The sequence below is a fragment of the Streptomyces tyrfis genome, from assembly GCF_037034285.1.
Taxonomy (GTDB): domain Bacteria; phylum Actinomycetota; class Actinomycetes; order Streptomycetales; family Streptomycetaceae; genus Streptomyces.
Map to the genome: position 1 here is coordinate 1 of NZ_JBAGJZ010000057.1, position 49,611 is coordinate 49,611.

Annotated in this window: 35 protein-coding genes and 1 pseudogene; 11 read left to right on the forward strand and 25 right to left on the reverse strand. The window is 71.5% G+C overall.

Features of this window, described 5'->3' with window-relative positions; genetic code table 11:
• Nucleotides 1–152: 152 nt before the first annotated feature.
• The gene (locus WA762_RS30980) at nucleotides 153–1,313 is read right to left on the reverse strand and encodes a PLL family lectin (protein ID WP_335940175.1); all 1,161 of its coding nucleotides are present in this window, start codon (nucleotides 1,311–1,313) and stop codon (nucleotides 153–155) included.
• Between the two features lie 342 nt (nucleotides 1,314–1,655).
• On the opposite strand from WA762_RS30980, the gene WA762_RS30985 reads away from it, so the two are divergent.
• On the forward strand, nucleotides 1,656–2,048 hold the full coding sequence (locus WA762_RS30985; RefSeq protein WP_335940177.1) for an NTP pyrophosphohydrolase: 393 nt from the start codon (nucleotides 1,656–1,658) through the stop codon (nucleotides 2,046–2,048).
• 55 nt (nucleotides 2,049–2,103) lie between these two features.
• On the opposite strand, the gene WA762_RS30990 is transcribed toward WA762_RS30985, so the two are convergent.
• The 9 genes from WA762_RS30990 to ngcE all read right to left on the reverse strand — a co-directional run bounded on the left by WA762_RS30990 (nucleotide 2,104) and on the right by ngcE (nucleotide 14,668).
• On the reverse strand, nucleotides 2,104–3,636 hold the full coding sequence (locus WA762_RS30990; RefSeq protein ID WP_335940179.1) for an amino acid permease: 1,533 nt from the start codon (nucleotides 3,634–3,636) through the stop codon (nucleotides 2,104–2,106).
• Nucleotides 3,637–3,824: 188 nt separating this feature from the next.
• A complete protein-coding gene (gene dxs / locus WA762_RS30995; protein WP_335940233.1) occupies nucleotides 3,825–5,747 on the reverse strand; it encodes a 1-deoxy-D-xylulose-5-phosphate synthase in 1,923 nt (640 codons plus the stop codon).
• Between the two features lie 412 nt (nucleotides 5,748–6,159).
• Nucleotides 6,160–7,542, reverse strand: coding sequence for a sugar ABC transporter permease (locus tag WA762_RS31000; RefSeq protein WP_335940181.1), 1,383 nt, complete (start codon nucleotides 7,540–7,542; stop codon nucleotides 6,160–6,162).
• On the reverse strand, nucleotides 7,539–8,333 hold the full coding sequence (locus WA762_RS31005; RefSeq protein ID WP_335940182.1) for an ATP-binding cassette domain-containing protein: 795 nt from the start codon (nucleotides 8,331–8,333) through the stop codon (nucleotides 7,539–7,541). The genes WA762_RS31000 and WA762_RS31005 overlap by 4 nt, the downstream gene beginning before the upstream one ends.
• Before the next feature lie 134 nt (nucleotides 8,334–8,467).
• A complete protein-coding gene (locus WA762_RS31010; RefSeq protein ID WP_335940183.1) occupies nucleotides 8,468–9,562 on the reverse strand; it encodes a substrate-binding domain-containing protein in 1,095 nt (364 codons plus the stop codon).
• A gap of 122 nt (nucleotides 9,563–9,684) precedes the next feature.
• On the reverse strand, nucleotides 9,685–10,884 hold the full coding sequence (locus WA762_RS31015) for an ROK family transcriptional regulator (protein WP_335940184.1): 1,200 nt from the start codon (nucleotides 10,882–10,884) through the stop codon (nucleotides 9,685–9,687).
• A gap of 351 nt (nucleotides 10,885–11,235) precedes the next feature.
• Nucleotides 11,236–12,153 (reverse strand): carbohydrate ABC transporter permease, encoded by a 918-nt coding sequence (locus WA762_RS31020; protein WP_335940186.1) that lies wholly within the window; start codon nucleotides 12,151–12,153, stop codon nucleotides 11,236–11,238.
• Between the two features lie 92 nt (nucleotides 12,154–12,245).
• Complete coding sequence (locus WA762_RS31025; RefSeq protein ID WP_335940187.1) at nucleotides 12,246–13,169, reverse strand: carbohydrate ABC transporter permease; 924 nt, start codon at nucleotides 13,167–13,169, stop codon at nucleotides 12,246–12,248.
• A 50-nt stretch (nucleotides 13,170–13,219) separates the two neighbouring features.
• Nucleotides 13,220–14,668 carry an N-acetylglucosamine/diacetylchitobiose ABC transporter substrate-binding protein gene (ngcE, locus tag WA762_RS31030; protein ID WP_335940188.1) on the reverse strand — a complete coding sequence of 483 codons (1,449 nt, stop codon included), beginning with the start codon at nucleotides 14,666–14,668 and terminating at the stop codon, nucleotides 13,220–13,222.
• Between the two features lie 497 nt (nucleotides 14,669–15,165).
• Between ngcE and WA762_RS31035 the strand changes: the two genes are divergently transcribed.
• Entirely contained in the window at nucleotides 15,166–19,011 is a 3,846-nt protein-coding gene (locus WA762_RS31035) for a GH92 family glycosyl hydrolase (protein WP_335940191.1), read from the forward strand.
• 12 nt (nucleotides 19,012–19,023) lie between these two features.
• Here WA762_RS31035 and WA762_RS31040 read toward each other — a convergent pair whose 3' ends face one another.
• The 3 genes from WA762_RS31040 to WA762_RS31050 all read right to left on the reverse strand — a co-directional run bounded on the left by WA762_RS31040 (nucleotide 19,024) and on the right by WA762_RS31050 (nucleotide 23,945).
• Nucleotides 19,024–19,692 carry a histidine phosphatase family protein gene (locus WA762_RS31040; RefSeq protein WP_335940193.1) on the reverse strand — a complete coding sequence of 223 codons (669 nt, stop codon included), beginning with the start codon at nucleotides 19,690–19,692 and terminating at the stop codon, nucleotides 19,024–19,026.
• Between the two features lie 228 nt (nucleotides 19,693–19,920).
• The gene (gene acnA / locus WA762_RS31045; RefSeq protein ID WP_335940195.1) at nucleotides 19,921–22,635 is read right to left on the reverse strand and encodes an aconitate hydratase AcnA; all 2,715 of its coding nucleotides are present in this window, start codon (nucleotides 22,633–22,635) and stop codon (nucleotides 19,921–19,923) included.
• A 650-nt stretch (nucleotides 22,636–23,285) separates the two neighbouring features.
• Complete coding sequence (locus WA762_RS31050) at nucleotides 23,286–23,945, reverse strand: GntR family transcriptional regulator (RefSeq protein WP_335940197.1); 660 nt, start codon at nucleotides 23,943–23,945, stop codon at nucleotides 23,286–23,288.
• 118 nt (nucleotides 23,946–24,063) lie between these two features.
• Between WA762_RS31050 and lhgO the strand changes: the two genes are divergently transcribed.
• Nucleotides 24,064–25,311, forward strand: a complete 1,248-nt coding sequence (gene lhgO / locus WA762_RS31055; RefSeq protein WP_335940199.1) for an L-2-hydroxyglutarate oxidase — start codon at nucleotides 24,064–24,066, stop codon at nucleotides 25,309–25,311.
• Between the two features lie 86 nt (nucleotides 25,312–25,397).
• Nucleotides 25,398–26,807: an MFS transporter gene (locus WA762_RS31060; protein ID WP_335940201.1), complete on the forward strand. Its 1,410-nt coding sequence runs from the start codon at nucleotides 25,398–25,400 to the stop codon at nucleotides 26,805–26,807.
• Between the two features lie 267 nt (nucleotides 26,808–27,074).
• On the opposite strand, the gene WA762_RS31065 is transcribed toward WA762_RS31060, so the two are convergent.
• Complete coding sequence (locus WA762_RS31065) at nucleotides 27,075–27,734, reverse strand: LysE family translocator (RefSeq protein ID WP_335940203.1); 660 nt, start codon at nucleotides 27,732–27,734, stop codon at nucleotides 27,075–27,077.
• A gap of 357 nt (nucleotides 27,735–28,091) precedes the next feature.
• On the reverse strand, nucleotides 28,092–28,997 hold the full coding sequence (locus WA762_RS31070) for a LysR family transcriptional regulator ArgP (RefSeq protein WP_335940204.1): 906 nt from the start codon (nucleotides 28,995–28,997) through the stop codon (nucleotides 28,092–28,094).
• A gap of 126 nt (nucleotides 28,998–29,123) precedes the next feature.
• Here WA762_RS31070 and WA762_RS31075 point away from each other — a divergent pair, with 126 nt between their 5' ends.
• The 6 genes from WA762_RS31075 (at nucleotide 29,124) to WA762_RS31100 (ending at nucleotide 35,271) form a co-directional block, all read left to right on the forward strand.
• On the forward strand, nucleotides 29,124–29,768 hold the full coding sequence (locus WA762_RS31075) for a LysE/ArgO family amino acid transporter (protein WP_335940205.1): 645 nt from the start codon (nucleotides 29,124–29,126) through the stop codon (nucleotides 29,766–29,768).
• A gap of 246 nt (nucleotides 29,769–30,014) precedes the next feature.
• Nucleotides 30,015–30,479 (forward strand): hypothetical protein, encoded by a 465-nt coding sequence (locus WA762_RS31080; RefSeq protein ID WP_335940207.1) that lies wholly within the window; start codon nucleotides 30,015–30,017, stop codon nucleotides 30,477–30,479.
• Nucleotides 30,480–30,536: 57 nt separating this feature from the next.
• Nucleotides 30,537–31,160, forward strand: coding sequence for an RraA family protein (locus WA762_RS31085; RefSeq protein WP_335940208.1), 624 nt, complete (start codon nucleotides 30,537–30,539; stop codon nucleotides 31,158–31,160).
• Between the two features lie 276 nt (nucleotides 31,161–31,436).
• A complete protein-coding gene (locus tag WA762_RS31090) occupies nucleotides 31,437–32,966 on the forward strand; it encodes a helix-turn-helix domain-containing protein (RefSeq protein WP_335940209.1) in 1,530 nt (509 codons plus the stop codon).
• 205 nt (nucleotides 32,967–33,171) lie between these two features.
• Nucleotides 33,172–33,957 (forward strand): CPBP family intramembrane glutamic endopeptidase, encoded by a 786-nt coding sequence (locus WA762_RS31095; protein ID WP_335940211.1) that lies wholly within the window; start codon nucleotides 33,172–33,174, stop codon nucleotides 33,955–33,957.
• Nucleotides 33,958–34,248: 291 nt separating this feature from the next.
• Complete coding sequence (locus WA762_RS31100; RefSeq protein ID WP_335940213.1) at nucleotides 34,249–35,271, forward strand: bacteriocin fulvocin C-related protein; 1,023 nt, start codon at nucleotides 34,249–34,251, stop codon at nucleotides 35,269–35,271.
• Nucleotides 35,272–35,412: 141 nt separating this feature from the next.
• On the opposite strand, the gene WA762_RS31105 is transcribed toward WA762_RS31100, so the two are convergent.
• Nucleotides 35,413–36,624 (reverse strand): Dyp-type peroxidase, encoded by a 1,212-nt coding sequence (locus WA762_RS31105; protein ID WP_335940215.1) that lies wholly within the window; start codon nucleotides 36,622–36,624, stop codon nucleotides 35,413–35,415.
• A 57-nt stretch (nucleotides 36,625–36,681) separates the two neighbouring features.
• Here WA762_RS31105 and WA762_RS31110 point away from each other — a divergent pair, with 57 nt between their 5' ends.
• Entirely contained in the window at nucleotides 36,682–38,022 is a 1,341-nt protein-coding gene (locus WA762_RS31110) for a right-handed parallel beta-helix repeat-containing protein (protein ID WP_335940216.1), read from the forward strand.
• A gap of 106 nt (nucleotides 38,023–38,128) precedes the next feature.
• Here WA762_RS31110 and WA762_RS31115 read toward each other — a convergent pair whose 3' ends face one another.
• The 9 genes and pseudogenes from WA762_RS31115 to WA762_RS31160 all read right to left on the reverse strand — a co-directional run.
• Entirely contained in the window at nucleotides 38,129–38,977 is an 849-nt protein-coding gene (locus WA762_RS31115; RefSeq protein WP_335940217.1) for a hypothetical protein, read from the reverse strand.
• 117 nt (nucleotides 38,978–39,094) lie between these two features.
• Nucleotides 39,095–41,734: an SdrD B-like domain-containing protein gene (locus tag WA762_RS31120; RefSeq protein WP_335940219.1), complete on the reverse strand. Its 2,640-nt coding sequence runs from the start codon at nucleotides 41,732–41,734 to the stop codon at nucleotides 39,095–39,097.
• Between the two features lie 632 nt (nucleotides 41,735–42,366).
• A complete protein-coding gene (locus tag WA762_RS31125) occupies nucleotides 42,367–42,891 on the reverse strand; it encodes a gluconokinase (protein ID WP_335940221.1) in 525 nt (174 codons plus the stop codon).
• Between the two features lie 59 nt (nucleotides 42,892–42,950).
• On the reverse strand, nucleotides 42,951–44,351 hold the full coding sequence (locus tag WA762_RS31130) for a glucose-6-phosphate dehydrogenase (RefSeq protein ID WP_335940223.1): 1,401 nt from the start codon (nucleotides 44,349–44,351) through the stop codon (nucleotides 42,951–42,953).
• Nucleotides 44,348–46,179 (reverse strand): annotated as a pseudogene (locus WA762_RS31135) (glycoside hydrolase family 15 protein). The gene WA762_RS31130 and the pseudogene WA762_RS31135 overlap by 4 nt, the downstream one beginning before the upstream one ends.
• 70 nt (nucleotides 46,180–46,249) lie before the next feature.
• Nucleotides 46,250–47,308 (reverse strand): NAD(P)-dependent alcohol dehydrogenase, encoded by a 1,059-nt coding sequence (locus WA762_RS31145; protein WP_443080723.1) that lies wholly within the window; start codon nucleotides 47,306–47,308, stop codon nucleotides 46,250–46,252.
• Nucleotides 47,309–47,731: 423 nt separating this feature from the next.
• Complete coding sequence (locus WA762_RS31150; protein WP_335940230.1) at nucleotides 47,732–48,190, reverse strand: universal stress protein; 459 nt, start codon at nucleotides 48,188–48,190, stop codon at nucleotides 47,732–47,734.
• Nucleotides 48,191–48,350: 160 nt separating this feature from the next.
• Entirely contained in the window at nucleotides 48,351–49,202 is an 852-nt protein-coding gene (locus WA762_RS31155; protein ID WP_335940231.1) for a phytanoyl-CoA dioxygenase family protein, read from the reverse strand.
• Between the two features lie 19 nt (nucleotides 49,203–49,221).
• Nucleotides 49,222–49,611 (reverse strand): hypothetical protein (locus WA762_RS31160; protein WP_335940232.1); only part of this gene is annotated, 390 nt, incomplete at its 5' end.

Genomic DNA, 49,611 nt, shown 5'->3' on the forward strand with positions numbered 1-49,611 from the left:
CGGCTCACGCGACTCCGACGGCCGTTCAGGGGGCATGCGCCGCCCCGCCTCCGACACGTCATGCGTCCTCCCCCGGCGCGTCCTCCAAGGGCCCCTGACGCGCCCTCCGGGCTCCGTCCGCGCCGGTCGGGAGAGTCAGCCGGTCGGGAGAGTCAGGAAACCCTGCGCCAGCGCCGGAAGACGAGCCCCTCACGGGACGGGTCCTGGCGGGTGATGTGCAGCGCGCCCCGCTCGTCGAGCGCGGCCACCACCACCCGCCCCGCGCCGTCGACGACGGTCTGGACCGACACGGCGTCCGGTCCGCTCGTCGGCTCCCACCACAGGCCGTAGTCCTCGTGCTCCGTGACATGCGCGGCCACCTCCACGCCGCCGCTCGCGGCGCGCTGCACGAGCACGGTGCAGTCGTGGCCGCCGACGACCGTCCGGGTCACGGCGGGCGCACCGCGCCCTCCCGCGCCCCCGAGCCCGATCGGGCCGTCGCCGTCGCCGCCGCCGGTCCCCGGGCGCCAGGCCACGAGGGAGCCGTCGCCCGGGTGACGCCAGAAGAACGTGGCCCGGCCGGGCCCGGTCCCGTACGCCGTCGCGCTGCCGGCGACCGCCGGGGCGGCGGCCCGCCCGGCGGGTTCGAAGGGGCCCTGGGCCCGGGCCGTCCAGCGGGCGGTCGCCGAGGCGTCGTGGGCGAGGAGTTCCAGCGGGCCGTTCTCCGCCATGACCGCGACCGGTTCTCCGGGGCAGGGCCCGTCCAGGACGCTCTTCCAGCCGTCCCAGCCGCCCTCGGGGCCGCGGCTGCGGCGGAAGACCTCGCCGGAGCGGGTGACGACGAGTACGTGGACGGCCCCGGTGACGGGATCCGCCTCGGTCAGCGGACCGAAGGCGAGCGAACGGTCCGTGTCCGGCGCGGGCCTGGGCGCGCCGAGGTTGTGCCAGGGGGTCAGCGGGCGGCCGGTCTGGAACTGGGTGGCGAGCACGATCTCCAGCCGGGCCGGGTCCCCGGCGGACGCCCGGCGGGCGGCGATGTGCAGATAGCCCTCGCGGGTCCGGGCCAGGCTCGGACGCCCCGCCCAGCGGGGCACCTCGACCGTCTCCGGGCCCGTCCACGTCTCGCCGGGGCCCGCGTGCTCGGTCCAGCGGACGAGGCCGCGCGGGCCCTGCCCGTACGCGGTCATCAGTCCGTCGGGGCGTGTGAACAGCCAGCGCCCGAACGGCACCGGGGTCACCGGGACCGCCGAAGGGGCCGCCGAAAGGACCGGCCCGGCGGTCCCGCCCCGCCCGGGCGGGGTCTCCTCGGCCCGCCTGTCCCTGCCGCGGCTCATGAGCCCGCTCCGCGCCGCCGCGCGGGCGCCGCCGGATCCGCTGGGGGAATCTCGCTCACATCGCCCACCTGGCCCTCACTTCCGTGCGAACATCCCCCCACCGGCCACTGTCCGAACATCTGTCTATCATCCGCCGGCTCCCGCCCCGGGCAGGTGGGCCGGCGCCCCGTGCCGCCCGGTCCCTCTCGTACGCGCATGTCATGTCCCTACGGAGGAAGCAGGCGAGCCCCTGACCGGACCGATCATCGCGCTCCGGCAGCGGTTCCTGCCCGCCCTGCTGAGCGAGATCGCCTCGCGGGACCTGCGGGGCGTGCCCCGGCCGGCTCGTGGCAGGCTTCCGGCATGGCGGACGAACGGACCCTGCTGATCGTCGACGCGGCCAATGTGGTCGGGTCGGTGCCCGACGGCTGGTGGCGGGACCGGCACGGGGCGGCCGTGCGGCTGCGCGACGCCCTGGTGCCGCTGGCCGGGGACGGTCTGCCGGGCCTCCCCGGCCCCGTCGACGTGGTGCTGGTGGTGGAGGGCGCGGCCCGGGGCATCGCCCCGGTGCCCGGGGTGCGGGTGGAACCGGCTCCGGGCAGCGGGGACGACCGGATCGTGGAACTGGCCTCGGCGGCGGGCGGCCGCTCCTGCGTGGTGGTCACCGCCGACCGGGAGCTGCGCCGTCGCGTGGAGGCGCACGGGGCGCGCTGCCTGGGGCCCCGCGCGGTGCGGCCGCTGCCGCCGGGGAGGTAGCCCGGCCGCCCGGCGCCCAGCCCGGTGACGCCCGGCTTCCAGGGGGTGCGGGGGTTCAGGGGGTGCGGGACGGTCCGCCGCGGCGGGCGGCGGGTTCGTCGAGCCGGCTGTGCCGGCGCCCGTACCAGAAGTAGATGATCACTCCGAGGATCATCCAGACCGCGAACCGCAGCCAGGTCTCGGCCGGCAGATTGAGCATCAGCCAGACGGAGGCGATCACCGACACGACGGGAACGACCGGCACCCACGGGGTGCGGAACGCCCGGGGCAGCTCGGGGCGGGTGCGGCGCAGCACGAGGACGCCCAGGGCGACGACGACGAACGCGAAGAGGGTGCCGATGTTCACCAGCGTCGCCAGTTCGTTGATGCTGGTGAAACCGGCGACGATCGCGATGATCACGCCGAGCAGGATGGTCGGGCGGTACGGGGTGCGGAAGCGGGGGTGCGTCTTGGAGAAGAACCGCGGCAGCAGCCCGTCCCGGCTCATGGCGAAGAACACCCGGGTCTGGCCCAGCAGCAGGATCAGGCAGACGGTGGTCAGGCCGATCGCGGCGCCGAAGCTGATGACCCCGGCGAAGACGGGCCGTCCGACGGCCTTGAAGGCGTCGGCCAGGGGCGCCTCGACGGACAGGTCGGTGTAGTGCTCCATGCCGGTGACCACCAGGGAGACGCCGACGTAGAGCGCGGTGCAGATGAACAGCGAGGCGAGGATGCCGCGTGGCATGTCGCGCTGCGGCTGCTTGGTCTCCTCGGCGGCGGTGGCCACCACGTCGAAGCCGATGAAGGCGAAGAAGACGATGGAGGCGGCGGTGAAGATGCCCATGAGGCCGAAGTTGGTGGGCGCGTACCCGGACATCAGCTGCACCAGCGGGGCGGTCAGCCCGGAGCCGGCCGCCTGGGGTCGCGGCGGGGGGATGAACGGCGTGTAGTTGGCGGCCTTGACGAAGAACAGCCCCGCGGTGATCACGACGAGCACCACGGCGACCTTGATGGCGACCACGACCGAGGTGACCCGCGCCGAGAACTTCATGCCGAGCACCAGCACCACGGTCAGGACGAGGACCAGGGCGAAGGCCAGGATGTCGAAGCCGAATCCTTTCGCCACGTCGGTTCCGGAGAGCACCCCGGGCATGCTCCAGCCGAAGTTGTCCATCAGCGAGCGGACGTAGCCGGACCAGCCGACCGCCACCACCGCCGTGCCGAGCGCGAACTCCAGCACCAGGTCCCAGCCGATGATCCAGGCGACGATCTCGCCGAGCGAGGCGTAGGCGAAGGTGTACGCGGAACCGGCGACCGGGACCGTGGAGGCGAACTCGGCGTAGCAGAGGGCGGCCAGGGCGCAGACGACGCCGGCGACCACGAAGGCGAGGGCGGTGGCCGGTCCGGCGGTCTCCTTGGCCACCTTGCCGGTGAGCACGAAGATGCCGGTGCCGATGATGACCCCGACCCCGAAGACGGTGAGGTCCAGCGCGGAGAGGGACTTCCTGAGCGCGTGCTCGGGCTCCTCGGTGTCGCGGATGGACTGCTCCACCGACTTGGTCCGGAACAGGCCGTCGCGGCTGGGGGGTGGGTCCTGCTGGGCGGTCACCGGCGTACCTCCACGCACTCGTCGTGTACGCCATGATTTGTCATGGTTCGTGACCCCCTCGGCGGCGGAGGTGCGCGCACCGGGCGTTTTCACGCGAACGGGCCGGTCGGACCACCCTCGCGGGGTGGCCGACCGGCCCGTTCGGCGGTGCCGGGGATCGCTCGTACGGGCCGTCGGCCCGCCGGGGATCAGTCGCGGACCGGCTCGATCACGGAACCGTCTTCCGCGGCCGTCCCGAAGCGCCCGTCGAGCTTGGCGACCAGGCCGGTGACCTGGCGGGCGATGTCCGGCGCGGTCAGCCCGATCTCGGCCATGACCTCGCTGCGGGAGGCGTGGTCGAGGAAGCGCGGCGGGATGCCGAAGTCGCGCAGCGGCACGTCCACCCCGGCGTCGCGCAGGGCCTGCGAGACGGCGGAGCCGACGCCGCCGGCGCGGCTGTTGTCCTCGACGGTGACGACGACCCGGTGCCGTTCGGCGAGCGGGGCCATGGCGTCGTCGACCGGCTTGACCCAGCGGGGGTCGACGACGGTCGTCGAGATGCCCTGGGCGTCGAGCAGGTCCGCGATCTCCAGGCACATCGGGGCCAGCGCGCCGACGGAGACCAGCAGGACGTCCGGCCGGTCGGCGCCGGGCTCGCGCAGCACGTCCATGCCGCCGACCCGGCCGACGGCCTTGACCGCCGGGCCGACCGCGCCCTTGGAGAAGCGGACCACGGTGGGCGCGTCGTCGACGTCGACGGCCTCGCGGAGCTGGGCGCGGACCTGGTCGGCGTCGCGCGGAGCGGCGATCCGCAGCCCGGGCACGCACTGGAGGATCGACATGTCCCACATGCCGTTGTGCGAGGCGCCGTCGGTGCCGGTGACCCCGGCCCGGTCCAGGACGAAGGTCACCCCGCAGTTGTGCAGCGCGACGTCCATCAGGACCTGGTCGAAGGCGCGGTTGAGGAAGGTGGCGTAGACCGCGAAGACCGGGTGCAGTCCGCCGGTGGCGAGGCCGGCCGCGGAGACCGCGCCGTGCTGCTCCGCGATGCCGACGTCGTACGTGCGGTCCGGGAACGCCTCCTGGAACTTGGTCAGCCCGACCGGCTGGAGCATGGCCGCGGTGATCGCGACGATGTCCTCGCGCTCCTTGCCGAGCTTGACCATCTCCTCGCCGAAGACGGAGGTCCAGTCGAGACCCGCGGTGGCGACCGGGAGGCCGGTGTCGGGGTGGATCTTGCCGACGGCGTGGAAGCGGTCGGCCTCGTCCTGGAGGGCGGGGGTGTAACCCCGGCCCTTCTCGGTGAGGCAGTGCACGATGACGGGCCCGCCGAAGCGCTTGGCGCGCTGGAGCGCGGACTCCAGGGCCTCGATGTCGTGGCCGTCGATCGGGCCCACGTACTTCAGGCCGAGGTCCTCGAACATGCCCTGCGGGGCGATGAAGTCCTTCAGCCCCTTCTTCGCGCCGTGCAGCGTCTCGTACAGCGGCCTCCCGACGACGGGGGTGCGTTCCAGGATGTCCTTGCCGCGGGCCAGGAAGCGCTCGTAGCCGTCGGTGGTGCGCAGGGTCGCGAGGTGGTTGGCGAGACCGCCGATGGTCGGCGCGTAGGAGCGCTCGTTGTCGTTGACGACGATGACGAGCGGACGGTCCTTGGCGGCGGCGATGTTGTTCAGCGCCTCCCAGGCCATGCCGCCGGTGAGCGCGCCGTCCCCGATGACCGCGACGACGTGGTCGTCCTTGCCGAGGATCTCGTTGGCCTTGGCCAGGCCGTCGGCCCAGCCGAGCACGGTGGAGGCGTGCGAGTTCTCGATGACGTCGTGCTCGGACTCCGCGCGGGAGGGGTAGCCGGACAGGCCGCCCTTGCTCTTGAGCTTCGAGAAGTCCTGGCGGCCGGTGAGGAGCTTGTGCACATAGCTCTGGTGACCGGTGTCGAACAGCACCTTGTCCTTCGGCGAGTCGAAGACCCGGTGCAGGGCGATGGTGAGTTCGACCACGCCCAGGTTGGGGCCGAGATGGCCACCGGTCTTCGAGACTGCGTCGACGAGGAAGGTCCGGATGTCCTCGGCGAGCTGGTCCAGCTGCTCGGGGGTGAGCCGGTCCAGGTCACGCGGTCCAGCGATGCGGGTCAGCAGATCCCACCCGCCCGCCGCCGCCCTTGCACGTCGCGCTTCGCGCGGCTGTGTCACCGTGCCTCCTTGCGTGTTGAGCTGGGTCGAGCATGCCGATCCGATGAGTCTAGTGTTCCGTCCGTGCGCGGGGTCATCGGGCGGGGCGTTCGGGACGGACTCGGTACAGGACGGGGACACGCCCGTGCAATCGCCCGGCGCACGACCGCGCGCGGAACGGGCGCGCGCCGGGTGTGCGGCCGCGCGGGGGTCCCGTGCGCGCGGACCCTGCCGCGCTCGGGGCGCGACCGCCGGCGCGGGCCCGGACGCGCGCTCGGGGCGCGCTCGCGCCCGTGCCGTTCCCGCCGCGCCCGTACGGTCATGACGGGGCGCCCGGCGCCGTCGGGGGCGCCGGGCCTCCGGCCGGATGTGCCCGACGTCACGCACGCCCCGCGGTCTTCTGGGTGCGGCGGGAGACCGAGTCGATGACCACCGCGGCCAGCAGCACCGCCCCGGTGATCATGGACTGGATGGCGCTGGCCATGCCGATCATGTTCAGCCCCTGCTGGATCGACTGGATCACGATCATGCCGAGCAGGGCGGACCAGACCTTGCCGCGCCCCCCGAAGAGGCTGGTGCCTCCGATGACGGCCGCCGCGATGACCAGCATCAGGGTGTTGCCGCCGCCGACGCTCTTGGTGGCGCCGCCGGAGAGGCTGGCGATGAAGAGGCCGCCGAAGGCGCCGAGCATCCCGGACAGCGCGAAGACGGTGATCCGGACCCGGGCGACGTCGATACCGGCACGGCGCGCGGCCTCCGGGCTCCCGCCGACCGCGAAGACCTGCCGGCCGAAGGCGGTGCGCCGGGCGACGAAGTCCGCGACGACCAGGACCGCGAGGAAGAGCACCAGGGCCAGCGGCAGCCCGCGGGCGCCCGTCGGCTCGTTCAGGACGTACGCGGCGGCGAGGCACAGCACGGCGACGACGGCGGTGCGCAGCGCGACCTCGCCGTTGGCACGGGCGGGCAGGCCCGCGGCCCGGCGGCGCCGGACGTCCGTCAGCAGGGAGGCGGCATACGCGAGGACGGCGACCAGCGCGAGTCCGTAACCGGCGGCCTTGTACTCGAAGAAGTAGTTGGTCAGGTCCTCCACGACGCTGCCCGAGGGCGTGTTGATCGAGCCCTCGCCGCCCATCATCCAGTCCTGGAGGCCGCTCCAGCCGAGGAAGCCGGCCAGGGTGACGACGAACGCCGGCACGCCGATCCGGGCGAAGAAGAAGCCGTGCAGGGCGCCCAGGGCCGCCCCGAAGAGCAGGGCGACGCCGATCGCGAGCCACTCGTTCCAGCCGCGGTCGACCTGGAGGACGGCCCAGGTGGCCGCGCCGACGCCGGCGACGGAGCCGACCGAGAGGTCGATCTCGCCCAGCAGCAGGACGAACACGATGCCGACCGCCATGATGCCGAGGCCGGAGCTGTAGACGGCGATGTTGGCGACGGAGCCGGCGGACAGGAAGTTGTCGTTCCGCCACTGGAAGACGATCGCGATGAGGACCAGTCCGACGAGGACCGGCAGCGAGCCGAGCTCGCCGCCGCGCACCCTGCGGCCGAACGCGGACCAGTAGCCCCAAAAGCCCTCCGCGCGGACGAGCAGTCGCGGGTCGGGAGCGGGCGCGGAGGCTGCGTCGGGGGCGGGGGCGGCGGTCTCCGACGGCTCCGGATTTCCGGGAGTGCCGGCGGCGGGCGTCCCGGTCGTGCGGGAAGGCTTCGAGGTCTCGGGGTTCTCGGGATGGTTGGGGGTCTCGGGGGTCTCGGCGAGGTCGCTCACTTCGCGTCCTCCTTCGTGGCCGTGCGCGCCCGGCGGCGGGTGACGGCGTTGTCGGTGGCGCCGGTGATGGCGGCGATGATCTCCTCGTGGGTGGTGCTCGCGACGTCGAAGAAGCCGTTGTTGCGGCCGAGGCGGAGCACCGCCACCCGGTCCGCCACGGCGCGCACGTCGGCCATGTTGTGGCTGATGAGGATGACGCCGTGGCCCCGTTCGCGCAGCCGCTCCACCAGGTCGAGCACCTGGGCGGTCTGCTCGACGCCGAGCGCCGCGGTCGGCTCGTCCAGGATGACGATCCTCGGGTCGCCGATCAACGCCCGTGCGATGGCGACGACTTGGCGCTGTCCGCCGGAGAGCGCCGCGACGGGGATGCGGACGCTCGGGATCCGGATGGAGAGGGTGTCCAGCAGTTCCCTGGCCCGCTTCTCCATCGCGATCTCGTCGAGCACCGAGGCTCTGCGCAGTTCGCTGCCGAGGAAGAGGTTGGCGACGACGTCGAGGTTGTCGCAGAGCGCCAGGTCCTGGTAGACGGTGGCGACTCCGAGGTCCTGGGCGTCGTTCGGGCGGCTGATCCGGACCGGGACGCCGGCCCACTCGATGACGCCCTCGTCGATCGGGTGGACTCCCGAAATGGTCTTGACGAGGGTCGACTTGCCGGCGCCGTTGTCGCCGACCAGCGCGACGACCTCGCCGGAACGGACTTCCAGGTCCACATCGGTGAGCGCCTGGACGGCGCCGAACCGTTTGGAGATTCCGCGCAATGCCAGCACGGGCGGAGCGGACACGTGAATCATCTCCTTCACCGCCTCGCCGGCGGGAACGATGGTGCGGAGCACGGGATGCGCGTGGGGGGAAGGTCCGGCGCCCGCCCCCTGCTCGCGGGGCATGGACGGGGCGGGCGCCGCACCGGACTCCGGTTCGTGCGGCGCTACTTGATGCCGGCCGCCGCGCAGGCGGCCTGGTACTCCGGGGTGCAGATCTGCGCGGCCTGGTAGACCTTGTCGGCGATGATCGTGCTCGCCACGTTCTCCTTGGTCACCACCTGGGCGTCGTACAGCTTGGCCGGGATGCCCTTGAACTCGCCGGACAGGCTGTCGACCTGAGTCGACGTCAGCTCGTCGAACTTCTCGCCCTTGAGGAGCCTGACCGCGATCTCCGCGGTGGTCTCCGCCTCCGGCTTGATCTGCTTGTAGATCGTGAAGGACTGATCGCCCTTCAGGATGCGCTGGAGGCCCGCGAGTTCGGAGTCCTGGCCGCCCACCGGGACCTTGATGCCCCGCTTGTTCAGGGCCGTGATGATGCCGCCCGCCATGCCGTCGTTGGCGGAGTACACCCCCTGGAAGCCGTTCTTGCCCAGGGAGTCGATGGCGGCGCCCATCTTCTTGTTGGCCTCGTCCGGGGACCAGTCGGGGATGTCCTGCTCGTAGACGACCTTCTTGACCTGGGTGTCCAGGACGCTGTGCGCGCCCTTCTTGAAGAACGGGGCGTTCGGGTCGGTCGGCGAGCCGTTGATCATGACGACGTCGCTCTCCTTGGCGCCGGGACCGAGCGCCTTGACCAGCGCCTCGCCCTGGAGGCGGCCGATCTTCTCGTTGTCGTACGACACGTACGCGGAGATCGGGCCCTCGGCGAGGCGGTCGTACGCGACGACCTTGACGCCCTTCTTCTCCGCCTGCTGGACCCAGGACTTGGTGGCCTTGTAGTCGACGGAGTCCAGGATGATGACCTTGACGCCCTGGGTGATGAGCGCGTCGAACTGCTTCTTCTGGGTGTCGCTCTGCTGCGCCGCGTTGCTGTACTTGACCTTGCAGTCGCCGCACAGCTGCGCGACCTTCGCCTCGATGAGGGGGCGGTCGAACGTCTCGTATCGGGTGGTCTTGTTCTCCGGCAGCAGCAGACCGATGCTCTTGCCGTCACCGTCGGCGGCCTTGTCGTCACCGCCCGCCTTGCCACAGGCGGCGAGAGAGACGGCCATGGAGATTGCGGCCGTTCCCATGACGATGCGACGCGTCGTTACGTTCATACGGATTGCCTCCCCTGACGTGGCCGCGACATGGCGGCCGAGGTGGCAGGCAGTCAACTCGGCCTGAACAACGGCGTCAAGGAGTAAATCTTTAACGAGATGACAACGGTGCCATTCCTTCTCTAAGTGAATGCGGGAGCCTGTGCCGAGGCTCCGCTCTCCAAAAGGGTGGAATCCCCCATCTCGCTCAGCACCAGGGCCAGCGCGCCCAGCACCTCGGCCCGGCCGCCCAGCGCCCCGGGCAGTACCGAGAGCTGCCGGGCCGCGCTGGGGATGGCGTAGCGGGAGACCGAGTCGCGGATCGGCGCGATCACCACCTCGCCCGCCTCGGCCAGCGACCCGCCGAGCACCACCCGGCTGGGGTTGAGCAGATTGCAGAGGTTGGCCACCCCGCTGCCGATGTGGCGTCCGACGTCCGCGATCACCCGGCGGCAGCCCGGGTCCCCCTCACGGGCCAGCTGGACCATGCGCTCCATGGTGAGGTCCTGGCCGTGGCTCGGTCTGAGCAGCGGCAGGACGTAGCGCGCCGCGGTGAACGTCTCCAGGCAGCCCCGGTTGCCGCAGCGGCACACCGGGCCCGACTCGTCGAGCGTGATGTGCCCGATCTCGCCGGCCGTGCCGCCGGGGCCCCGGTAGATGCGGCCGTCGATCACCAGGCCGGCCCCGACCCCGTCGGCGACCTTGATGTACGCGAGGTCCCTGACTCCGCGGCCGCTCCCCCAGACCAGTTCGCCGAGGGCCCCGAGGTTGGCGTCGTTGTCCACGTGCACCGGCACGCCGAGCCGGCGGCCCAGCTCCTCGCCGGGGTTGATCCCGCGCCAGCCCGGCAGGATCGACGTGGATCCCAGCGTCCCGGACTCGACGTCGATGGGGCCGGGCACGCCGAGCCCCACTCCGATCACCTTGTCCGGGCCGACGCCCGTCGCCGCGACGAGCCGCTCGACCAGCCGCTGGGCCCGGCCGAAGCCCTCCGCGGACGAGGCGTCGACGTCCAGCGGCTCCGCCTCCTCGGCGAGCACCTGGTGGGCGAGGTTGCCGACCGCCACCCGCAGATGCGTGTGGCCGAAATCGACGCCGATCACGATGCCCGCGTCGCCGCTGAGCGAGACGCTGCGGGCCCGCCGGCCGCCCGCCGAGGTGGGGGTCACCTCGACCGTGCCGCCTTCCTTCAGTTCACGAACGATGTTGGAGACGGTGGCCGCCGACAGACCGGTGCTCCGCGCGATCTCCGCCTGGGTGAGCGAGCCGGCCATGCGGACCGCCCGCACGACCCGCTCAAGGTTGGCGCGATGCAGGGACGTCTGCGACCCGGGAGTCTCCATCGACTCACACTCCTACCGTTCTCTCCAACATGTGAAGTCTAAGCTGACCGTTTTGCGACGCCCCCCGTCAAGACCTTGATCCTTCAAGGACGCCCGAAAGCCCTCGTCGCCGCAGGCGGGGGCGCCGGACGGCCGCGCGCAGCCGGTCGCCCAGCCGCCCCGCTGCCCGGCCGCACGAGCCCCCGGCCGCACCCGAGCGCCCCGGCGGCAGCCCGGGCCCGTGGTCCGTGCCGGCCGCCGGGGCGGCGGCACGGACCGCGCGCCGGCCGCGGCGCCCCCGTACACGCGGATCGCCCGCCGGCGGGTGGCCGGCGGGCGATCGCGGGAGGGACGGCGGGGCGGGTCGCGGCGCTACTTCACCGCGCCCGCGGTGAGGCCCGCGACGACCTGGCGCTGGAAGACGATGTAGGCCGCGAGGACCGGCAGCATCGCCATCACCAGACCGGCGAACAGGCCGGACCAGTCGCCCTTGTACCCCTGGCTGTTGGCCAGTTCGACCAGCCCCTGGGAGAGCACCCGCTGGTTCGGGTCGGTGTTGAGCACCGTCGGCAGCATGTACTGGTTCCACTGCCCGAGGAAGTTGAAGATGCCGACGCTGATCAGGCCCGGCCGCGCCATCGGCAGCATCACCTGGAAGAACGTCCGGGTGTGCGAGGCGCCGTCGAGCATGGCCGCCTCCGCCACCGAGGTCGGCAGCGTCCGGAAGAACGAGGTGAGGAAGAAGACGGTGAACGGCAGCGAGTACGCGATATAGACCATGATCAGTCCGTGTCGCGTGTTCAGCAGGGCCATGTTGTTCATGACGAAGAACAGCGGCACCAGCGCCAGGATGATCGGGAAGCTCATCCCGCCGATGAACAGGTAGTAGATGAAGCGGTTGCCGGGGAAGTCGAACCGCGCCAGCACATACGCCGCCATCGAGCCCAGCAGCAGGGTGCCGACCAGCGAACAGCCCACCACCACGACGGTGTTGAAGAAGTAGTCGCTCATGTGCGCCTGGCTCCAGGCGCGCGACCAGTTCTCGAAGTGCAGCTTGTCGGGCAGCTTCCACGGCGTCGACAGGATCGAGTCGTCCGTCTTGAAGGACGCCATGACCGCCCAGAGCAGCGGCATGACGACCAGGATCGCCCAGATGATCAGCACGCCGTGCGAGAAGACGTTGAGGACCTGGCCCTCGCCGCTCTTCTCCTTGACCACGGGCGCGGGCGCCTTGGCCGCGGGGGCCGGCCGCTCCGCCGGGGCGGCGGGAGGGGTGTCAGTGGTCTTCACGCGTACTCACCTCGTACTGTCGAGCCGGACACGGAGGCCGACCTGTGGTGCCTGCTGGGGGTGGCGGGGTGCGGGTCCCGTCGGTCGCGGCATCAGAACTCCAGCCGCTCGCGCCGGCCCAGTCGCATCACGACGGCGGCGAAGGCCATGGTGACGATGAGCAGTCCGACACCGATCGTCGTCGCGTATCCGGCCTGCCCGTCGCGGAAGGCCGTCTGGTACACGTACAGCGGGAGCACCGTGGTCGAGTAGTCGGGGCCGCCGGGACCCACGGTCATGACCTGCACGGCGGTGAACGCCTCCACGCCGAGGGCCAGGATGCCCATGTAGACCCAGCCCGACTGCACCGTGTCCCAGAGCAGCGGCAGGGTGATCCTGAAGAACGTGGTGAAGCGGTTGGCGCCGTCCAGGAGCGCCGCCTCGTAGAAGTCCCTCGGGATGGACGCCATGCCGGCGGAGAAGAGGACGACGAAGAACCCGACCGTCGACCAGATCAGCACGGTCATGACGCAGATGAGCGCCAGGTTCGGGTCGCCGAGCCACTCCGGCTGGACGGACTCCAGGCCGATCATCTTCAGCGTTCCGTTGATCATCCCGCTGCGGGGGTTGAACGCGAACTGGAACAGCAGGGCGACGATGACGATCGAGAGCACCTGCGGGAAGAAGTAGGCGATCTTGTAGAAGCCCGATCCGCGCACGCCGGAGACGGCGGCGTTCTTGCGCCGCCGGCCCCCCACGTTGAGCATGAAGGCGAAGAACAGCGCCAGGCCCAGCGTCACCAGCGGCAGCAGCAGCACGAGCAGCACGCTGTGCTGCAAGGACTTCCAGAAGACGTCGTCCTTGAGCATTCTCGTGTAGTTGTCGAACCCGACCATCGCGAAGTCGGGACTCAGGCCGGTCCAGTCCGTGAACGAGTAGTAGATGGACTGGACGAACGGCCAGATCACGAAGACCGCGTACAGCGCCAGTGGGACTGCCAGGAATCCCACGATGAAACGGTACTTGCCATGCTGCATCGTTTACCGACCCCGATCTTTCCGCGGGTGCCGCCGCTGGTGACGGTTGCTCACTGGTGCTTGTAGTGCTTGATGGACTGGTCCTTGGCCGCCGCGTCCGCGAACGCCTGGATCTTCTTGATGGTCTCCGCCGGGGTCGCGCGGCCGGCCATCATCTCGCCCAGACCGGCGACGCCGATCTGCTCCTTCTGGAGCTTCACGTACCAGTCCTGGAGGCGCGGGTTCACCACGTTGTCGCCGGCCTTCTTCAGCACGTCGACACCGGCCTGCAGGGCGGTCGACAGGGTCAGCCCGTCCGTGCCGCCGTTGAAGGCGCTGAGCGACTTGACCTGTTGGGTGAAGTTCTTCGAGGACTCCTCGGAGAGCATGATGCGCAGCTGCTCCATCGCGCCCTCGGGGTTCTTCGCGTGGGCGGGGACGATGAAGGGCTCGCCGCCGGAGGCCCAGATGGTGCCGAACGGCATCTTGTCGGACGCGTCCAGGCTGGACGGCGGCGCGACCATCATCTTGAAGTCCTTGGGCGTGGTGGGCGCGGCCTCGTTCTCCACCCACGAGCCGTTGGGGATGAAGAGCGCCTTGCCCTTGGTCCACTCGGTCTGCGACTGGATGTGGGTCAGGCCCGGGGTGCCCTGGAGGATGTACCCCTTCTGGTACAGCTCGTAGTACGCCTCGAACGCCGCCTTGACCGCGGGGTCCTTCCAGGCGTTCGGCTCCAGGTTGTCGATCTTGTCGAGAACCTCCCGGCCGCCGATCTTGGCGATGAACGGGTAGAGCGAGAACGGCAGGTAGTAGGGGTACTTGCCGGGGTACGTCCAGCCGGCGACGCCCTTCTTCTTCGCCTTGGCGCACAGGGCGAGCATGTCGTCCCAGGTCTCGGGGTACTGCGCGTCGAGGTTGTCGAGCGCGGTCTGCGAGTACCAGACGCCGTACACGGTGTACGCGTAGTACATGATCCAGACCGGGTCGCCCTCGAACTGGCCCATCTCCAGGACGCCGGGGCGCAGCGTGTCGCGGACCTTCTTGTTCGGGTCGTCGAGGGACGGGGCGTCCATCAGCGGGGTCAGGTCCAGCAGCTGCTTCTTGCCGACCAGGACGCCCATGTCCATCTGCTCGGCGCCCGAGTTGTCGATCAGGTCCGGCGGGGTGCCGCCGTTGAAGCGCGGCTGCAGCTGCGACTGGATCTTCTGGGTCGCGACGTGCTTGACCTTGGGAGCCTTCGGGAACGCCTCGTTGTACTTCTTCTCCGCGTCGATCGCGTACTGCTCGCCGAAGCCGCCGTTGAAGATGACGACTTCGAGCGGCGCCGTCTCGTTGACGCCGAGCGGGTTCTCCTTGGTGACCTTGCCCTTCTCGACCTTCTTGTCGTCGCCGCTGTCGCCGCTCGCGCACGACGACAGGAAGCCCATCGCCGGAACGGTGAGCAGACCGAGTGCGGCGGATCGCTTGATCACATCGCGACGGCCGAGGCCCTCATTCTTGTGGGCGGAGGTGGATCCCATGCTCAAGTCCTCGCCTTCTCCAGGACCCAGGCGGTGTGTACCGGTCGCCCGTTGATATTCGCCTCTGGCGAAGGGCCCCGCCACCGCGGTCAGTTGCGCTTGGTTAGTGCTGATTTTCAGGCTGGCCACGTGCATTGGGAGGTTCGGAAAGACCGGCCGCACAGGCACCCTCGTGCCCCTCCGGCCCCGCCCCGTGCCCCCCTTGCCCACTTCACCGGAAACGGCTGCGCAGACGCCGACAGGTATAGTCCACTCGCGGCCGACTGAGCAAGATCGAATGCAAGGTTGAACAGCAGTCTTTCCCGAGTTGAGACCTCGCGGATACCGACCCCGGACGCACTCCCCCGCCGGGGCGGGCATTGCCCCGAGGCGGCCGATTCTCCCGGCGCCTCGGCCACAACGCCCTTGACACATCCGGAACTTGCCTTCCTACTGGACCGTGCGCCTCGCTCTGACAACGTTGTCCGGATGCACTTCCTCGGAAGGAATGGCTCGGCATGCAGCCCCGACACGGACCTCGCAGGAGACATCGCCGTACGGCCGCGCTGATCGTGGTTTCCCTGGTATTGATCTTGATCGCTCCCGCCGCCGCTTCCGCCCGGTCCGGGGACGGCGGCGCGAACGGCCGAAACGCCTCGGTGACGCGGACATTCCGTTCTTCTTTCGAAGCGAACGAAAAGCAACCGGACTGGCGCAACACCGTCGAAGAAGGCCCTGGCGGAAAGAAGCGGTCATCGGGTGTCGACGGCGGATTCTCCACTGGAATACCGGGCAATGTCACCGACAAGGTGACAGACGTCCGGGCCAGTGCCGAGAACACCGGCGGCGGCGAGGTGAAGGAGAACCTCGTCGACGGGGCGCCCGCCACCAAGTGGCTCGCCTTCGCGACCACCGCCTGGGTGGAGTTCGACCTGGCCGAGCCGGTGAAGGCGGTGACCTACGCGCTGACCTCGGCCGACGACCACGCCGAGCGCGACCCGAGGGACTGGACCCTGCAGGGCTCCACCGACGGCGAGGAGTGGACGGACCTCGACTCCCGCGCCGGCCGGTCCTTCCCCGAACGGTTCCGGACCGTGTCGTACGACATCGCCTCCCCCGCCGCCTACGCGCACTACCGGCTGCGGATCACCGCGAACAACGGCGCGACGGACGCGACCCAGCTGGCCGACGTCCAGTTCTCCGACGGCGACACCACGCGCCCGGTGCCCGACACCATGCGCAGCCAGGTCGACCGCGGCCCGTCCGGCTCGCCCACCGCGAAGGCGGGCGCGGGCTTCACCGGGCGCAGGGCCCTGCGGTACGCGGGCACGCACCGGGCGGACGGCCGGGCCTACTCGTACAACAAGGTGTTCGACGTGAACATCGCCGTCACCCGTGACACCACGCTCTCCTACCTGGTCTATCCGCAGATGACGGAGACCGACCTCTCCTACCCGGCGACCCATGTCGCGGTGGACCTGGCGTTCACGGACGGCGCCCATCTGAGCGAGCTGCGGGCCGCGGACACCCATGGCGGCCCGCTCACCCCGCGCGGCCAGGCCGACGCCGAGCGGCTCTACGTCAACCAGTGGAACAGGGTCGAGTCACCGATCGGCGCGGTCGCGGCGGGCCGGACCGTCGACCGGATCCTGGTCGCGTACGACTCCCCCGCGGGCCCGGCGAAGTTCCAGGGCTGGATCGACGACCTCGCGATCGCGCCGAAGAAGCCCGAGAAGCGCCGCGCGCATCTGTCCGACTATGTGTCGACGGTCCGCGGCACCAACTCCAGCGGGAGCTTCTCGCGCGGCAACGCCTTCCCCGCCACCGCCGTCCCGAACGGCTTCAACTTCTGGACGCCGGTCACTGACGCCGGTTCGACCAGCTGGCTGTACGAGTACGCGCGCGGCAACGACGAGGACAACCTGCCGACGCTCCAGGCGTTCGCCGCCGGCCACGAGCCGAGCCCCTGGATGGGCGACCGGCAGACCTTCCAGCTGATGCCGTCCACGGCCCCCGGCGCGCCGGACGCCTCCCGCACGGCCCGGGCGCTGCCGTTCCACCACGAGAACGAGACGGCGCGGGCCCACTACTACGGCGTGACCTTCGACAACGGGCTGAAGGCCGAGATGACGCCGACCGACCACGCGGCCCGGATGCGTTTCACCTTCCCCGGTGACGACGCGAGCGTGATCCTCGACAACGTCACCGGCGCCGGCGGGCTCGCGCTCGCCCCGGCGACCCGCTCCTTCACCGCCTTCTCCGACGTGCGCAGCGGCGGTTCGACCGGCGCCACCCGTCTCTTCGTGTACGGCGTCTTCGACGCGACGGTCACCGCGAGCGGCCGTCCGGCGGGCGGCGGAGGCGCGGACGTGACCGGGTACCTCCGCTTCGACGCGGGCCGGGACCGCACGGTCGGGCTGCGTCTGGCGACCTCGCTGATCGGCGTCGAGCAGGCGAAGCGGAAACTCGCGGCCGAGATCCCCGCCTCCCGCTCCTTCGAGCAGGTCGAACGGAGCGCGCAGCGGGCCTGGGACGGCCTGCTGGGGCGGGTGGAGGTCGAGGGCGCCACCCCCGACCAGCTGACCACGCTCTACTCCGGCCTGTACCGGCTGTACCTGTACCCGAACTCGGGCTTCGAGCGGGTCGGCGGCCGGGCCCGGTACGCCAGCCCCTTCTCCCCCCGTACCGGCCCGGACACCCCCACCCGCACCGGCGCGAAGATCGTCGACGGCGAGGTGTACGTCAACAACGGCTTCTGGGACACCTATCGCACCACCTGGCCGGCGTACTCCCTGCTCACCCCCGGCCGGGCCGGGAGGATGGCGGACGGCTTCGTCCAGCAGTACAAGGACGGCGGCTGGATATCCCGTTGGTCCTCCCCCGGCTACGCCGACCTGATGACCGGCACCTCCTCCGACGTCGCGTTCGCGGACGCCTACGTCAAGGGCGTGGAGTTCGACGCCGAGGCGGCGTACGAGGCGGCGCTGAAGAACGCCACCGTCGTCCCCCCGTCCTCGGGCGTCGGCCGCAAGGGCATGGCCACCTCCCCGTTCACCGGCTACACGGACACCGGCACGCACGAGGGCCTGTCGTGGTCGCTGGAGGGATACCTCAACGACTTCGGCATCGCGCGGATGGCGCGGGCGCTCCACGAGAGGACGGGCAAGCGGCGCTACCGGGAGGAGTCCGAGTACTTCCTGAACCGCGCCCGCGACTACGTCCGGCTCTTCGACGACCGGGTGGGCTTCTTCCAGGGCCGCGACGCCGAGGGCGGTTGGCGGCTCCCGCCGGACGCGTACGACCCGCGCGTCTGGGGCTACGACTACACGGAGACCAACAGCTGGGGGTACGCCTTCACCGCCCCGCAGGACAGCCGGGGCCTGGCGAACCTGTACGGCGGGCGGGCCGGGCTGGCCGAGAAACTCGACGCCTTCTTCGCCACGCCGGAGACGGCCGCTCCCGAGTTCACCGGCTCGTACGGCGGGGTCATCCACGAGATGACGGAGGCCCGCGACGTCCGGATGGGCCAGTACGGTCACAGCAACCAGGTGGCGCACCACGTCGCCTACATGTACGACGCCGCCGGGCAGCCCTGGAAGACGCAGGAGAAGGTCCGCGAGATGATGGGCCGCCTGTACACGGGCAGCGAGATCGGCCAGGGCTACCACGGCGACGAGGACAACGGCGAGCAGTCGGCCTGGTACCTCTTCTCCGCGCTCGGCTTCTACCCGCTGGTCATGGGCGGCGGCGAGTACGCGGTCGGCTCACCGCTCTTCACCCGGGCCACGGTCCATCTGGAGAACGGCCGCGATGTGGTGGTCCGGGCCCCGCGGAACAGCGCGACGAACGTCTATGTGCAGGGGCTGGAGGTCAACGGCCGGAAGTGGACGTCGACTTCGCTGCCGCACGGCCTCCTCACCCGGGGCGGGACCCTGGACTTCGCCATGGGCGCGACGCCGTCGTCCTGGGGCACCGGCGAGAACGCGGCGCCGACGTCGATCACCACGGACGACCGGGCGCCCTCGCCGAGGGCGGACGTGCTGAGGGGCCCGGGCCCGCTCTTCGACGACACCTCGGCCACGGCGGCGCCGGTCGCCTCGGTGGACCTCCCGGTGCCGTCGGCCACCGCCGCGGCCCAGTACACGCTGACGTCGGACGCCGCCGGCGCGGCCCCCGCCGGCTGGGTCCTCCAGGGTTCGGCGGACGGCACGCGCTGGAAGGACCTGGACGTGCGGTCGCACGAGTCGTTCGCCTGGGACCGCCAGACCCGGGCGTTCTCGGTGCGGTCCCCCGGCTCGTACGCGCACTACCGCCTGGTGTTCGCCGGTACGGGGAGGCTCGCGGAGATCGAACTGCTCGCCTGACGGCCCGTCGCGCTAGCCCTCCGGCGTCTCCGGTGTCTCCGGTGTCTCCGGTGTCTCCGGTGTCTCCGGCGGGAACAGGCTGCGCGGCAGGCTCACGTTCCACGCCGTGATCACCGGTCGGCCGTGCTCGGTGCCGAGCCGGGAGACGGCCCCCGTGGCGAGCTGGAACAGCGTGCCCTCGGCCGGGCCCAGCCCCAGGTAGCGGGCGGTGAGCACCCGCAGGAAGTGGGAGTGGGCGACGAGCGCGATGTCCTGCCCCGCGTCCCGGCCGGCCTCCCGCGCCACCTCGGCCAGCACCCGGTCGGCGCGTGCCCCGACCTCGGCGGGGGTCTCGCCGGGGTGCCCCTCGGGGCCGGGGGCGACGCCGTCGGTCCACAGGTTCCAGCCGGGGCGGGTGCGGTGGATCTCGTCGGTGGTCACGCCCTCGTAGCCGCCGTAGTCCCATTCGTGCAGTTCGGGCGTGACGCGGGGCGCGGCGAGACCGGCGAGTTCGGCGGTGCGCCGGGCCCGTGCCGAGGGGCTGACCAGGGTGAGCGCGATCCGCCGGCAGGTGAGCAGGGGCGCCAGCGCGCGGGCCTGGTGCTCGCCGAAGGGGGTCAGGGGCAGGTCGGTGTAACTGGTGTGCTGCCCGGACCGCGACCACTCGGTCTCGCCGTGCCGGATCAGGATCAACTCGCCCATGGCTCCGTTCCGCTCCCTCTGTTCCTCGGCTGCTCTTCTGTTCCTCGGCTGCTCTTCGGCGTGGCCCGGGGCCCGCGCCTCCGTACGGGGAACCCGTGGGCCCACGATCGCATTCCGCTCCGCCTCGCGGCCGGTGGGACCTGCGGTCCGGCCGGCCGGGAACGCGCGAGGGGCCGCACCCCGGAATCCCCCGGAGTGCGGCCCTCGGCTCTGCCGACCGCCTGGCGCCTACTTGCGGATCAGGCTGCGCAGCACGTACTGCATGATGCCGCCGTTGCGGTAGTAGTCCGCCTCACCGGGGGTGTCGATGCGGACGACCGCGTCGAACTCCACACCGGTGTCGGTGGCGACCTTGACCGTGCGCGGCGTGGCGCCGTCGTTCAGCTCGGTCACGCCGGTGATGGAGAAGGTCTCCTGACCGGTCAGGCCGAGGGACTCGGCGGTCGCGCCCTCCGGGAACTGGAGCGGGAGGACGCCCATGCCGATGAGGTTCGAGCGGTGGATGCGCTCGTACGACTCGGCGATGACGGCCTTGACGCCGAGGAGCGCGGTGCCCTTGGCGGCCCAGTCGCGGGACGAGCCGGAGCCGTACTCCTTGCCGGCCAGGACGACCAGCGGGGTGCCGGCGGCCTGGTAGTTCTGCGAGGCGTCGTAGATGAAGGAGACCGGGCCGTCGGCCTGCGTGAAGTCGCGGGTGTAGCCGCCCTCGGTGCCCGGCGCGATCTGGTTGCGCAGGCGGATGTTGGCGAACGTGCCGCGGATCATGACCTCGTGGTTGCCCCGGCGCGAGCCGTAGGAGTTGAAGTCACGGCGCTCCACACCGTGCTCGGTGAGGTACTTGCCGGCCGGGGTGTCGGCCTTGATGGCGCCGGCCGGGGAGATGTGGTCGGTGGTGACCGAGTCGCCCAGCTTGGCGAGCACCCGGGCGCCGGCGATGTCCTCGACCGGGGCCGGGTCCATCGTCATGCCCTCGAAGTACGGGGGCTTGCGGACGTAGGTCGACTCGGCGTCCCACTCGAAGGTGTTGCCGGTCGGGATCGGCAGGGCCTGCCACTGGGCGTCGCCCGCGAACACGTCCTGGTAGGACTTGTTGAACATGTCCTCGCCGATGGCGTTGGCGACGACGTCGTTCACCTCGGCCTCGGTCGGCCAGATGTCCGCCAGGTGGACGGGCTTGCCGTCCTGGTCGACGCCGAGGGCGTCCTTGGTGATGTCCACCTTCATCGAACCGGCGAGGGCGTACGCGACGACCAGCGGCGGGGAGGCCAGGTAGTTCATCTTGACGTCGGGGTTGATCCGGCCCTCGAAGTTGCGGTTGCCGGAGAGCACCGAGGTCACGGCCAGGTCGTGGTCGTTGACCGCCTTGGAGACCTCCTCCGGCAGCGGGCCGGAGTTGCCGATGCAGGTGGTGCAGCCGTAGCCGACGAGGTTGAAGCCGACCTTGTCGAGGTACGGGGTCAGGCCCGCCTTGTCGAAGTAGTCGGTGACGACCTTCGAGCCCGGGGCGAGGGTGGTCTTGACCCACGGCTTGCGGGTCAGGCCCTTCTCGACCGCCTTCTTCGCCACGAGCGCGGCGGCGACCATGACGTACGGGTTCGAGGTGTTGGTGCAGGAGGTGATCGCGGCGACGGTGACGGCGCCGTGGTCCAGCTCGTAGGTGGTGCCGTCGGGGGCGGTCACGGGGACCGGGTTCGACGGGACGCCGTTGGTGGCGGCCGGGGAGTCGGAGGCCGGGAAGGACTCCTTGCCCGCCTCGTCGGCGGTGTCCACGTAGTTGCGGACGTCCTGCTTGAACTGCTCGGCGGCGTTGGCGAGGACGATGCGGTCCTGCGGGCGCTTCGGGCCGGCGATCGACGGGACGACCGTCGACAGGTCCAGCTCCAGCTTCTCGGAGAAGTCCGGCTCGGCGGCCGGGTCCAGCCAGAGGCCCTGCTCCTTGGCGTACGCCTCGACGAGCGCGACCTGCTGCTCGTCGCGGCCGGTCAGGCGCAGGTACTTCAGCGTCTCGTCGTCGATCGGGAAGATCGCGGCGGTGGAGCCGAACTCCGGCGACATGTTGCCGATGGTGGCGCGGTTCGCGAGGGAGGTGGCGGCGACGCCTTCGCCGTAGAACTCGACGAACTTGCCGACGACGCCGTGCTTGCGGAGCATCTCGGTGATGGTCAGCACCAGGTCGGTGGCGGTGGTGCCCGGCTTCAGCTCGCCGGTCAGCTTGAAGCCGACGACGCGCGGGATGAGCATCGAGACCGGCTGGCCCAGCATCGCGGCCTCGGCCTCGATGCCGCCGACGCCCCAGCCCAGGACGCCGAGGCCGTTGACCATGGTGGTGTGCGAGTCGGTGCCGACCAGGGTGTCGGGGTACGCCTGGCCGCCCCGGACCATGACCGTACGGGCCAGGTGCTCGATGTTGACCTGGTGGACGATGCCGGTGCCCGGCGGGACGACCTTGAACTCGTCGAAGGCGGTCTGGCCCCAGCGCAGGAACTGGTAGCGCTCCCGGTTGCGGCCGTACTCCAGCTCGACGTTCTGGCCGAAGGCGTCCTTCGTGCCGAACTTGTCGGCGATGACGGAGTGGTCGATGACCAGCTCGGCCGGGGCGAGGGGGTTGATCTTGGCGGGGTCGCCGCCCAGCTCCTTCACGGCCTCACGCATGGTGGCGAGGTCCACGACGCACGGCACGCCGGTGAAGTCCTGCATGATCACGCGGGCCGGGGTGAACTGGATCTCCTGGCTGGGCTGCGCCTGGGAGTCCCAGCCACCGAGCGCCCGGATGTGGTCGGCGGTGATGTTCGCGCCGTCCTCGGTGCGGAGCAGGTTCTCCAGGAGCACCTTCAGGCTGTACGGGAGGCGCGCGGAGCCCTCGACCTTGTCCAGCCTGAAGATCTCGTACGACTCGTCGCCCACGCGCAGCGTGCTGCGGGCGTCGAAGCTGTTCGCCGACACGACAGTCTCCTTCATCAATGTGCGCGTACTCCGCGCCGCGCCTCATGACGGCGGGCGCCGCGTGGTGCCGCCTGCGGCCCCCCGACCGTCCGCTAAGGTAAGACTTAGTTAGGTAACCCTTACCCGATGGCGGACTGCGGTGCGCCTTCGGCAATTATCTCGATGTCGAGATAACTCTAGTACATCACCTCCGCACGGTCATGCGCGGGCGTCCCCGTGTTCTGTCGCAGCGCAGGTCGACCGGTTCTCATCGAAGGTTGAGCACCTATGGCGCCGAGGACCGCGCGATCCAGAAGAGAGAGGCGATGAGGTTGCGGTCCACCGTGACGGTGTCGCGGTCCAGCGGGGGAGCCCCGGGCGGTCACTGATCAGTCGGGTCAGCGCCGGGGGCGGCGGTCCTCGACGGCCGACGACGAGCCGGTGGCCGCGATGGCCACCCGGACGACGTCCGCCGCGGTGACGTGCGGAACCGGCCGGACCCGGCCCCGTTCTCGTATAGCTGTACGAGAACAGAGCCGGGTCCGGCCGGTGCTGATCCATCTCCCGGGGAGTGGGCACTTCGCGCTGGGCCCGCAACACGGTGCGCTGCCGGACCGCGGCCGAAATCACTGCCGCGCCCTCGAGTCCGGCCGCCGGCGACGGCCCGAAGGTCACTTCCCCCGGTGGGCGGCCATGACGTGATCGCGGGCGCCTTCAACGTGCGCGGTGATCACGCGGCGCAGCGCGGCGGCGTCACGGTCGCGCAACACGTCGACCATCCGCTGGTGTTCGTCGTCGATGCGTTCGAGGTCGTGGCCCGAGCGCGCCCAGCGTCGGCTGTACGGCTCGACGAGGTGCAGCAGCTGGTCGACGAAGCGCAGGGTGAGCCGCTGCTCGGAGAGGGCGTATATGCGCCGGTGGAACTCGTAGTTGAGGGAGGCCCGGCTCGCGGTGTCGGCGCCCTGGCGGCGCATCTCGTCGGCGAGGTCCTGGAGTTCGTCGATGTCCCGGTCGCGGCAGCCGCGCACGATTTCTTCGGCCAGGTGCGGTTCCATCCGGAGACGCAGTTCGAAGAGTTCGGCGATCTCGCCGTGGCTGAGCTCGGCGACGACCATGCCGCGCTGCGGCTGCAATTCGATCAGGCCCTCGGCCGCCAGCGCGTGCAGGGCCTCGCGCAGGGGGATTCGGCTCACCTTCAGCTCGGTCGCGAGCTTCTCCTGCACCAGACGGGCGCCCGGGAGCAGTCCACCGTCGCGGATGGCGGCGCGCAGCCGGTCGGCGATGACGCCGGCGCTGTTGCTCGTGCTGGGGGTGCGGGCTCCTCGGGTCACCTCGGCACTCTATCTCTTGTGCATCAACGCAGCGACTGTATACATTCACTCTCCGCCAGCAGCGAATGTATACAGTCGCTGCGCATCTCACGTTCGCGTCACCAGAAAGGACTGCCGGATGTCACGTGCCGTCGACGTCGCCGTCATCGGAGGAGGACTGCTCGGGCTCGCCACAGCCCGCGCGCTGCTGCGAGCCCGGCCCGGCCTGTCCGTCACGGTCCTGGAGAAGGAGGAACACTGGGGCGCCCACCAGTCCGGGCACAACAGCAACGTCATCCACAGCGGCCTGTACTACGCACCCGGCTCCCTCAAGGCCCGGCTGGCCCGGGCCGGCGGCGAGGAAATGATCAGGTACTGCGAGCAGCACCAGGTGCCCGTCAAGCGCACCGGAAAGCTCGTGGTGGCCACCTCCACGGCCCAACTCCCCGGCCTGGACGCGCTCGCGGAGCGCGGCCGGGCGAACGGTGTCACGGTGCAGCGGCTGAGCCGCGCCGAGTTCGCCGAGCGGGAACCGCATGTCTCCGGGGTGGCCGCGCTGTCGGTCGCCGACACCGCGATGACCGACTTCGCCCAGGTGTGCCGGGCGCTGGCGGCCGAGCTGACCGAACTCGGCGCCGAGCTGCGCCTTCAGTCACCGGCGCTCTCCTTCACCGCCACCGCGGACCGGACTGTGATCCACACGCCCGGTGAGGAACTCCGGGCCCGGACCCTCGTGAACTGCGCGGGCCTGCACAGCGACAAGATCGCGGCTGCGGCCGGTGACCGCCCGACGGTACGGATCATGCCCTTCCGCGGAGAGTACGCAGAAATCAGGCCCGGCCGCCGCGGGCTGGTCAACAACCCCGTGTACCCCGTACCCGACCCCGAACTGCCCTTCCTCGGCGTGCACATCACCCCCATGCTCGACGGCTCGGTCCACGTGGGGCCCAACGCCGTACCCGCGCTGGCCCGCCAGGGCTACCGCTGGCGCGACGTCGACCCCCGCATGGTGTCCGAGCTGCTGCGGGACCCGGCCCTGCGCCATCTCGCGCGGCGCTTCTGGCGACACGGGGTCACCGAGATCAGCCGGTCGCTCCTCTGGCCGCTGTTCGTCCGCGACGTCCGCCGCCTGGTCCCGGAGATCGAAAGCAGGGACATGCGGCGGCACGGAAGCGGCGTACGCGCACAAGCGGTCACGGCGGACGGGCAACTGGTCGACGACTTCGTCATCAGCCGCACCCCGCGCGCCGTCCACGTGCTCAACGCGCCGTCACCCGCGGCCACATCCAGCCTCCACATCGGGAGCCGGATCGCGGCCGACGTCTTCGAACAGCTCGGCCACGGGGATTCGGCCCGGACCGTACGCGAAGAGTCCGCCGAGGCCTGACCGCTCCCCGCCCGCCGACGCAGGACCCGCCGTCTCTTCCCCTCCCCGCCCTACCCCTCTCTTTCAACGGTGATCGAGGACAGCCCATGGCGAACGCCCCGCACACAGCCACTCAGGACCCCGGACCGCCCCCCGCCATCGCCCGCCGCCGCGTTGCCACCGCCACCATCGTGGGCTCCGCACTGGAGTGGTACGACTTCTACCTCTACGCCTCCATGGCCGCGCTGGTCTTCGGCAAGATCTTCTTCCCGCAGACCGACGACGCGGCCGGCACCATGGCCGCCTTCGCCACCTTCGCGGCCGGATTCCTGGCCCGCCCGCTGGGCGGCATCATGTTCGGTCACCTCGCCGACCGCATCGGCCGACGGAACGTACTGATCATCACCTTCGTCCTGATGGGCATCTCCACAGGGCTGATCGGCCTGCTGCCCACGTACGACACCGCAGGCATCGCGGCGCCTGCCGCCCTGGTGGCCCTGCGCATCCTTCAGGGCCTCGGCGCCGGAGCCGAGTACAGCAGCGCGGCAGTGGTCGCCTACGAGCACGCGGACGAGAACCGACGCGGCCGCCAGGGCGCCTGGCCGGCCCTGGGACTCAACCTTGGACTGCTGCTGTCGTCGCTGACCGTCACGGTGCTCACCTCCCTGAACGAGGAGACGCTCCTGACCTGGGGCTGGCGCGTCCCGTTCCTCGCGAGCTTCGCCCTCGCGGGTGTGGGCCTGTGGGTGCGGAGCCGCGTGCCCGAATCATCCGACTTCCACAACAGCAAGAAGAATCAGGAGCAGGACGCCGCCCCACAGATGCCGTTCGTCACCCTGCTGCGCAAGCAGCGGCGCGGCCTCCTCGTGGTCCTGGCCATCTCGTTGGGATACAACGCCCTCAGCTACATCTTCAAGACCTTCTCACTGGCCTACCTCTCGGACTTCCAGGACGTCTCGCCGAGCGTCGGCGCGTTCGGCATCGCCCTGGCCAGTGCCACCGCCATCGTCACCGTGCCGCTCTTCGGCTGGGCCAGCGACCGCTTCGGCAGCCGCAAGGTGCTCGCGGGCGGCGGCATCGCCTCGGCGCTCTTCGCCTTTCCGTTCTTCGTTCTGCTCGACACGCAGAACTCCACCGTGATCTGGCTGTGCCTGATCATCGCGACAGGCGTGCTGGCACCTGCCATGTTCGCCCCGCAAGGCGCCTTCCTCTCCCGCCAGTTCCCGCCGGACGTCCGGGTCAGCGGAGTCGGCACCGGGCGGGAGATCGGCGCCGCCCTCTCGGGCGGTCTGGCCCCGCTGGCGGCCCTGGCCATCGTCGGCGCCAGTGCGACCCACGCCACCTGGGGCGTCTCCCTCATCCTCATCGCCGGAGCCGTCGTGGTCGCCATCGGCGCCGCCTTCGACCAGGGCGCCCGCCCGGCCGCCCCACCTGCCGTACGGCAGGACTCCGACACCGACCAGACCCCCGGCCAGACACCGGACCGGGACGACGCCCGCGTGCCCCAGGCCCGCTGACGCCCAAGCCGATGACAAGGAGCCGCTGAACGGGGCGGCCCGGACCGAACACGGTCCGGGCCGCCCCGTTCAGTGACGCGGATCAGATAGTGGCCCCACACGCACTCAACCTTCGGTGAGAAACGCTCGACTTTCCTACTGAAGGCCTTCGGCGACGCGCCGCGCGAACCATCGCTCGACGACGATCAGTCGTGCCAGCCGTTTGCGGCCGGCCGGGGTCAGGGGCGAGGGGCGCGTTGCGGTGAGCCAACCATGCATGACTTCCGATCAGGTGAACAGCGGTGCCGCCATCCAGATCGCAACTCCGATCAGGATGACGGCGAACCAATAATCGATCCATCGCTTCGACCGTTCACTGCGGAACAGGGCGGCGAGGGCCCGGCCGCCGAGCGCCCAGGCGATGAAGGCGGCGAGGTTGTTCAGCGTGAAGACAACCGTGATGACCAGCACCGTGGCGATGTCGTCGTTGGCGGACGGCGTGAGAAACTGCGTGAACATCACCGCGATGATGTAGTACGCCTTGGGGTTCAGCAGCAGGACGATCGCGCCGGCCCAGAACCCGATCCGCCGCTTTCCGACCGGTGCGGAATCCGCCGCGTCTCCTCCTTCCTCCCGAGCGGCACGAATGAACGTCACCGCCAGCCACAGCACGTAGAGGCTCCCGACCGAGCTGAGCAGCTTCGTGAGCAAGGGATGCCCAAGGATGGTGACACCCATCCCGATCCCGATCGCCACAGTCACGACGAGGGTCGTGATGTGGTAGCCGGCGAGTGCAGGCGTAGCGGCGCGCAGCCCTTTCGATGCACCGATCGCTGCGAAGAACGCGTTTCCGGGGCCCGGACTGTACGCGAGTGGGAACAAGAAGATCAGGAGCGCGATCAGCGTGTCCACGCTCATGGCTGGTGTCAGATCGGCCGAGATGTTCACGTACCGAGTTTTCGGAACGGCCCTCGCTCGTGCTGGCGGATAACGGACATCACGATGTGGCCGAACGTCGACTGCCTACCGCTCACAACACGTCACACGTCGGGGAAGGGCACTGGACGATCAGGCGTGCCCCAGGTCGCTCAAACTCCGCTGACATCGCTCGATCCTCACCGCGAGAGGTCAGCCCCGGCCCGCCGCGCCGGGGACCCCGCGTTCCGGTCGTCGTGGCCCGCGGCGCCTTTCGCCGGGAGGCCGCCGGGCAGGGGCCGGGACGAGGCGGTCCCGGCCGTCCGGGGGGTCGGCCCGGGCGCGTGGAGCGGGACAGTCCCGGATGTACAGCGGGTCGGGTACGGCAGCTCAGTCCCGGATGTACAGGGACTCGGCCGCCGCGGCGGCCACCGTCTCCGCCACGCGTGCGAGCGCCGGCACATCCAGCTTCCACTGCTGCCAGTACAGCGGCACATCCGCCCACCGCCCCGGCACCAGTTCCGTGAGGGCGCCCGCCCGCAGCAGCGGTTCGGCCTGCGGCTCCGGGACCAGGCCCCAGCCGAGACCGGCGACCACGGCGTCGCAGAACCCCTCCGACGTGGGCACGTAGTGCCGGAGCGGACCGGCCCCGGAGCCGTCGGGCGTGAGAGAGCGGACGAACCGGTCCTGGAGCGCGTCGCGCCGGTCGAAGACGATCACCGGCGCGTCGCGCAGGCGGCGTTCCAGCGGTCCGCGCGCCAGATGGCGCGCCGTGAACGCCGGACTCGCCACCGGCAGATACCGCGCCCGGCCCAAGGGGCGCACCACGCAGCCCGCCACCGGCTCGCCCGACGAGGTCACCGCCGCCATCACCTGTCCCTCGCGCAACAGCGTCGCGGTGTGCGCCTCGTCCTCGCGGTGCAGCTCGAAGCAGACGGGCGGGTCCTGCGGCACCCGGGTCAGGGCCGGCAGGAACCAGGTGGCCAGGGAGTCCGCGTTCACCGCGATGGACAGCCGGACCGGCCCCGCCCCGGCCGCGATCCCCAGCTCCGTCCGCGCGTCCCGTTCCAGGGCGGCCAGCTGACGCGCGAACCGCACCACGACCTGCCCGGACTCCGTGGCACGTACCGGCTTCGTGCGCATCAGCAGCACCCGTCCGGTGCGCTGCTCCAGCGCCTTGACCCGCTGGCTCACGGCGGAGGGCGTCACATGCAGGGCCGCGGCGGCGGCGTCGAAGGTGCCCTCGTCGACGACGGCGAGCAGCGTCCGGACCTGGTCGAGCGGCAGCTCGTTCACCCGCCCCGTCCCTTCCTTCACGAGAACCTTCCCGAGTGGCCCTCACACAGGAGCTTCACGAGAGCTAAAGCCTGATAAGAAACTTTAGCTGTACTGATGTCGTGCTGTTCCCTAGCGTCGGACGTCATGAACACCGGCATCCTCCCGGCGGCCGCCGCCGGATTCGGCACGGGCATGTCCCTCATCGTCGCCATCGGCGCGCAGAACGCGTTCGTGCTGCGCCAGGGCGCGCGCAGGCACGCCGTCCTCGCGGTGGTCGGCATCTGTGCCGTGTCCGACGCGGTCCTCATCTCCCTCGGCGTGGCCGGGCTCGGCGCCGTGGTCACCGCGTGGCCCGCCGCGCTGACCGCGGTGGGCCTGGCCGGCGGGGGTTTTCTGCTCTGCTACGGCGTCCTGGCCGCACGCCGTGCGCTGCGGCCCGTCGACGGGGACGGCGGCGACGGCGGCGGGGGGCTGTCGACGAAGGGCGCGTCGGCCGGCTCGGTGCGCACCGCGGTGCTCACCTGCCTGGCCCTGACCTGGCTCAATCCGCATGTCTACCTGGACACCGTGCTGCTGCTCGGCTCGGTCGCCGCCGACCGGGGCTCGCTGCGCTGGGTCTTCGGCCTGGGCGCGATGCTGGCGAGCGTGGCGTGGTTCGCCGGCCTCGGCTACGGCGCCCGGCTCCTCGGCGGCGTGCTGTCCCGGCCCGGCGCGTGGCGGGTGCTGGACTCCCTGGTCGCGGCCACCATGCTGGCGATGGGCGCCATGCTGCTGGCCCGCGCGCTCTGAGAACCGGCGTGCCCGGGCACCCGACCGGCCCTCCTCCGTGCTCCTCTGCAACCACGTGAGCCACCACCCGCCGACCTGCGCCGGACCGGCCTCCCGCCCGAACTGCACGTCTGAGAAACGCTGTTGCTCCCTCCGCCCGACATGCACCGGGGAGCACCGCGGCACGCACCGAGGAGCCCCGCAGCACGCACCGGGGAGCACCGCGGCACGGCGAGCGCTGTCCGCGCCCGTGGTTATGATCCCGGCATGGCAGTCCCCGAGGTCGTCCCCATCGCCCACGAGCCGGACCACCGGACCGACACCATCGGGCGCTACGCGGACGGGCAGTTCCTGGCCACGATCACCTACGCCGTTCCGGACGACGCGGGGAGACGGCTGTACGGCGCCCTCCACCTCTTCGACGCCGAGGGCCGCCACACCGCGTCCGACGTATGGTGTGCGGGCACCTGGGACGAGCAGCACGACGCGCCCCGGGACGGTGATTCGCCCCTGGCACGCGCCCGTTCGCGGATGTCCGCGCTCCTGGACGCCCTCCCCCGCCGCGCGTACGGCGACATCGCCGTACGCCCCTTCCACGTGACCTTCGACGGCGTGCTCTTCGGGCTGGTCACGGAACGCCACGGCGAGGGCGAGGGCGAGCACGACTGGGCCGAACTCCTCCCGGATCACCTGGGGTTCGGCGCACCGTGGGACGGCTGGTACGACACCTGACCCCGCACACGGGACGCGTCGCCGCCGGTGACGCGAGCACCCGAGCGAAGGAGAGACGTGAACGACCACATCACCGCGTTCGACGGCATATCCCCGACCACTCTGGCCGAACTCCTGGGCCGCGAGCAGGTCATGGACATCGGCGTCCGCCCGCTGTGGCCCTCGCCGCGCGTCGCCGGGCCGGCGTACACCGTACGGTGCCCGCCGGGCGACAACCTGATGCTGCACGCGGCCGTCTACCGCGCGGAGCCCGGCTCGGTCATCGTGGTCGAGGCGGGCGACGTGGACTACGCGCTCGCCGGGGGGAACGTCTGCGCCGTCGCCCGGCGCCGGGGCATCGCGGCCTTCGTGACCGATGGGGTGATCCGGGACCTGGCGGAGGTCCGCGAGATCGGCTTTCCCGTCTTCGCCAGGGGCGTCATGCCGGTCCCGGGCGTGAAGAAGGCCGTCGGACCGCTCGACGTGCCGGTGCGGTGCGGCGGGGTGGAGGTCCGCCCCGGCGACATCGTGGTGGCCGACGAGGAGGGCGTCGTCGTCACCCCCGGCGCCCGCCGCGAGCAGGTGCTCCGCGACGCCCGCCGGAGGCTCGCCGAGGAGGCGCGGGAGACCCTCGACAGCTGGGAGAAGGCGCACCGCGCCCGCGTCGAGGCCCTGCTCGCCCAAGACGGCTCCACGGCCTGACCCGCCTGACCCGCCCGCCCCCACCGCACCCGGCCGGACCGGGGCGGCCCGACCGTCCGGGCCGCCCCGCCCCCGCCCGGCGCCCCGTCCCCGAACGGGCGTACACCGCGCGCCCCGGCGGCGGTGAGGGCGGACCATGGAACGCACGTGCCACCCGTGCCGCGTCCCGCCCGGCGCCCGCACACGAACGGGCCGCAGCCGCGCCTGCGCACCGGAGTCACCCGAACAGCGCACCCCACCGCAAGGCTCATCTCATATCTGAGATAACCTTTCGCCATGTCAGACGATTACCTCGTACGCATCGGCAAGCTCATACGTGACGCCCGTCAACACCGTGGCTGGACACAGAGTCAGCTCGCCGAGGCGCTCGCCACGAGCCAGAGCGCCGTCAATCGCATCGAGCGCGGCAACCAGAACATCAGCCTTGAGATGATCGCGCGCATCGGCGAAGCGCTCGACAGCGAAATCGTCTCGCTCGGTTACGCCGGGCCCATGCATCTGCGGGTGGTCGGCGGCCGTCGGCTCTCGGGCGCCATCGACGTCAAGACGAGCAAGAACGCGTGCGTGGCACTGCTCTGCGCCTCACTCCTCAACAAGGGCCGTACGGTGCTGCGCCGGGTCGCCCGCATCGAGGAGGTCTACCGCCTTCTGGAGGTCCTGAACTCCATCGGCGTCCGGACCCGCTGGATCAACGACGGCGTCGACCTGGAGATCGTCCCGCCCGCCCGGCTCGACATGGACGCCATCGACGCGGACGCCGCCCGCCGGACCCGGTCCATCATCATGTTCCTGGGCCCGCTGCTCCACCGCATGGACTCCTTCAAGCTCCCGTACGCGGGCGGCTGCGACCTCGGCACTCGGACCATCGAGCCGCATATGATAGCCCTGCGCCGGTTCGGGCTGGAGATCGCCGCGACCGAGGGCCTGTACCACGCGCAGGTGGACCACTCGGTCTCCCCCGGCCGCCCCATCGTGCTGACCGAGCGCGGCGACACCGTGACCGAGAACGCGCTGCTGGCCGCCGCCCGGCACGACGGCACGACCGTCATCCGCAACGCCTCCTCCAACTACATGGTCCAGGACCTCTGCTTCTTCCTGGAGGCACTGGGCATACGCGTGGACGGCATCGGCACGACCACCTTGACCGTGCACGGCGTCCCGCAGATAGACGTGGACGTCGACTACTCCCCCTCCGAGGACCCGGTCGAGGCGATGAGCCTGCTGGCCGCCGCCGTGGTGACCCAGTCCGAACTGACGATCCGCCGGGTTCCGATCGAGTTCCTGGAGATCGAGCTCGCGGTGCTGGAGGAGATGGGCGTCGACTGCGACCGCACCACGGAGTACGTGGCCGACAACGGCCGTACCAGACTGGTCGATCTCACGGTCCGCCCCTCCAAGCTGGAGGCGCCGATCGACAAGATCCACCCCATGCCGTTCCCCGGGCTCAACATCGACAACGTGCCCTTCTTCGCCGCCATCGCCGCGACGGCGCACGGTCAGACGCTCATCCACGACTGGGTCTACGACAACCGGGCGATCTACCTCACCGACCTGAACCGCCTCGGCGGCCGCCTCCAACTCCTCGACCCCCACCGGGTCCTGGTCGAGGGTCCGACCCGCTGGCGCGCCGCCGAGATGATGTGCCCACCCGCGCTCCGCCCCGCCGTGGTCGTCCTGCTCGCCATGATGGCGGCCGAGGGCACGTCCGTGCTGCGCAACGTCTATGTCATCAACCGCGGTTACGAGGAACTCGCGGAGCGTCTCAACTCCGTGGGCGCGCAGATCGAGATCTTCCGCGACATCTGATCGGCACAGGCCGCCGCCCGTTCCGAACCAGCCACATCGCCGGTTGGCAACGGGGCGGCGGCTTGGGCGAGCCGGGCCTTGGCATCCGGGGGCAGTTGGAAGTCCCGGAGCGCCTCTGGTTCACATGCAAAGGCACCGGCCCCGGAGAGACGAGGCCGGATCGGACGTCGCATGCCCCGGACACGTCCTGGGATGATCCAGGATCATGCCCAGGTTCTTCGCGCTGTTGTTCGCGCTGTCCCTGCCGTTCTGGGCGGCCGGGACCGTCTTCGGCAGCCCTGACTGGCTGCCCATGGGCATGCCGGTGAGTGCCTTTCAGTTCGTCCTGCCGTTCGTCGTGGCATCGATATGCAGTTGGCGGGACGATGGAGTGCGCGGTCTGACGGCGCTGCTGAGGAGGACCTTCTCCCTCCCCGGTCGCGGGCAGCGCGTCTGGTGGGCGCCCGTCATCCTGCTGGTGCCCGTCACCATGCTGCTGTCGTACGGGGTGTTGGCGCTGGCCGGTGTGCCGCTCGACGGGCCGCATGAGCCGCTCACGGCGGTCCCCGTGCTCCTCGCCCTGTACGCCGTCGCCGCCGTCTTCGAGGAGGCGGGGTGGATGGGCTATGTCCTCCGGCCCCTGCAAGAGCGGTGGGGGGCTCTCGGCGGCGGTGTGGTCCTGGGGGTGGTGTGGGCGCTGTGGCACGTCGTGGCGTATGTGCAGAGTGCCCACACCGCGTTGTGGATCGCGGGCCAGTGCCTGAGCACGGTGGCGCTCCGCGTCCTCATGGTCCGGCTGTTCCAGCGGACCGGCCGAGCCGTGCTCCCGGCGGTCGTCGTCCACACCCTGATCAATGTCGCTCAGTCGGTGTTCCCGGATTACCCCGGACGCTCCCTCGCCGCCGTCGCGTTCGGCCTCGTCACCGCCGCCACGGCCACGCTCGTGACCCTCGTGCGCAGGCCTGGGGATCTTCTCCCCGCCTGCGACGCGGCACATGACGACCGCGTATGAGGGGCGCGGCGGCGGGCGCGGGCGTGGGGACGGGTGCGCATGTGCGGGCATGAGGGGCATGCCCGCCGTCACAGGGTGAAAGTGTCTTGAACTCCCCTTTCTTCTGCCAGAGGTGCGCGGGACAGTGGCGTACTGTCCGAGCGCGGCCGCCGTCCCCCCACCATCTGCGATCTCACCGCCGCGTGGTCCTTCCGGAAGGGTCACGTCCCGTCAGCGCGGGTCGGCGCCCGCGATGCGCCTCGGTCCGGTCGTCCCGGTGGCTGCCTCCCCCGACGAACGAGAGGGCAGGAAATGCAGTCCACAGCACGATGGATCCTGGCGTTCGACTCGTCCTGCGGAACGTGTACGACGGTGTCGTCCGCCGTCGCCCGGGCCAGCGGGGACAAGCTGGAAGTGCTGCCGCTGACCGATGCGGCCGTCCGGCGGTGGCGCCAGGAGGCGCTCGGCGCCGACCCCGCGTGGGCGCCGACCCTGCTGCGGGTGGCCGATGGCGCGGCGCGTGCCTGGACCGGGCCCCGGATGGCCCCGCGGCTGGTGCGGCGGCTCGGGCCGCGGGCGACCGGTCGCGTGCTCGTCGCCCTGGGCGAGCTGCGCCGCGCGGCCCGCGCCGGGCAGCCGCTCGCCGCCGCGGACGGCGTCGCAGTGCCGGAACGGGAACGGGGCCGCTCGCGCATGAGCCGCAAGCACTTCCTGCTGCTGGCGAGCGGCGCCGGTGCGGCCATCGGCATGACGGTGGCGGGCCGGACTCCGGCGTTCGCGCGCTCGGCGCAGACGGAGGCCCGGTCCTGGGTGGCCGCACACCGCGGCGCGCTGCCGCGCACCTACGCCGCGATCGCGCCGCTGCCCTCGGCCGTGCGGCAGGCGGTGCTGGTGGAGCTCTCCCCCGCCGAACGCAGCCGGGTGTGGACCGAGCACCTGGAGAACTTCCGGGCCGCGCATCCGGCGCTGACCGCCCAGCAGAGCCGGGTGGTGCGGGAGGCGCTGGACCTCGCGGGCTCCGAAGCCACGTTCGCCGGTGGCGAGCCGGAGCCGGGCTCCGGGCTGCAACGCCGTGTCTCCGCCGTGGAGACGGCGGCGAAGGAGGCGTTCGGCATGGCGGACAGCGCCGCCCTCCTGGTCACCCTCGGCCCTGCCGACACCGCCCCGGCCGCGCGAGACGAGGCGGCGGCCCGGCTGGCCACGTGCAACTGCAGCACCACCTCGGTGTGGTGCACGGTGTGGGAGGGTCCGCACTGCCAGTGCTGTTTCTGCAGTACGACGTCGGGCTGCGGCTTTCTGGGCATGTACCAGTGCAACGGGACCTGCACCAAATGATGTTCGGGGGTGTCGGCGGGTCGGCGACGGCTCCCCGTCCCGGGGGCGCCCCGTGACCTCCTCGTCTCCGTCACGCCGTGCGGCGCCCCCGGGTCCGGGGCGCGCGGCACGCGTTCCGGCCGGAGGGGGCCGAGGCGGGCTTCATGCCCAGAGCTGTTCTCCGAGCGTCCCGGCGGGCGCGGCGCCGGGCAGGACGTAGGCCACGGCCGAGGCCCGGTGCTGGAGGAAGGGGTTCAGGGCGTCGCGGGCGGCCAGGCGGTCCTGGACGCGGGTGAACTGGGCGGGGTCGCGCATGAAGGCGCAGAAGAGCAGGCCGCGGTCGGTCGGGCCGTCGTCGTAGCTGTAGCTGCGGCGGAGCATGCGGGCGCCGCCGTCGAAGCGGGGGCTGGCGAGACGCACATGGGCGGTGGCGGGGATGACGTAGGAGCCGTCGGGGTTCTTGGCGTAGATGTCCGGCTCGTCGTGCTCGGCGGTGCCGCTGAGGGGGACGCCGTCGCGGGCGCGGCGGCCGATCACCCGGTCGTGCTCGCTCTCGGAAAGAGCCGCGAAGCCGGTGACGTCCATGCGGATCCTGCGGTAGACCAGGACGGTGCCGTTCCGGTGGGCTCCGGTCGGGCCCCAGACCCACCGCTCGGCCGCCGCGTGATCGGGGTTGGCGATGCCGTCCTTGGAGCCGAACAGGTTGCGAGGGGTGGTGCCCGGAGGCGTGTGGGGCAGGAAGCCGGACTGGGTCCAGCGCGGTACGGCGCCGGCGGCCCGCGCGGCCGTGGCGGCGAGTTCGGCGACGACGGTGAGCGTCCAGCGGTCGGCCGCGCACAGCTGGACCAGCAGATCGCCGTCGCTGCGGCGCGGGTCGAGACGGTCGCCGGGGAAGGACGGCAACTCGCCGAAGGAAGCCGGAACATCGAGGCCGAGCCGGGCCGCGAGGGCGGGGCCGACGCCGACCAGGGAGGTGAGCCGGGACGCGCCGCCGCTCTGGAGGCGCGGGTCCGGCGGGGCGGCGGAGGCCGCGGCGGCGAGCGTGCGGGTCAGCGCGCCGAGGACGGCGCGCAGGGTCTTCCGGTCGGTGGCGGCGGAGGCCTTCGGGAGGTCGAAGGAGAGCAGATGCGTCGCCGGCTGCTGGGGCGCCGTGACGCCCGCCTGCCGGGCGCCGTGGAAGGGGATCGCGGCCTCGGCCGCCGGGGCGCCGGTGGTGGCACGGCCGGCTGTCCGGTCGTCCCTCACCAGTTCGTCGGCCGCCGCGCCGATCCCGGCGGCGAGGACCGCCCCGCCGGCGAGCAGGGCCCGACGCCGCCCGAAACGGGTTGCCGCGGGTCTGGATGAATCCTGCGCATTTCCCTGTTCGGTGGGCATACGCCTATTGGAGACGATAAAACAACTGCCATGCAAATCCTGTCTGCAGAAGGCCTGTTGGCGCGTAGAGCGGTTCCGGCGGCGGTGTTCCGGGCGGCGCTGCGGCTGTCGGCGCCGCTCGTCGCGGTCGCGCTGGCGGCCACCGGCTGCTCCGGTACAAAATCGACGTCCGCCGATGCGCGGCATCCGGCGGGGAGCGTGTTGCGCGTTCCACAGGACTACCGCACGGTGCAGCAGGCCGTGGACGCCGCGCGCGAGGGCGAGACGGTGCTGGTCGGCCCGGGTGTGTACCGGGAGAGCGTACGCGTCACCAAGCCCCGGGTGGTGCTGCGCGGCACGGACCGCGACGCGGTGGTCTTCGACGGCGGTGTGCGGCTGGCCAACGGCATCACCGTGACCGGCGCCGGCTCGGTGGTCGAGAACCTCACCGTGCACGGCTACCTCGCCAACGGTGTGCTGTTCACCGGTGTCACCGACGAGCGGCTGCAACAGCGCGGCGCCGGCGGGTCCGCGTACGACCCGCTGGACACCACCCGCTTCCCTCCCGTCCGGGGCTTCCGCGCGACCCGGGTGACGGCGTACAACAACGGCCTGTACGGCATCTACGCCTTTGACGCGCGCAACGGCGTGATCGAGGACTCCTACGCCTCCGGGCACGCCGACTCGGGCATCTACGTCGGCCAGTGCAAGCCCTGCGCCACCGTCGTCCGCGGCAACACGGTGGAGCGCAACGCGGTCGGCATCGAACTGACCAATGCCTCGGACGACCTGTCGGTGCTGGGCAACCTCGTCGCCCGCAACCGGGTCGGCGTCACGGTCAACTCCAACGACCTGGAGGCCCTCGCCCCGCAGCACGGCGCGTTGATCGCGGGCAACGTGGTCGTCGACAACAACGCCGCCGACACGCCCGAACAGGCGGACGGGGGCTTCGGCATCGGCATCGGCATCGGCGGGGGCACGGGGAACCGCGTCCAGCGCAATCTGGTCCGGGGCAACCGGGCGGCCGGGGTCATCGTCACCGACCCGCCGGGGCATCCGGCGAGCGGCAATCGCGTCGAGGGCAACTACGCCACCGGCAATGGCGCCGACCTCGTGCTGGCCTCGGCCGACCCCGGGAACTGCTTCGCGGGCAACCGGCCCGCCACCCAGAGCCCGGACGGCCTGGAGGGCCGCGCGGGCTGCGGCGGCGGCCGCCGGGGCGCGCCGCCCACCGGCCGGGCGGCGCCGGTGCAGGCCCCGCCCGGGGTGCCGTTCAGCCGGGTACCGGCCCCGCCCGCCCAGCCGTCCATGCCGGACCCGACGACCCCGGGCAGCCCGGCGACCGGCCTGCCGGGGGTCGTGGACGCGGCCGCGTACCCGCTCCCGGAGAAGGCGGACGCCGTGCCGCACTCGCGCTGAGCGCGGCGCCCCGGGGCCGCGCCGCACGCTCGACCTGCTGATTCGTAAAGCCGGTTGAGAACGTCCTCCCGCGACCACGCCGGCCGCGGCGCAGGGCGCGGAGGTCTCAGCCGGTCTTCCACGGCGCCTCGGGGAGCTTCGCGCGGCCGTCGCGCCCGGAGAACTCCACGGTGGTCGGGGTCCCCAGGCCCGGCATCCGCATCGTCACCCGTCGCAGGCCGCCGTCGCCGTCGACCCAGTACGTCAGCGGCGACCGCCCGCCGTCGGACCCGGCCCGGGGCGTGGCGCCCTGGGCTCGCGGTCCGGCGAACCGGTCGTAGTCGCGGCCGTCGATGCGCCCGGGCTCCAGCCGGCGGGCCCCGGACTGTGCGAGCAACAGCGGGTTGTCGGGGCGGTCCGCGCCGAGCTCGATCAGCAGTTGGAGCCCGGCGTCCAGGGGATCGGTCGTATAGGAGCGCGCGGACCAGCCCGAGCGCGGGATGTGCTCGGCCCGCTGCCAGGGCGGGCCGGTGTCGCCCTCCGGCGCGGGGGCCAGGCCGAGGCCGCCGGTGTCCCAGACGATCAGGCCGCGGTCGAGCTGCCCGGCGGCGGGTCCGGAAGCTTCGGAGGGCCTGGCGGGTTCGGAGGCCCCGGCGGCGCCGGTGACCTGATAACTCCCCACGGCCCGACGGGTCCGGTAGTCCACCACCCCCTCGACCCGCACCACCACTCCGCCGCCCTCGGTGGCGGTGAGGCTGATCGCCACGGGACTGGCCTGGTACAGATTCAGCCGGGACAGCGCCAGCCTGGACGCCTCCTCCATCGTCACCGGCCGCTCGGCGGTGGAGTCGTCGGAGAGGGTCCGGTAGGCGGCCAGGCCGCCCGCCGCGGCGCCGCACACCGCGAGCGCGATCAGTGTTCTGAGCCGGCGGGTCCGACGCGGCGTACGGCCGCCGGTCTTCCTCTTCCGAGCCATGCAGTCGCCTTCTCTCGTGGGTCGGTCACACAGGAGGGCGGGTTCGCGAACCGCTGGTCCGCGAACCCGCCCGATCCGGCCCGGAGGATCACCCGCGCCGGTCGCCCCGTTCCGGGGCTAGTGGTGCGGTGCCCTTCGCCTGCGCATCAGTACGACCAGCGCCGCACCGAGGGCGGTGAGCGCGGCGCAGCCGGCCAGGGCCAGCGGCACCATCCCGCTCGTGCCGGTGGCCGCCAGGCCCGAGTTGGGCACATGGCCCGGCGCGCCCGGTGCGCCCGGTGCGCCCGGCGCCCCCGGTTTGCCCGGCGTTTCCGGTGCCGGCGTCGTCGGTGTCGGCGTCGGAGTGGGGCCGGGCAGCCGCTGGTTGACCGCGGTCACCGAGACCCCCTCGTCGAGGTTGTCGGAGGTCAGCACCAGCGGTCCGAACACCGCCACGTCGGGCACGGCGTACCCTTCGGGCGGGCTGACCTCCTGCCAGTAGTACGTTCCCGGCGCGCCGGCGCCCTGGCAGATGCCGTCGGTCCCGGTCAGGCAGGGCTTGTCGACCGGCGTGTCCGGCTCCGGCCCGGTGGTCTGCAGGCCGTCGGAGCCGTTCGTCTCCTTCCACAGCTGGAACTTCGCCTTGGCCAGCGGTTTTCCGTCCTGGTCGTGCTTGACCAGGCGCAGCGCGCCTTCCTGTTGTCGGAAGCCGAAGTCGTAGGTGTGGTCGTTCTCCCCGGGCCCGCCGGTGGTGAGCGCCCGCTCCGGGAACTTCGCGTCGCGCGGGACGATGCCCTTGGAGTCGATGAAGTGGTTGTCACCGACATCCGCGTCCGTGGGGACCCACTGGTGGAGCGGGCCGCCCTCGGCGTAGTCGGCCGGATTGTCGAGGCGGATGGTGTACTTGGTCCTCGGCTTCAGGCCGCCGGTGACATTGGAGTCGTCGAAGTAGTACTCGCCGCGCGCCGTCGTCTCGGTCGTGCCGACGAGCTTGCCCGATTCGTCGTACAGGTGGACGGTCGCACCCACGACCGGGCGCTGGCCCGGGTTCTGGATGCCCTTGCGCTCGGGGTCGTACCAGACCCGGTTGCCGATCTGGAGCGGTGCCTGGTCGCAGAGCACCTCCAGGTCGCCCATCGAGGCGCCCTTGCCGAACGGGGCCGCAGTCCCCGGCGGGTTGAGGCGCAGGCCGAACTTCGGATCCTGCGCGCCATCACGCTGGAGGAACGACGTGCCGTAACCGTAGGCGGTGTGGTTGGGGTCGAAGGCGGAGGTCGCGATGGTGTTCTCGACCTTGGAGAACGCCATCCCGGCGAACGCCGTGTTGCGGTGACCGCCCCAGCTGGTGTCGAAGAACCGGGTGCCCCGAGGGGACAGCCCGCAGCCGTTGTTGGTGTCCATCACGTACTCGCCGTTCGCCGGGCAGGCCTTGTTCAGGTCACCGCCCGACATGACGACGGCGACGGAGTTCGGCGCGGGAGCGCCCGGCCCGCGGTCGCCGAAGCGGTCGCGGAAGGCCAGCAGCATCGAGCCGTCGGTCTCGAAGGCGATCTCGCCCAACTCCGGTTCGGGGTTGGCGATGGTGGAGTTGCCACACGGACGGCCGTTCTGCGAGTCCGGGTAGGTGCTCGTCCACGGGAACCAGCCCGCGCCGTCGCACGGGCCACCGCCGACCGTCGAACCGCGCGGGTAGTCCAGCGGCTGGTTCAGCACGGCCTCCCGGAAGGCGCCGGTGCCGAGGTCGAAGGGCAGAACCACCGCGCGCAGGTCCGAGACCTTCCCGGTGGACTCGCCGGAGCACACCCCGCCGAGGTAGCCGGTGCCGTGGTGCAGACCGAGGCCGAAGGGGCGCCAGTCCCCCGCCGCCGGGCAGCCCGGGTCCGGGATCGTGTGGACGGCCTCGGGCGCCGCCGCGGTCGCCTGCGTGGCGTCGTAGCGGTAGAGCTTGCGGTCGTTGAGGTTGACGACGAACAGGTCCTTGCCGTCGTCAGTGATCTTGATGCCGCCCAGACTCTCCTTGCCGGGCACGTCGAGGAACGCGTCATCGGTACCCGGGCCGTGCGCCGTCGTCCCCGCGCCCGGGACGACGGTGAAGAGGGAGGTCTTCTTCCGCGCGGGGTCGGTCACGTAGATCGCCCCGGCGCCGCCGGGACCGTAGTCCGTGCCGCGTTTGGCCAGCGCCGAGGAGAACACCCGCTTGTCGGCCCTGTTCCACGCGATGCCGAACAGCGTGCCGGTCTCGGCGTTGGTGGCGATGTCCGTGACGTTGACGTCGACGCCGTCTTGGCCGCGCGCGTCGTACGGGAAGGAGACCAGCGTGCGCTGGGTCCCGCCCTCGCGCGTGGTGGGCTGACAGCTCGTCATCAGGGGTGCGTTCTTCTGGCAGTAGTCGCCCGGACTCCACAGCCCGGTGGTGTACGCCACGCTCTTTCCGTCGGAGAGGTCGACGAACTCCTCGTTGCTGCTCAGCTGGTTGGGCGCGCCGTCCAGTCCCTGGCGCGAGGCGAAGGCCGGGTACAGCACGCCCGGCTTCGGATTCACCACCTGTACGCGGTATTTACCGCTGGTGGCCTCGCCCGCCGCCGGAGTCAGCGTCACGGTCCCGTCGGCCGCCGTGACCCCCTCGACGCCGGCCCCGGCGTCGTCGGTGAGGGTCACCTTGACGCCCGCGATGCCCGGTTCCAGCGCGGGCGTCCATACCCCGCTGGTGTCCACGGCCCGGATCACCCGGACCGTCACCGATCCGTCTCCCGTCTGCGAGTACGCCGTGGGCGCCATGGCTAACGCCCCGCCGCCGATTCCTAGGCCGAGCGCGAGCACGCAGCCGACGCTGCGGCGACCGAGCGCGCCCAGACCCCGCTGACGCGGTCCGGGCACGGCTCTCTTCGCTCGTTCATGTGTAGATGTCATCCCCTGCTCTCAGCGTTCAGAAGGGCCTGAGGCCCTGCCCGTGAGGGAGTGCATAAAGATGCGGAGAACCGCCTTTTCAGCGATCTTAAAGGGGATTTGGGCAAGATCGTGAGGGAATGGAGAACTCGGTCTCCATCAACTTCGGCTCCCGTGATCACCGCCGGATCCATACCGTCGAGATCGCCCCCTCATCCCGCGGCCGCCGGTCCGTCCCCGGCCATGGACCGGGCCAAGTCTCCTACGTCCTAAGGGCTGTCCCGTAATCCGTGGTGGATCAGCGTGCGGCGTCAGATGCGGTGCATCGCAAGGCGGAGGGGCGCCCGCATACGGGACGTATGCGGGCGTTCCGACAACGCCGCGAGGCGCCGCAGCTGTCGTCGCACGCCCGCCAGGGATTACGGGACAGCCCTTAGCCTCGTTCGGCCACACGCACGCGGGTTCGACGGGGCGCGGCGGCACCGCCGATGCCGCCGTCGCCGTTCGTCGGGCGTCGGGGGTGCTCACCGGTGGGGCAGCAGCTTCATGGCCGCTTCCGCGAGCGTCTCGGGGGCCGGGGTCGCGTCCAGCGCGACTCCGCGTTCGTCCGGTTCGAGTGGTTCGAGCTCGGCGAGCTGGGAGTCGAGCAGCAGTGTCGGCATGAAGTGGCCGGTGCGGTGGCCCATGCGCCGCGCCACCAGGGCGCGTTCGGCCGTGAGATGGAGGAAGAAGGCGGCCGGGCAGGTCGCTCGGAGCGTGTCCCGGTAGCGTCGCTTGAGGGCGGAGCAGGCGACGACTCCGCCGGTGCCCGCCGCGTCGCGTTCGCGGAGCCAGCGGCCGATGGACTCCAGCCAGGGCCGACGGTTCGCGTCGTCGAGCGGGATACCGGCCGACATTCTGGCGATGCCGGCCGGCGAGTGGAAGTCGTCCGCTTCCGCGAGGGGGACGCCCAGCCGCTCGGCGAGCAGCCGGGCCACCGTGGTCTTGCCCGTGCCGGAGACCCCCATGACCACGACGCACGGGGAACGGCGCTCGGTGCCGGGGGACATCGCGGGTGCTCTCCTCCTTCGGTCGGGCTCGGCGGGCGCGGTACGGCCCCCGCGGGCGATCAGGCCGGGTCCTCCTCGCCGCGCCGGCCGTCCGTCCGGCTCCGGCGCGGGGGCGGTCCCGCCGAGCCGGCCGGGTACTCCTCCAGTGGTACGACGTCCCTCTCCCACGCGGAGAGCACGGGTTCCAGGAACCGCCACGCCTCCTCGGCCTCGTCGCCGCGGATGGACAGGGCGGGGTCGCCGTTCAGGACGTCCAGCAGGAGCCGGCCGTACGCGGGCAGGCCCTGGGGGTCCATTCGCGCGGTCAGCGAGAGCGGGGTGAGCTCATGGGCGTGGGAACCGATGCCCGTCAGTTCCAACGCCAGCCCCTCCGGCTCGAGTTCGAAGCGGAGCACGTTGGGGCGGGCCTCGCCGCTGTGGCCGAAGGGCAGGTGGGGCACGGGACGGAAGTGGACCGCGACCTCCTTGCGGTCCGCCCCGAGCGCCTTGCCGCTGCGGAGCCGGAACGTCGTTCCGGCCCACCGCCGGCTGTCCAGTTCCAGTTCCACCTCGGCGAAGGTCTCGGTACGGCGCTGCGGGCCCACACCGTCCTCGTCGGCGTAGGCGGGGACGTCGCGGTCGCCGATCCGGCCGGACAGGTAGCGCGCGCGACGCGTGCGGCGCACGACGTCGGCCTCGGTCAGGGGGCGCACGGACCGCAGCACGTCGACCTTCCGGTCGCGCAGGTCCCGTTCGCCGAGCGTGACCGGCGGTTCCATGGCGACCAGGCAGAGCAGTTGCAGGAGGTGGTTCTGGAGCATGTCCTTGAGCGCGCCGACGTGGTCGTAGTAGCCGGCCCTGCCCTCCAGTGCGAGGGTCTCGTCCCAGACGATCTCCACCTCGGCGATGTGGGTGCTGTTCCAGATCGGCTCCAGCACACGGTTGGCGAGGCGGCTGCCGAGCACGTTCTGCACGGTCGTCATGGCCAGGAAGTGGTCGACGCGGAACACCGCCTGCTCCGGCACGAGTTCGGCGAGCAGCCGGTTCAGCTCCCGTGCGCCGGCCAGGTCCTCGCCGAACGGCTTCTCCAGCACGATCCGGCTGCCCGTCGGCAGACCCGCCCGGTGCAGTGCGGTGACCGCGTGGGGGAAGAGCCCCGGGGGCAGGGCGAGGTAGACCGCGACGGGTCCCTCGCCGGCGACGGCGGCGGCGACGTCGGCGGGGTCGGTGACGTCGGCCCGCAGATAGCGGGCCGAGGCCGTGATCGCCTCCTTCGCGCCGGGCGGACAGGGCCCGCCGTGCCGGTCGAGCTGGGCGGCGACCCATTCCCGGTACCGCCCGGTGTCCCAGTCCTCCCGGCTCGCGCCGGTCAGCTCCAGGTCGTCGAGTCGGCCCGCCGCCCGCAGCGCGGCCAGCGCCGGCAGCAGATAGCGTGCGGTGAGATCCCCTGTCGCGCCGAAGACGGCAAGCCGGTTGATCATCCTCGCCCGCCTGCCTTCGCTCGGGCGAGGTTCACGCCGCTGGCGATGACCCCGATGTGACTGAAGGCCTGGGGGAAGTTGCCCATGAACTCTCCTGTGGACGGGTCGATCTGCTCGGGCAGCAGCCCCAGTGGGCTGGCCCGGGCGCACAACGAGGCGTACAGCTCTTCGGCCTCTCCGATCCGGCCCTGGCCGATCAGGTTGTCGACCAGCCAGAAGCTGCACAGGAGGAAGGCGCCCTCGTCGCCGGGCAGGCCGTCGGGGGACTCCTCGTGCAGATAGCGGTAGAGCAGGCCGTCGCCCGCCGAGAGGCGTTCGGCGACGGCCGCGGTGGTCGCCGCCATCCGCGGGTGGTCGACCGGCAGCACCTGGCGCAGCGGGAGCGCGAGCAGGCCGGCGTCCAGGACGCCGCCGCCGTCCAGGTGCGCGCTGAGGGTCCGCGCCTCCTCGTCCCAGGACTGTTCGAGGATGAGCCTGCGCAGCCGTTCGGCCGAGGCTCGCCACCGGGTGTCGCTCCGGGGCAGCCCGAGCCGCTCACTGATCTGCGCGGCGCGGTCCAAGGCCACCTGGCACAGCCCGGCCGAGTACGTGAACACCCGGCCCTCGCTGCGCACCTCCCAGATTCCCTGGTCCGGCTGGAGCCAGGCCCGCCCCGCGGCGTCGGCCAGCTCGGCCAGGCCGGCCCACAGCGCGGGCTGGATCTCGCCGCCGGAACGCAGCCACTGGTCGGCGCAGTCCAGGATCTCGCCGTACACGTCGTGCTGGCGCTGGTCGGCCGCGCCGTTGCCCCAGCGCACCGGGGCGGAGCTCCGGTAACCCGCCAACTCGCCGTCCTCGACCTCGGCCGGCACCAGGCCGCCCCGGACGTCGTACATGATCCGGGGCCGCCGGCTGTACTCGAAGGCGTCGAGGACCCAGCCGAGGAAGGCGTCGGCCTCGCCGCGGAAGCCGATGCGGCGCAGGGCGAACACGGCGAACGCGGCGTCGCGGATCCAGGCGTAGCGGTAGTCCCAGTTGCGGACTCCGCCGATCGGCGCGGGCAGCGAGGAGGTGGGGGCCGCGACCAGCGAGCCGTTGGCCCAGTCGTCGCACAGTTTGAGCGTGATCGCGGCGCGTCTGACCAGGGGCTCGTCGGGGCCGTCGTAGGCGAAGTGCCGCATCCAGCGACGCCACGCGTCGGCGGTGCCCCGCAGCATCGCGTCGGTGTCGAACCGGTGGTGGCGGTGGAAGCGGCCCCAGGACAGCACGAGAGGTCGAGGCGGTCGCCCTGCCGGAGGTCGTGGACGGTGCGCAGGCCGGTCAGGGGGCGGTTGGACCGCAGGTGGAGCCGCAGGTCGCCGCGCCGGGACGGTCGCAGCTCCAGGCCGCTGAACAACGCCCGCACGTGCGCACCGCCGCGGGGCTCCAGTTCGGCCCGCAGGCGGACGTTCCCGGACAGCACGACCGCCGAACGCACGAGCTCGCTCCGGTGGGCCGGCGCGTCGTCGGTGAGGTCGGCCCCGGAGCGCAGGGCCAGGGCGTCGGTGACGCGTACCAGGCCGGTGGGGCCGCGCAGTTCGGTCGTCAGTACGCCGGTGTCCGGCTCATAGCGCTGCCGCGCCTCCACCAGGTCCTCCGGCGCCAGGGTGAAGTGCCCGCCCCGGGTGTGATCCAGCAGGCCGCAGAACAGGGGGTCGGCGTCGAACCGGGGCAGGCACATCCACGGGATGGAGCCGTCCAGGCCGACCAGCGCGGCGGTCGCGCCGTCCCCGATGAGGCCGAGGTCCTCCAGCGGCAGGTAGCCCGCCCGCCTGCGGACGGGCCGGAACGGTGGATCGGGATCGTGCATGCCGCCTCGTCTCCGCAGCGCCGAATTCGACCGGGTGCCTCAGAAAGTCACGCCTCTGACGAAAGGACGATCAGAAGGCGACCATCACTTTCACGACGTCTTCGAGTTTCTTGTCCGACACCTCGAAGGCCCGTTCCATGTCGTCGAAGCGGAATTCGTGGGTCGTCATGTGCGACGGATCGACGCGCTTCGTCTCCAGCACCCGCAGAAGTCGCTCCATGCGGAGTCTGCCCCCGGGGCACAGTCCCGTCGTGATCGTCTTGTCGGCCATGCCGACGCCCCATTCGACGCGCGGGATACGCACGAATTCGCCTTCGCCGAAATAGCCGGTGTTGGAGATCGTGCCGCCCGGCCTGGTGACCTTGATCGCGGTCTGGAACGTCACGTCCGCGCCGAGTGCCTCGATGGCGGTGTCCACGCCCTGCCCGTGGGTCAGGTCGAGGATGCGCCGCACGACGTCCTCCCGGCCGAAGTCCACGATCTCGTCCGCGCCGTACGTCCGCGCGAGCTCCTGGCGGCGGGGAACGGATTCGACCCCGATGACGAGACCGGCGCCGCGCAGCCGGGCCCCCGCCGTCGCCATCAGACCGACCGGTCCCTGGGCGAGGACGGCCACGGTTCCGCCCATCGGGATGTGTCCGTTCTCGGCGCCCATGAATCCGGTGGAGAGCATGTCGGCGCAGTAGACCGCCGCCGCGTCGGAGATGCCATCGGGGATCTTCGCGAGATTGGCGTCGGCGTCGTTCACGTGAAAGCAGTCGGCGAACACCCCGTCCTTGGAATTCGCGAACTTGAATCCTCCGAGCGGTGCGCCGGACTGCGAGGGGTGGCCGTTCTGGGAGGCCAGGTCGCCCCAGTCGGGAGTGATGGCGCCGACCAGCACGCGGTCGCCTGGCCGGAAGTCCTTCACCTCGCTCCCCACGGCGTCCACGACGCCCACGGCCTCGTGCCCGAGCGTCAGGTTCTCCCGGGGGCCGATGCCGCCCTGGACGGTATGGGAGTCGGAGGTGCAGATCAGGGCGCGGGTCGTGCGCACGACGGCGTCGCCCGGGCCCGGCCGCGGAACCGGCTTCTCCATGAAGCCGACACGCCCGATCTCCTTCATCACGAATGCCTTCAACTGCTCCACACCTTCTGTCGGCGCACCGCGGTCACCGGAACGGAGACACGGAGACCATCCGGAACCGGGCCGGTTCCCTCCCCGCCGGGTGGGCGGGCGGCGCCGGTCGCGCGGCTGCTGCTGCCACACTTCAGGGAATCGTGTCGGGCCGCGATCCGGCCGCACGGGCGGCAACGCTTTCCAGTGAAAACAGGGGGCTGCTCGGCGGAGACGGATTCTCCGCCCGGCGGCGGTGTCGGCGCCGTACGGCGGCATCCTCGTCCGGGCGCGCTCGGCGCCGCACGGCACCGGACGCACGACATCGAACGTACGGCACCGAACCGCTGCTGGACCCCGCCCGGCTGTCGCACGCTCACGGTCCGCCGTCGGACCTCGTCGTCCGCCGTTCGCGCTCACCGCCCGCCGCCGGAGCGGCCGGTCCGCCGTCCGGGCTCATTCCCCGCCGTCGCGGACCACGACGACCGGGCAGGTCGCGTGCTGGGCGCAGTGCTGGGCCACCGAGCCCAGCAGCAGCCCCGAGAAGCCCCCGAGGCCCCGGCTGCCGACCACGAGCAGGGACGCGCCGCGGGCCGCGTCGAGCAGCACGCCGGCGGGGGTGCCGTAGCGTGCGTCGGCGCGGACCTCCACCGGTGGCCGCGGTCCCGCGACCTCCTCGACGGCCTGCATGACCGCGTTGCGTGCCCGGCTCTCCAGCACGGCCTCGTCGCCGCTCGTCGGGGGCAGCCAGCCGAGCGCGCCGTGGAACTGCGGCAAGTCCCACGCCGTCACCGCCTCCACCACGCCGTGGGTGGCCTCCGCCTGCCGCAGGGCCCAGCGCAGGGCCTGTTTCGACGAGTCCGAGCCGTCCACCCCGACCACGATGCGGGGCGTCTCCTCGCGCCGGTCAGCCACGGTTCCTCCTCGACTCGACGGTGGAGGGGACCGTACGGGTCCGTGATCCGCCGCCACCGGGCTCGGCCTCCAGCCTCGGGCCGACCGCACCGTAAGCCCAGCCCAGCGGGTCCGGACGGGGGGGCGGGGCCCTGTCAGGGGGCTCGTTCGGGCGTCGTCGTCACAGGGTGTCGGTTCCGACCGCGGCGAGCGGGGTGGTGTCGCGGCTGACCAGGAACTCCGGACGGGTCAGCCGTTCGGGGGCGTTGCTCACGGCGTTGTAGGTGACCAGCAGCATGGCCCGGCGGTCGGCGGAGTGATTGTCGGAGGACGCGTGGACGATCGTCGGGTGGAAGGCGTAGAGGGTGCCCGCCGGACCCGTCACCAGGGTGGTGCCCATCTCCTGGGCGAGGTCCTCGGCCAGCTTGTCGGGGACGGTGTGCTCCAGATCCGCCGAGACGTGCTTGCGCCAGTCCCCGCCTCCCCCGCCGGGCGTCGGGTCCGGGCCCGCGCCGACCAGGCCCTGGCGGTGGCTTCCCGGGATGATGCGCAGGGGGCCGTTCGTCCGGTGGACCTCGTCGAGAAGGATCGCGATGTTGACCGCCTTGTCCGCGGGCATCCCGTCCTCCCGGCTCCAGAACGCGAAGTCCTGGTGCCAGGGCCAGGCGGCGCCCTCGCCGGGCTGCTTCATGTTGACCTTGAACTGGTAGACGTAGACGGGCTCCCCGAGCAGTTCCTCGGCAAGGCCCAGGAGCGCGGGCATCCGGACGAGTCGGCGGCAGACGTCGTCGAAGAGGTGGCATCCGTGGATACCGCGCACCGTCCGGCCGTCCTTCTCGTACACGACTTCGGGCCGCTCCTGGACGCTCAGGGCCTCCACCCGGGCGGTGACCCGGGCGATCACGTCCTGGTCCAGGGCCTCCGGAGCCAGGAACCAGCCTTCCCGCTCATAGCGGTCCTTGATGCTCTCCGGCGTTTGAATCGAGTAGGTCACGGCCGCCTCCCGGCGTATGGGCTTGGACGGTGTGGTCATCGGGCGCACGCCTCGGGGGTCAGGCGGTGTGTCCGTTCGTGGACGGCACGGTGTGTCCATTCGTGGACGGGGCGGCGGGGCCGGCCGGAAGCCTGACCGGCTTTCTCCGCACCCTGGTGAACGCGCGCGGCGAACTCATGGAGTTCAGGGGGAGTTCCGGATGTTCGCAGACGGTGCGCAGCAGTGCGACGAACCTCTCGACGAGGTCCTTGATCGTGGCGTGGTCGAAGAGGTCGACGCTGTAACGGAGTTCGCCGATGACACCCTCGCATTCCCCTTCCGGGGACTTCTGCTCGGTCAGCCCCATCCACATGTCGAAGCGCACGACGGGGAAGTCGACGGGGTGCTCCGCGCAGTGGACGCCGGGCAGCCGAAGGGTCTCGCCCGACTCGTTCAGCATGAGCATCAT

Bases quoted from the DNA above. Each gene is read 5' to 3' on its own strand.
- WA762_RS30980 (WP_335940175.1), bottom strand. From the start codon at position 1,313: ATGAGCCGCGGCAGGGACAGGCGGGCCGAGGAGACCCCGCCCGGGCGG.
- WA762_RS30985 (WP_335940177.1), top strand. From the start codon at position 1,656: ATGGCGGACGAACGGACCCTGCTGATCGTCGACGCGGCCAATGTGGTC.
- WA762_RS31005 (WP_335940182.1), bottom strand. From the start codon at position 8,333: ATGATTCACGTGTCCGCTCCGCCCGTGCTGGCATTGCGCGGAATCTCC.
- WA762_RS31010 (WP_335940183.1), bottom strand. From the start codon at position 9,562: ATGAACGTAACGACGCGTCGCATCGTCATGGGAACGGCCGCAATCTCC.
- WA762_RS31015 (WP_335940184.1), bottom strand. From the start codon at position 10,884: ATGGAGACTCCCGGGTCGCAGACGTCCCTGCATCGCGCCAACCTTGAG.
- WA762_RS31025 (WP_335940187.1), bottom strand. From the start codon at position 13,169: ATGCAGCATGGCAAGTACCGTTTCATCGTGGGATTCCTGGCAGTCCCA.
- ngcE (WP_335940188.1), bottom strand. From the start codon at position 14,668: ATGGGATCCACCTCCGCCCACAAGAATGAGGGCCTCGGCCGTCGCGAT.
- WA762_RS31035 (WP_335940191.1), top strand. From the start codon at position 15,166: ATGCAGCCCCGACACGGACCTCGCAGGAGACATCGCCGTACGGCCGCG.
- WA762_RS31040 (WP_335940193.1), bottom strand. From the start codon at position 19,692: ATGGGCGAGTTGATCCTGATCCGGCACGGCGAGACCGAGTGGTCGCGG.
- lhgO (WP_335940199.1), top strand. From the start codon at position 24,064: ATGTCACGTGCCGTCGACGTCGCCGTCATCGGAGGAGGACTGCTCGGG.
- WA762_RS31060 (WP_335940201.1), top strand. From the start codon at position 25,398: ATGGCGAACGCCCCGCACACAGCCACTCAGGACCCCGGACCGCCCCCC.
- WA762_RS31075 (WP_335940205.1), top strand. From the start codon at position 29,124: ATGAACACCGGCATCCTCCCGGCGGCCGCCGCCGGATTCGGCACGGGC.
- WA762_RS31080 (WP_335940207.1), top strand. From the start codon at position 30,015: ATGGCAGTCCCCGAGGTCGTCCCCATCGCCCACGAGCCGGACCACCGG.
- WA762_RS31090 (WP_335940209.1), top strand. From the start codon at position 31,437: ATGTCAGACGATTACCTCGTACGCATCGGCAAGCTCATACGTGACGCC.
- WA762_RS31095 (WP_335940211.1), top strand. From the start codon at position 33,172: ATGCCCAGGTTCTTCGCGCTGTTGTTCGCGCTGTCCCTGCCGTTCTGG.
- WA762_RS31100 (WP_335940213.1), top strand. From the start codon at position 34,249: ATGCAGTCCACAGCACGATGGATCCTGGCGTTCGACTCGTCCTGCGGA.
- WA762_RS31105 (WP_335940215.1), bottom strand. From the start codon at position 36,624: ATGCCCACCGAACAGGGAAATGCGCAGGATTCATCCAGACCCGCGGCA.
- WA762_RS31115 (WP_335940217.1), bottom strand. From the start codon at position 38,977: ATGGCTCGGAAGAGGAAGACCGGCGGCCGTACGCCGCGTCGGACCCGC.
- WA762_RS31120 (WP_335940219.1), bottom strand. From the start codon at position 41,734: ATGGCGCCCACGGCGTACTCGCAGACGGGAGACGGATCGGTGACGGTC.
- WA762_RS31125 (WP_335940221.1), bottom strand. From the start codon at position 42,891: ATGTCCCCCGGCACCGAGCGCCGTTCCCCGTGCGTCGTGGTCATGGGG.
- WA762_RS31130 (WP_335940223.1), bottom strand. From the start codon at position 44,351: ATGATCAACCGGCTTGCCGTCTTCGGCGCGACAGGGGATCTCACCGCA.
- WA762_RS31155 (WP_335940231.1), bottom strand. From the start codon at position 49,202: ATGACCACACCGTCCAAGCCCATACGCCGGGAGGCGGCCGTGACCTAC.